The organism is Stenotrophomonas sp. STEN046, from assembly GCF_056759755.1.
Genome location: NZ_JBRRDR010000005.1, coordinates 1 through 55,987, shown reverse-complemented (window position 1 = coordinate 55,987; position 55,987 = coordinate 1). Strand labels below are relative to the sequence as shown.

Annotated in this window: 51 protein-coding genes (1 of these 51 cut by a window edge); 32 read left to right on the top strand and 19 right to left on the bottom strand. The window is 67.3% G+C overall.

Annotated elements, in window-relative coordinates; genetic code table 11:
- On the top strand, positions 1-7,939 hold the 3' portion of the coding sequence (locus tag ACVOLJ_RS04205) for a filamentous haemagglutinin family protein (RefSeq protein WP_481563537.1). It extends 4,445 nt beyond the left edge of the window; only the last 7,939 of its 12,384 coding nucleotides appear in the window; its start codon lies beyond the left edge, outside the window; its stop codon occupies positions 7,937-7,939.
- A 509-nt stretch (positions 7,940-8,448) separates the two neighbouring features.
- Here the strand turns inward: ACVOLJ_RS04205 and ACVOLJ_RS04200 are convergent.
- Genes ACVOLJ_RS04200 through gspH form a run of 3 tightly spaced genes read right to left on the bottom strand, consistent with a single transcriptional unit; the run spans position 8,449 to position 9,865 of the window.
- A complete protein-coding gene (locus ACVOLJ_RS04200) occupies positions 8,449-9,063 on the bottom strand; it encodes a prepilin-type N-terminal cleavage/methylation domain-containing protein (protein WP_481563536.1) in 615 nt (204 codons plus the stop codon).
- Entirely contained in the window at positions 9,060-9,410 is a 351-nt protein-coding gene (gspI, locus tag ACVOLJ_RS04195; protein ID WP_481563535.1) for a type II secretion system minor pseudopilin GspI, read from the bottom strand. Before gspI ends, ACVOLJ_RS04200 begins: the two co-directional genes overlap by 4 nt.
- Positions 9,411-9,418: 8 nt before the next feature.
- Complete coding sequence (gene gspH / locus ACVOLJ_RS04190) at positions 9,419-9,865, bottom strand: type II secretion system minor pseudopilin GspH (RefSeq protein WP_481563534.1); 447 nt, start codon at positions 9,863-9,865, stop codon at positions 9,419-9,421.
- A gap of 115 nt (positions 9,866-9,980) precedes the next feature.
- Here gspH and ACVOLJ_RS04185 point away from each other — a divergent pair, with 115 nt between their 5' ends.
- The gene (locus ACVOLJ_RS04185; RefSeq protein ID WP_481563533.1) at positions 9,981-10,445 is read left to right on the top strand and encodes a hypothetical protein; all 465 of its coding nucleotides are present in this window, start codon (positions 9,981-9,983) and stop codon (positions 10,443-10,445) included.
- A gap of 90 nt (positions 10,446-10,535) precedes the next feature.
- Here the strand turns inward: ACVOLJ_RS04185 and ACVOLJ_RS04180 are convergent, their stop codons facing one another.
- Entirely contained in the window at positions 10,536-10,871 is a 336-nt protein-coding gene (locus ACVOLJ_RS04180) for a hypothetical protein (protein ID WP_481563532.1), read from the bottom strand.
- Between the two features lie 201 nt (positions 10,872-11,072).
- On the opposite strand from ACVOLJ_RS04180, the gene ACVOLJ_RS04175 reads away from it, so the two are divergent.
- From ACVOLJ_RS04175 to ACVOLJ_RS04150, 6 genes are all read left to right on the top strand, one after another.
- Entirely contained in the window at positions 11,073-12,689 is a 1,617-nt protein-coding gene (locus tag ACVOLJ_RS04175) for a ShlB/FhaC/HecB family hemolysin secretion/activation protein (RefSeq protein WP_481563531.1), read from the top strand.
- Between the two features lie 37 nt (positions 12,690-12,726).
- On the top strand, positions 12,727-14,511 hold the full coding sequence (locus tag ACVOLJ_RS04170; protein WP_481563530.1) for a DUF2341 domain-containing protein: 1,785 nt from the start codon (positions 12,727-12,729) through the stop codon (positions 14,509-14,511).
- Between the two features lie 10 nt (positions 14,512-14,521).
- On the top strand, positions 14,522-14,935 hold the full coding sequence (locus ACVOLJ_RS04165) for an ExbD/TolR family protein (protein ID WP_481563529.1): 414 nt from the start codon (positions 14,522-14,524) through the stop codon (positions 14,933-14,935).
- A gap of 39 nt (positions 14,936-14,974) precedes the next feature.
- Complete coding sequence (gene tolA, locus ACVOLJ_RS04160; RefSeq protein WP_475278939.1) at positions 14,975-15,640, top strand: cell envelope integrity protein TolA; 666 nt, start codon at positions 14,975-14,977, stop codon at positions 15,638-15,640.
- 42 nt (positions 15,641-15,682) lie between these two features.
- On the top strand, positions 15,683-17,428 hold the full coding sequence (locus ACVOLJ_RS04155; RefSeq protein WP_481563528.1) for a putative porin: 1,746 nt from the start codon (positions 15,683-15,685) through the stop codon (positions 17,426-17,428).
- A 96-nt stretch (positions 17,429-17,524) separates the two neighbouring features.
- The gene (locus ACVOLJ_RS04150; protein WP_481563527.1) at positions 17,525-17,854 is read left to right on the top strand and encodes a hypothetical protein; all 330 of its coding nucleotides are present in this window, start codon (positions 17,525-17,527) and stop codon (positions 17,852-17,854) included.
- 49 nt (positions 17,855-17,903) lie between these two features.
- On the opposite strand, the gene ACVOLJ_RS04145 is transcribed toward ACVOLJ_RS04150, so the two are convergent.
- Positions 17,904-18,302, bottom strand: a complete 399-nt coding sequence (locus tag ACVOLJ_RS04145) for an OsmC family protein (protein WP_475278936.1) — start codon at positions 18,300-18,302, stop codon at positions 17,904-17,906.
- 364 nt (positions 18,303-18,666) lie between these two features.
- Here ACVOLJ_RS04145 and ACVOLJ_RS04140 point away from each other — a divergent pair, with 364 nt between their 5' ends.
- The 4 genes from ACVOLJ_RS04140 (at position 18,667) to ACVOLJ_RS04125 (ending at position 22,037) form a co-directional block, all read left to right on the top strand.
- Complete coding sequence (locus tag ACVOLJ_RS04140; protein WP_475278935.1) at positions 18,667-19,071, top strand: response regulator; 405 nt, start codon at positions 18,667-18,669, stop codon at positions 19,069-19,071.
- Between the two features lie 93 nt (positions 19,072-19,164).
- Positions 19,165-20,667: a sensor histidine kinase gene (locus ACVOLJ_RS04135; RefSeq protein ID WP_481563526.1), complete on the top strand. Its 1,503-nt coding sequence runs from the start codon at positions 19,165-19,167 to the stop codon at positions 20,665-20,667.
- Positions 20,668-20,799: 132 nt separating this feature from the next.
- Positions 20,800-21,372, top strand: coding sequence for a hypothetical protein (locus tag ACVOLJ_RS04130; RefSeq protein WP_475278933.1), 573 nt, complete (start codon positions 20,800-20,802; stop codon positions 21,370-21,372).
- Between the two features lie 23 nt (positions 21,373-21,395).
- The gene (locus tag ACVOLJ_RS04125) at positions 21,396-22,037 is read left to right on the top strand and encodes a hypothetical protein (protein WP_481563525.1); all 642 of its coding nucleotides are present in this window, start codon (positions 21,396-21,398) and stop codon (positions 22,035-22,037) included.
- Between the two features lie 52 nt (positions 22,038-22,089).
- On the opposite strand, the gene proP is transcribed toward ACVOLJ_RS04125, so the two are convergent.
- Positions 22,090-23,577, bottom strand: a complete 1,488-nt coding sequence (gene proP / locus ACVOLJ_RS04120; protein WP_475278931.1) for a glycine betaine/L-proline transporter ProP — start codon at positions 23,575-23,577, stop codon at positions 22,090-22,092.
- Positions 23,578-24,151: 574 nt separating this feature from the next.
- On the opposite strand from proP, the gene ACVOLJ_RS04115 reads away from it, so the two are divergent.
- Together ACVOLJ_RS04115 and ACVOLJ_RS04110 are read left to right on the top strand one after the other, a co-directional pair.
- Positions 24,152-24,568, top strand: a complete 417-nt coding sequence (locus tag ACVOLJ_RS04115) for a baeRF12 domain-containing protein (RefSeq protein WP_475278930.1) — start codon at positions 24,152-24,154, stop codon at positions 24,566-24,568.
- 5 nt (positions 24,569-24,573) lie between these two features.
- Entirely contained in the window at positions 24,574-24,897 is a 324-nt protein-coding gene (locus tag ACVOLJ_RS04110; RefSeq protein ID WP_475278929.1) for a thioredoxin family protein, read from the top strand.
- Between the two features lie 76 nt (positions 24,898-24,973).
- On the opposite strand, the gene ACVOLJ_RS04105 is transcribed toward ACVOLJ_RS04110, so the two are convergent.
- Positions 24,974-25,222 (bottom strand): hypothetical protein, encoded by a 249-nt coding sequence (locus ACVOLJ_RS04105; RefSeq protein WP_475278928.1) that lies wholly within the window; start codon positions 25,220-25,222, stop codon positions 24,974-24,976.
- 609 nt (positions 25,223-25,831) lie between these two features.
- Here ACVOLJ_RS04105 and ACVOLJ_RS04100 point away from each other — a divergent pair.
- Positions 25,832-27,043: a hypothetical protein gene (locus ACVOLJ_RS04100; RefSeq protein WP_481563524.1), complete on the top strand. Its 1,212-nt coding sequence runs from the start codon at positions 25,832-25,834 to the stop codon at positions 27,041-27,043.
- Positions 27,044-27,168: 125 nt separating this feature from the next.
- The gene (locus tag ACVOLJ_RS04095; protein WP_481563523.1) at positions 27,169-29,520 is read left to right on the top strand and encodes a GH92 family glycosyl hydrolase; all 2,352 of its coding nucleotides are present in this window, start codon (positions 27,169-27,171) and stop codon (positions 29,518-29,520) included.
- An 81-nt stretch (positions 29,521-29,601) separates the two neighbouring features.
- Here ACVOLJ_RS04095 and ACVOLJ_RS04090 read toward each other — a convergent pair whose 3' ends face one another.
- Positions 29,602-30,345, bottom strand: a complete 744-nt coding sequence (locus ACVOLJ_RS04090) for an SDR family oxidoreductase (protein ID WP_475278925.1) — start codon at positions 30,343-30,345, stop codon at positions 29,602-29,604.
- Positions 30,346-30,449: 104 nt separating this feature from the next.
- On the opposite strand from ACVOLJ_RS04090, the gene ACVOLJ_RS04085 reads away from it, so the two are divergent.
- Complete coding sequence (locus ACVOLJ_RS04085) at positions 30,450-31,343, top strand: LysR family transcriptional regulator (protein ID WP_481563522.1); 894 nt, start codon at positions 30,450-30,452, stop codon at positions 31,341-31,343.
- A gap of 36 nt (positions 31,344-31,379) precedes the next feature.
- On the opposite strand, the gene ACVOLJ_RS04080 is transcribed toward ACVOLJ_RS04085, so the two are convergent.
- Complete coding sequence (locus ACVOLJ_RS04080) at positions 31,380-31,856, bottom strand: MerC domain-containing protein (protein WP_481563521.1); 477 nt, start codon at positions 31,854-31,856, stop codon at positions 31,380-31,382.
- Positions 31,857-31,889: 33 nt separating this feature from the next.
- On the opposite strand from ACVOLJ_RS04080, the gene ACVOLJ_RS04075 reads away from it, so the two are divergent.
- The 8 genes from ACVOLJ_RS04075 to ACVOLJ_RS04040 all read left to right on the top strand — a co-directional run bounded on the left by ACVOLJ_RS04075 (position 31,890) and on the right by ACVOLJ_RS04040 (position 38,521).
- Positions 31,890-32,438, top strand: coding sequence for a ZrgA family zinc uptake protein (locus tag ACVOLJ_RS04075; protein ID WP_475278922.1), 549 nt, complete (start codon positions 31,890-31,892; stop codon positions 32,436-32,438).
- On the top strand, positions 32,435-33,130 hold the full coding sequence (locus tag ACVOLJ_RS04070; RefSeq protein ID WP_475278921.1) for an ATP-binding cassette domain-containing protein: 696 nt from the start codon (positions 32,435-32,437) through the stop codon (positions 33,128-33,130). The genes ACVOLJ_RS04075 and ACVOLJ_RS04070 overlap by 4 nt, the downstream gene beginning before the upstream one ends.
- A complete protein-coding gene (locus ACVOLJ_RS04065) occupies positions 33,123-34,376 on the top strand; it encodes an ABC transporter permease (RefSeq protein WP_481563520.1) in 1,254 nt (417 codons plus the stop codon). The genes ACVOLJ_RS04070 and ACVOLJ_RS04065 overlap by 8 nt, the downstream gene beginning before the upstream one ends.
- Positions 34,373-34,930, top strand: coding sequence for a DUF3299 domain-containing protein (locus ACVOLJ_RS04060; protein ID WP_481563519.1), 558 nt, complete (start codon positions 34,373-34,375; stop codon positions 34,928-34,930). Before ACVOLJ_RS04065 ends, ACVOLJ_RS04060 begins: the two co-directional genes overlap by 4 nt.
- Entirely contained in the window at positions 34,920-35,555 is a 636-nt protein-coding gene (locus ACVOLJ_RS04055) for a DUF3299 domain-containing protein (RefSeq protein WP_481563518.1), read from the top strand. Before ACVOLJ_RS04060 ends, ACVOLJ_RS04055 begins: the two co-directional genes overlap by 11 nt.
- Positions 35,555-36,304 carry a hypothetical protein gene (locus ACVOLJ_RS04050; protein ID WP_481563517.1) on the top strand — a complete coding sequence of 250 codons (750 nt, stop codon included), beginning with the start codon at positions 35,555-35,557 and terminating at the stop codon, positions 36,302-36,304. Before ACVOLJ_RS04055 ends, ACVOLJ_RS04050 begins: the two co-directional genes overlap by 1 nt.
- A 103-nt stretch (positions 36,305-36,407) precedes the next feature.
- Complete coding sequence (locus ACVOLJ_RS04045) at positions 36,408-37,940, top strand: MFS transporter (RefSeq protein WP_481563516.1); 1,533 nt, start codon at positions 36,408-36,410, stop codon at positions 37,938-37,940.
- A gap of 5 nt (positions 37,941-37,945) precedes the next feature.
- Entirely contained in the window at positions 37,946-38,521 is a 576-nt protein-coding gene (locus ACVOLJ_RS04040) for a TetR/AcrR family transcriptional regulator (RefSeq protein ID WP_481563515.1), read from the top strand.
- Between the two features lie 70 nt (positions 38,522-38,591).
- On the opposite strand, the gene ACVOLJ_RS04035 is transcribed toward ACVOLJ_RS04040, so the two are convergent.
- Entirely contained in the window at positions 38,592-39,482 is an 891-nt protein-coding gene (locus ACVOLJ_RS04035; RefSeq protein WP_475278914.1) for an AraC family transcriptional regulator, read from the bottom strand.
- Between the two features lie 106 nt (positions 39,483-39,588).
- Between ACVOLJ_RS04035 and ACVOLJ_RS04030 the strand changes: the two genes are divergently transcribed.
- Positions 39,589-40,125, top strand: coding sequence for a carboxymuconolactone decarboxylase family protein (locus tag ACVOLJ_RS04030; RefSeq protein ID WP_475278913.1), 537 nt, complete (start codon positions 39,589-39,591; stop codon positions 40,123-40,125).
- A gap of 46 nt (positions 40,126-40,171) precedes the next feature.
- Here the strand turns inward: ACVOLJ_RS04030 and fdhD are convergent, their stop codons facing one another.
- Positions 40,172-41,011, bottom strand: coding sequence for a formate dehydrogenase accessory sulfurtransferase FdhD (fdhD, locus tag ACVOLJ_RS04025; protein ID WP_481563514.1), 840 nt, complete (start codon positions 41,009-41,011; stop codon positions 40,172-40,174).
- 254 nt (positions 41,012-41,265) lie between these two features.
- Between fdhD and ACVOLJ_RS04020 the strand changes: the two genes are divergently transcribed.
- Entirely contained in the window at positions 41,266-43,545 is a 2,280-nt protein-coding gene (locus ACVOLJ_RS04020; RefSeq protein ID WP_481563513.1) for an FdhF/YdeP family oxidoreductase, read from the top strand.
- Positions 43,546-43,572: 27 nt separating this feature from the next.
- Here the strand turns inward: ACVOLJ_RS04020 and ACVOLJ_RS04015 are convergent, their stop codons facing one another.
- Positions 43,573-44,004, bottom strand: coding sequence for a hypothetical protein (locus ACVOLJ_RS04015; RefSeq protein ID WP_481563512.1), 432 nt, complete (start codon positions 44,002-44,004; stop codon positions 43,573-43,575).
- Between the two features lie 81 nt (positions 44,005-44,085).
- Between ACVOLJ_RS04015 and ACVOLJ_RS04010 the strand changes: the two genes are divergently transcribed.
- Positions 44,086-44,439 carry a hypothetical protein gene (locus ACVOLJ_RS04010; protein WP_475278908.1) on the top strand — a complete coding sequence of 118 codons (354 nt, stop codon included), beginning with the start codon at positions 44,086-44,088 and terminating at the stop codon, positions 44,437-44,439.
- A 119-nt stretch (positions 44,440-44,558) separates the two neighbouring features.
- Positions 44,559-45,077 carry a DUF411 domain-containing protein gene (locus tag ACVOLJ_RS04005; RefSeq protein WP_481563511.1) on the top strand — a complete coding sequence of 173 codons (519 nt, stop codon included), beginning with the start codon at positions 44,559-44,561 and terminating at the stop codon, positions 45,075-45,077.
- A gap of 51 nt (positions 45,078-45,128) precedes the next feature.
- Here ACVOLJ_RS04005 and blaL1 read toward each other — a convergent pair whose 3' ends face one another.
- Positions 45,129-46,001, bottom strand: a complete 873-nt coding sequence (gene blaL1, locus ACVOLJ_RS04000; RefSeq protein ID WP_475278906.1) for a L1 family subclass B3 metallo-beta-lactamase — start codon at positions 45,999-46,001, stop codon at positions 45,129-45,131.
- A gap of 201 nt (positions 46,002-46,202) precedes the next feature.
- Between blaL1 and ACVOLJ_RS03995 the strand changes: the two genes are divergently transcribed.
- A complete protein-coding gene (locus tag ACVOLJ_RS03995) occupies positions 46,203-47,942 on the top strand; it encodes an amidohydrolase (RefSeq protein ID WP_481563510.1) in 1,740 nt (579 codons plus the stop codon).
- A gap of 53 nt (positions 47,943-47,995) precedes the next feature.
- Here ACVOLJ_RS03995 and ACVOLJ_RS03990 read toward each other — a convergent pair whose 3' ends face one another.
- The 3 genes from ACVOLJ_RS03990 to ACVOLJ_RS03980 all read right to left on the bottom strand — a co-directional run bounded on the left by ACVOLJ_RS03990 (position 47,996) and on the right by ACVOLJ_RS03980 (position 51,867).
- Complete coding sequence (locus tag ACVOLJ_RS03990; RefSeq protein WP_481563509.1) at positions 47,996-50,425, bottom strand: TonB-dependent receptor; 2,430 nt, start codon at positions 50,423-50,425, stop codon at positions 47,996-47,998.
- Between the two features lie 72 nt (positions 50,426-50,497).
- A complete protein-coding gene (locus ACVOLJ_RS03985) occupies positions 50,498-51,346 on the bottom strand; it encodes a FecR family protein (protein ID WP_475278903.1) in 849 nt (282 codons plus the stop codon).
- Entirely contained in the window at positions 51,343-51,867 is a 525-nt protein-coding gene (locus tag ACVOLJ_RS03980; RefSeq protein ID WP_481563508.1) for an RNA polymerase sigma factor, read from the bottom strand. Before ACVOLJ_RS03980 ends, ACVOLJ_RS03985 begins: the two co-directional genes overlap by 4 nt.
- 203 nt (positions 51,868-52,070) lie before the next feature.
- Between ACVOLJ_RS03980 and ACVOLJ_RS03975 the strand changes: the two genes are divergently transcribed.
- The gene (locus ACVOLJ_RS03975; protein WP_475278901.1) at positions 52,071-52,337 is read left to right on the top strand and encodes a hypothetical protein; all 267 of its coding nucleotides are present in this window, start codon (positions 52,071-52,073) and stop codon (positions 52,335-52,337) included.
- Positions 52,338-52,346: 9 nt separating this feature from the next.
- Positions 52,347-53,519 (top strand): low temperature requirement protein A, encoded by a 1,173-nt coding sequence (locus tag ACVOLJ_RS03970; RefSeq protein ID WP_481563507.1) that lies wholly within the window; start codon positions 52,347-52,349, stop codon positions 53,517-53,519.
- Between the two features lie 27 nt (positions 53,520-53,546).
- On the opposite strand, the gene ACVOLJ_RS03965 is transcribed toward ACVOLJ_RS03970, so the two are convergent.
- From ACVOLJ_RS03965 to ACVOLJ_RS03955, 3 genes are read right to left on the bottom strand one after another with little or no spacing between them, the layout of a single operon-like run.
- On the bottom strand, positions 53,547-54,086 hold the full coding sequence (locus ACVOLJ_RS03965) for a DUF1697 domain-containing protein (RefSeq protein WP_481563506.1): 540 nt from the start codon (positions 54,084-54,086) through the stop codon (positions 53,547-53,549).
- Positions 54,083-54,724: a response regulator transcription factor gene (locus tag ACVOLJ_RS03960; RefSeq protein ID WP_481563505.1), complete on the bottom strand. Its 642-nt coding sequence runs from the start codon at positions 54,722-54,724 to the stop codon at positions 54,083-54,085. The genes ACVOLJ_RS03965 and ACVOLJ_RS03960 overlap by 4 nt, the downstream gene beginning before the upstream one ends.
- The gene (locus tag ACVOLJ_RS03955) at positions 54,717-55,775 is read right to left on the bottom strand and encodes a sensor histidine kinase (protein WP_481563504.1); all 1,059 of its coding nucleotides are present in this window, start codon (positions 55,773-55,775) and stop codon (positions 54,717-54,719) included. Before ACVOLJ_RS03955 ends, ACVOLJ_RS03960 begins: the two co-directional genes overlap by 8 nt.
- Positions 55,776-55,987 lie beyond the last annotated feature (212 nt).

The following is a 55,987-nucleotide window of genomic DNA, read 5'->3' as shown; positions in this document are numbered from 1 at the left end:
CATGATCTGGACCGATCCGACCGGCGTGCTGCGCATCAACGGTCTGGGTGGCGCCACACCTGCGGCCCCGCTTTCGGCGATGGGCAGCCTGATGCTGGCCGCAGCGACCGTGGAGCAGGGCGGTGTGGTTCGCGCGCCGATGGGCAGTATTGCCCTGGGCGGCACCGACAGGAACAACCAGATGGCGTCCACGGTGTCGTTCCTGCCGGGGAGCCTGACCTCGACCAGCGGTGCGGGGCTGAGCCTGCCCTACGGTGGCACGGTGGATGGCATCCAATGGCGGCGTGACGGTGCAGCCATTGCCCCACGCAATGTGGGCGGTGGTGCGCTGCCGGTCGGCATCGGAGTGATCAGCAGCCAGACCGACGTGGCGCGCGGCGCCGTGCTGGACATGAACGGTGGCGGCGAGCTGACCGGTGCCGCGTTCGTCAGCGGCCGTGGTGGTTCGGTGGACATCCTGCGCCACACCCTTGCCGAAGCCAATCCGCGCTATGGGTTCAGCCAGGCTGGTAGTGAGGTCTATGCGATCCTGCCAGGCTACACCGGCAACGCGGCGCCGCAGGGCCTCTCCGACGGCACCGTCGATCCAGCCGTGGGCCAGCAGATTGTCGTGCCAGCCGGCGTGCCGGGCCTGGCGGCAGGCACCTACACGCTGTTGCCAGCCAGTTTCGCGCTGCAATCTGGCGCGTTCCGGGTCGAGGTCGGGGCGAGCTCTACGACCGGTTCTGCTACGCCGCTGCCCACTGGGACGGGCTCCTGGCGCGTGGCAGGTCACCGCAGCGACGGTCTGGTCGAGGCGGTCTCGCCGCTGCTGACCGACCTGCTGCTGACCCCGGCGGCGAACGTGCGGCGCCATTCGGGATACAACGAAACCAGCTACAACGCGTTCACCGCCGCCAGCGCGCAGCGCCTCGGCCTGCCGCGCGGCTGGCAGACGGTCGACGCCGGCATGCTGCGCTTTGAACTGGGCAACGGCGCCGGGCGCCAGGGAACGTCCGCGCTGCGCGTCGAAGGCGAGGCCCGCTTCCAGGCCGCCGCCGGCGGCACCGGCACCGGCGGCAGCGTGGAGGTCACGCGCGTCAACCAGGTCGGCTCGCTCGAGATCATTGCCGCGGGCGGCAAGGCCGACACGCGCCTGGATGGGTCAACGATCGAAGCCGATGCACTCAACGCATTGCATCCTTCGCGACTGGTCGTCAACGCGCGGGTGCGCTCGACGGCGCAGTCCGTCATCGATGTGGCCGGCGTTGGCCAGGACGTGGTGCTGCGCAGCGGCGCTGTCCTGCGCGCGCCGGAAGTGCTGATCGGCGCGGTGGCCGGTGGTAGCGGCATCGTGGTTGAAGCGGGGGCGGCCATCGACACGCTCGGTCTGGGTACCGCCGGGCTGCCCTCCAGCCTCGGTTACGTCTACCAGGTGGGAGGAGCGCTGCTTGCCGTTTCCAATGATCGCCCCGAGCTTCTGGGGCTGGCGGTCGGAACCGACGGCTCGAACGTGAACATCGATATTGGTGGATGCGGTCCGAGCGCGAGCTGTGCCGGCCAGGCCCGCCTGGTGTCCGAGGGCAGCATCAACGTGACCACCAATGGCCAGTTGCAGCTGCGCGAGGGGGCTTCCTATGGCACCCGCGAACTGGCGCTGGGGGTGGGCAACATCAATCTGGGCTCGGCCGAGGCGATTGCGCGGGCAGCGGCGGTTGCCGCATTGCCGCCGGGCATGACGTTGAACCAGCAGGTGCTGGGCGACCTGCTGCGCGGCAATACCGCCACCGGCGCGCCGGCGCTGGATACGCTGCGCCTGAATGCCAGCGAGGCGATCAATGTGTTCGGCAGCGTGGACCTGGACACCCGCGATGCGGCAACCGGCAAGCCCGCGCTGCGCAATCTGGTGCTGGGTACACCGGCGATCCACGGTTACGGCGACAGCAGTGACCGCGCGCGCATCTTTGCCGCGGACCTGACCTGGGCCGGCCAACTGGGCAGCGCATCGGCACTCGGCAGCACCCAGACGCCGCCGGTCGCACCGGGCATTGCCGCTCGGCTGGGCAGTGGGCAGCTGGACATCATCACCGACACCCTGCGTCTGGCGCCTTCGCCACGCTCGCAGCCGTTGCCGGAGGTGGTTGCCGGGCGCCAGGTGCTGGGCTTTGCCGGCGTCAACCTGCAGGCGGCGCGCGAACTGGTGTTCGCTGGGAATGGCGCGCTGCAGGTCCATCAGCGCCAGGGCGATTATGTGGCCGGCAAGGGCTGGACGTTCACCGGCGGCAATCTGGATATCCAGTCGCCGTTGATCACCGGTGCGGCCGGCGCGAAGCTGTCGGTGAAGGCCGGGGGCACGCTTGCTGCGCACGGGGCAGGCGCGGGCGCAGCCGCCGATGCGCTGGGCGCCGAGCTCGACCTGCGCGCCAGTGACATCGTGCTCGACACACGTTTCGCCCTGGCCTCGGGCAGGTTGGTGGCCAACGCCGATCATTCCGTGCGGTTGGGCAGCAAGGCCGATCTGGACCTTTCCGGACGCAAGGTCAGCCTGTTCGACGTCGACAACTACAGCTGGGGTGGCGATGTCGAGCTGACCGCTGCCGATGGCAGCGTGCTGGCCGACGCTGCATCGCGGATCGATGTTTCGGCACGCAACAACCGGGCCGGGCGACTGACCGTCACCGCACTCGGTGCCAGCAACGGCCGTGTCGACTTGGCCGGGCGGATCCTCGGCCAGGCCAGCGGACGCCACGACGTCAGTGGCAGCCAGGTGCCCTATGACAGTGGCGAACTTGTGCTGCGCGCACAGCAACTGCAGGATTTCAGCGGGCTGAACCAACGCCTGACCCGTGATGGCGTGACCGGCGCTCGCAGCTTCCAGATCAAGCAGGGCGATCTGCTGATCGGCGATGAAGTGAAGGCACGCAAGGTCGACATCAGCGTCGATGGCGGAGCGCTGCGGGTAAACGGCCGCATCGACGCCAGTGGTGAGCAGGTGGGCAGCATTCGCCTTGCGGCGCGCGACGACCTGCAGGTGGATGGCACCCTGGACGCGCACGCCACCGCGCTGCGCGTGGACAGCTACGGCAGCATCATCGACAGTCCGAACCGCGCCATCGTCGAACTGGAGAGTCGCAGCGGAACGCTGGCATTGGGGCGCACGGCCAGGGTCGATCTGCGCAGCGGTACCGATGTGGTGGTTGGCAGCGCTGCTGGTCAGAACGATGGACGCGCGCGCGGCACGCTGGTACTGAACATGCCGCGCACCGGCGGCGGAGATGCATCCATCCGCACCGATGCCGGGTTGCAGGTGCTGGGAGCACGCGACATCTTCGCCACCGGCGTGCGCCGCTATGAAGATGCGCCGCTGGCGACCACGCCGGATGTGAACGGCCATCGTTCGCAGATGGTGACGCAGGCCTGGCTGGACAGCGTCGTCGATCCGGACAGCGTGGCCTGGATGAATGCCGCGCTTGGCAATGGCGATCTGTCCGCGCGCCTGACGGCCTTGGGCAGCGTGCGCCTGCGACCGGGCGTGGAAATCGTCGGCGTGCCCTCGGCAGCCAACCCCGACGGCGACCTGACCGTCAGTGGCGATCTGGACCTGTCCGGCTACCGCTATGGGCCACAGGCCAATCGTACCGATCCGGCACGGCGCGGCTTCGGTGAGGCCGGTGCGCTACGGCTGCGCGCTGCCGGCGATCTGCATGTCTACGGCAGCATCAACGATGGATTCGCGCCACCGCCCCTGACCCCGGATGACGCGGGTTGGCAGTTGTTCGAGGGCAGCGATCCCACCGTGGGCGTCACCCCGTTCGGCGGCGACATCGTGGTGCCCGGTGATGGCGTGGTGCTGGATATCGGCTCGCGCTTCCCGGCCAGCTCGGTGCTGAACTACCCCATCCAGGTGCAGGGTACCAAGCTTCCTGCCGGTACCACGCTGCCGGTGGAGATGACACTGACCCAAGCCCTGCAGTTGCCCGCAGGCACGGTGCTGTCAGCGGCGGTGACACTGGACAACGGCCAGGTGCACGCGGCCGGAACCGTGCTTGCACAGGCGCTGTCGGTCCCGGCGGGCGCGCGCCTTGCCGCGGGCTTCCAGTTGCGCAGTGCAGCCGACGTCGCCGCACACACCTGGCCGGCCGGGGTGCCGCTGCCCACCGAGCTGCGGCTGGCGGCAAGCACGCCGCTGCCGCGTGGCGCACTGATTCCGTCGATGGCCCTGGTCAAGCTTCCAGGTGGCACGCCGGTGAAGCTGCGCCCTACCGACAGCGATGGGCGGCAGGGACGCAACTGGGCGCTGGCGCAGATGCTGCCCGAGGGCACCACCTCATGGGATCTCTACCTGGTCGCAGGCGCCGACACCGAGTCCGCCGATCCCCGCACGCGCCGATTCGGTGCCAGTGGTGACCTGACGCTGTCCGACACGCATTACGGTGTGATCCGCGATGCGCTGAAGCAGAACAAGTTCGTGCGCGAACGATTGGTGACCGCCGCGGGTGCGCTGCGCGAGAACGTGGATAGCAGCTGGGTCGGCAAGACGGCCAAGGCACTGGCCGAGCACCTGGGCAAGAGCGAGGATGCGCTGTGTGCTGCCGGCGGAAGCTGCGCGAACGCGCCGTATCTGTTCACCAGGCTTGGCGCCGAGGATCTGGCCGGTGACCCCAGTCTCGAGGGCACGCCGATCAAGGACTTTGGTGATCTGCCTTGGGTCGGCATGAGCGAGGAGGAGCTGTGCAATCCACCTGAGGCTGGCTACTGCGTCATGCCGGGTGAGATGCGCGAGGTCACAACGATGGGGCCGCCGCGGCATGGCACACCGTTGTGGAGCGTGCTGCGTACCGGCACCGGTGACCTGCAGCTGGCAGCCGCGCGGGACGTGCAGATGCGTTCGGTGTTCGGCGTGTATACGGCCGGCACGCCCACGTCGCTCGGCAACGGGCACGATGCGCGCTTCCAGACTGCGCGCAGCCCGTTGGGAGCCCGCGACGCGCTGCTGGGCCTTCAGCAGTCGACCGGCGATTATGACGCGGCGCTGGCCGCCTACCAGGCGTGGTACCCCGATCATGGCGGCAACCTGAGCGTGAGCGCGGGCCGCGATGTCACTGGTGCAACCTGGGGCAGCACGTCCGCGTCCGGTGCGACCAGCATCTCGGCCAATACCTTCAGCGGCGCGACCGGCGGCTGGCTGTGGCGGCAGGGCACCGGAACCGCCGCCGGTGTCGAGCCGGTGGCCACCAGCTGGTGGATCAACTTCGGGACCTACGCCGCCTTCAATACCGCCGACATCCGGGAAAGCCCGAGAATGGTCGGCTTCACCGGTCTTGGCACATTGGGAGGTGGCAATCTGGAGGTCGAGGCCGGTCGCCATGGCGGCGTGACAGCGGCCAAGGGTGAAGCACTCGGCGTTCTCGGTGGTACCCGCTACTCGACCGCGATCAATGCGGCAGTCGGGGCCACCGGCCGCGTTGATGATGGCCGCCTGGTGCAGACCGGTGGCGGCGATCTGCGCTTGCGCTTTGCCGGCGCCTTGAATCCGTTGTTGGCAGCGACGTCGATCAACCTGACCGAGAACGACCAGACCCCGCAGCTCAACGGCACACTGGTCAATCTGCGTGGCCATCTTGGCATCGACGCTGCGCGGATTGGTGGCAGCGTCGTGCGCGCCAACGACTATCAGACCATCAGCAGTGGGCTGCGTGCGATGGACCCGTTCCGCGCCAGCACCAGCGCTGCGATGGGCGGTCCGCTGCTGGTGCTGGGCGATGCGGTCGCAGACCTGCAGGCCCGCGGGGACGTTGTCCTTTCCAGTGCCGCAGATGGCGGCCGTGTCCGCCAATACAACGCGTTCGAGGCCCGGGCCGACGATGGTTCGCGGTTGCAGGGTGTTACCGGATTCTCGCTATGGACGCCCTCCACCGCTATCAATCTGTTCTCCGCAGGTGGCGACATCGTGCCTGTGGGGCAGGCGACAACGCAGGAGGAAGCAGATGGCGGACGGGAAGGCGTCGTGGGTGGCGCCCTCTACCGGATCTATCCCTCGCGCCTGAAGGCCATCGCTGCCAGCGGTGACATCAAGCTCTCGCGTTCCGCATCCAGGGAGGTGCTGCTGACTGCCCCGGGAGCCAACAGCACACTGCAGCTGCTGGCGGGCAACTCCATCCTGGCGGCCGCCGATGCACCGATGATCAGCAGCTCGGGAGCGGATGCCCGCCTGCCGTCGCCGTTCGACCCTGCGTTCAACGGTTTTGGTGGCAGTAGCGGCAATCAGCTGCTGCGCAGCAATCTGTCCCAGGATGGCACGATGGCGCCGGCCACCGTCGAGCTCAGCGGCGGTTCGCCCTTGTTCGCGTTCGGGCCGAACCGGCCGATGCTCGGCACGCCGAGAGCCGGCGGCGGGCAGCCGAACCGCTTCTATGCCGGCAGTGGCGACATCATCGGGTTGCGCACCGGCGGTGAATGGACGCTGCGTGAGAGCCCCGGCATGACACGCACCGTCGGCATCTGGTACGACGTTTCGGCACCGGTGCAGCTACGTGCAGGCACCGACATCCTTGGCAGCGCGGTGATGGCGCTCAATACCGGCAGCACGGACATGACCGTGGTGCAGGCCGGGCGTGACATCGTGCACACCAACGTGACCGTGTTCGGCTCGGGGGATGTCGATGTCAGTGCAGGTCGCCAGCTCCGCCAGGAGGACAGCGGCAGCATTGTCTCCCGCGGTGGGCTGATCCAGGGCGACACCCGCCCGGGTGCGAGCATCGCGGTGACCGCCGGCAACCAGCACATCGCGTTCGACGCAGTGCGCGCGCATTACCTCGATCCGTCCAACCTGGCCGATCCGGCGCAGTCGCTGGCGTCGCAACCCGGCAAGGCGGCGAAGATCTACGACAAGGAGTTGAAGCAGTGGTTGCAGCAGCGCTTCGGCCTGGCCGTGGAGGGCGCCGAGGCCCTTGCAGCATTCGACCGCTTGCCGCAGGAACAGCAGCGCATCTTCCTCCGCCAGGTCTACTACGCCGAACTGCGCGAGGGTGGCCGTGAGTACACCGATCAGAACGGTCCGCGCTTCGGCTCCTACCTGCGCGGCCGCGACGCCATTGCAACATTGCTGCCGGACAAGGATGCGCGCGGTGCCACCATCGATCGCAGCGGCGATATCGTGATGTACGGTGGCTCCGGCGTACGCACCGAGGCCGGTGGCAATATCGAGCTGATGGCGCCGGGTGGGCAGATCGTGGCGGGCGTGATCGGCGAGGCACCGCCTGCGAGCGCAGGCCTGGTGACCCAGGGGCAGGGCGATATCCGCCTGTTCAGCCAGGACAGCGTGCTGCTCGGCCTGTCGCGGGTCATGACCACGTTTGGTGGCGACATCCTGGCGTGGTCGGAGCAGGGTGACATCAATGCTGGCCGCGGCTCGCGTACCACCTTGCTGTACACCCCGCCGCGCCGGCTCTACGACAACTGGGGCAATGTGCTGCTGTCGCCGCAGGCGCCGGCAACCGGTGCGGGCTTCGCGACGCTGGACCCGATTCCCGAAGTACCACCGGGCGACGTAGACCTGATCGCGCCGCTGGGCACCATCGATGCGGGCGAAGCAGGTATCCGTGTCTCGGGCAACATCAACCTGGCCGCGCTGCAGGTGCTCAACGCCGCCAACATCCAGGTGCAGGGTGAAAGCAAGGGCCTGCCGGTGCTGGCCACGGTGAACGTCAATGCGCTGGCTTCGGCCAGTGCGGCAGCGAACAGCGCCAGCCAGGCGGCACAGGACGTGATGCGCAAGAGCCAGGACGACGCACGGCGCAACCAGCCGTCGGTGATCAGCGTGCAGATTCTGGGCTTTGGCAGTGGTACCAGCAGCATCGCCCCACCGGCGCGCGGCACGACCGCCAACAACGGCTACGACGCCAACAGCGCGTTCCAGTTCCCGCAGGCGAGCAGGGACGAAGGCACGCAGCGCCGCTAGGCATTGCACGCCCCGGTAGGTGCCGACCTTGGTCGGCACGCATTGCCCGATGCAGCGCATCGGGCTGCAACATCGGGCCAGCCGCCAGGGAACGGTGGCGGCCCCAGCCAGGACGGCACGGAGGGCAGGGAGCGGCCATCAGCGGTGAGGACCACCGACACAGCGCCGCCGGGTGCAGGAGAGCACCCGGCGGCAGGAGGGCAGTAGATCCACGCCCTGCGTGGATGCCCTGGGCACACACCAGAGCAGGTTCGGGGCTGGATCCCCGCCATCACCAGCGCAGGCCCAGCAGTAGATCCACGCCATGCGTGGATGCCCGGGGCACCCACCAGAGCAGGTTCGAGGCTGGATCCCCGCCATCACCAGCGCAGGCCCAGCAGCAGATCCACGCCATGCGTGGATGCCCGGGGCACCCACCAGAGCAGGCTCGGGGCTGGATCCCCGCCATCACCAGCGTAGGCTCAGCAGTAGATCCACGCCATGCGTGGATGGGTTGCCGGGAAAACGCTCTAAAGCTCCAACACGCGCCGGTAACTCAACGGCCCACGGCCATCGCGCAGTCCCAACCGAAGTTCCAGCCCGGTGGCCGGCAACACCTCGCCGTCGCTCGGCAGCACCGCCCATCCTGCACCGGGCTGCCATGCGCGCACATCAAACCGCTGCACGTCACGTGCCACCACGATGCCCTTTGACTGCTCCGGCGCCGGCAACGGGTACCGGTCCGTGGCCGCGCCACTGGCCCGCCACAGCGTGCTGCCCTGGCGCCACCAGCGCACCCGCTGCCAGCGCAACCCATCGCTGCCCACGCTGCGGGTGATCTCCAGCGCGAAGCTGCCATCCGGGTGGCGCTCGCTCACCAGCGAGGGTGGCAGCAAGCGCTGCGGCCTGTTCGCCGGACGCACCGCGCCATTCATCAGGGCATCATCCGCGCGCATCTCGATATCACGCTGAAACTGCTGCAGCACGCGCAGCGCGGTCGTGGTTTCGGCATCGGCCTGGCGCAGGCGCTGGTCGCTGCTGGCTACGCTGTCCAGCGCACGCCAGCAGATCAGTGCCAGTACGCCCATGATGGTGATCGCGATCATCACCTCGATCAGGGTGAAGCCGCGCATCGCGCGCTTCATGGCGCGGCCGTCCACGGCAGCTGCATCCGCGCCAGCGACTGCCGCGGTGCTTCCTCGGCGACCACGCTCAGTTCCAGCTGCGGCTGGCCGTCGCTGCCCGTGCCCAGGTGCTGCAGCACCAGGAAGCGGGCGCGTCCCTGCACACAGCGTTGCCGCGCATCCTGGGGTGCCTGCCCGGCCAAACGAAGCTCCTGCCAGCGGTCCTGCGCGCACATCAGCGCCAGGCGACGGTCGCGCAGCCGGGACTGATCGTCGGTAGCCACCGCCACCGAGCGCATCACCGCCGCCAGCGCAATCGATACGATCGCCAGCGCGATCAGCACTTCGATCAGGGTGAATCCGCGCATGTTCCGCTTCACTGCACGACCTGCAATTGTCCGCTGCCATCATCACGAAGGCGCAGTGTGCGGCCCTCCAGCGACAGCCCCAGCTCCCACGCGGTACCGATCCACTCCGGGCTCAGTTCGATGGCGTTGGCAGGCAGTACCTTGATGCCCGTGGTCTGCCACCGCTGCGGCCGCAACAGGTCGTCGCGCTGTACGGTCACCCATTGGCCACCCTCGCGGCGGCTGAAACGATAGCCGCTGGCGTCGGCTTGCCAGCGGATGCTGCGGCCGTCGATGCGGGCCTCGTCGCGCGCCACCTGCAGGCGCTGCGCCAGCCGCTCGGCTTCCTGCCGCAGCTGACGGCCCGGGTCGAGCAGGCTGCCCAGGCCCAGGCCGATGCCGGCCGTGCAGATGCCGATGATCACCAGCACCACCATCAGTTCGATCAGGGTGAAGCCGCGTGGAATGCGTTGCATCGACATCGCCTCCTGTCCTTGCCGATGGCTGCCAGCGTAAGCGCCGTTGATGAAACAAAAGCGTCAGCGTCGCCTGCTAGCGTGGTGGCACACGAACGTGTCGACGGTGCGGAACATGGATGGCAGGCGCTGGGATCGCAATCGGATGTTGACCCTGCTGGCGGCAACGCTGCTGCTGGCGGTGGCGGCCTGGTGGGGCATGACCCTTTTCGGCCCGATACCCTCGGTGGTCGCCCGTGAGGCGCCGGCGGATGCGCCTGGGCTGCCCGCGTTCGGCCCCGCGGCGAGCCAGCCGCTGGTACGGCTGCTTTCACCCGGTGCGGTGCAGACCGAAGTGGCCGTGCTGGGTGTGATGGCCGGCGACCATGCGCCACTGGCCCTGCTCTCGGTGGATGGCCGCCCGGCGCAGGCCTACGCCCCCGGCCAGCGGTTGGGACCATCCACGGTGTTGGCCGCCATCAGTGCCAGCACGGTGGAGCTGCAGCAGGCCGGACAGTTGCGCAGCCTGCCGGTGCCCGCGCTGCCGCCGGTGCCGACCGACGGCATCGTGCCTGCGGCCTCGCGCGGTGGCGCTCTGTAGCGCCGAGCCCACGCCCGGCTGCTCCTGCGTGGCCCCGCCGATGAGTGCAACGACAGCCGATCCTGGCCCCGGCGCTACAGGTGCTCAGGTTCAGCGTGCCGGGCGCTGCGGCACCACCGAGCGGCCGAAGGCATCGCCCATGCGTTGGCGCGTGCCTTCCAGGTTGTACTGCATCCGCTGGTTGCCGGGCTGCCGCATCAGCCGTTCGGCCTCGGGCAGCGCCGGTGGGTTGGCCGATTTCGCCGCCGGCGCCAGCCTGAGCTGCAGGCATTCCCAGGCCGGAATCCGTTCGCCGTTGACCTGCACTTCAATACACGGCGCAGCGTCTTCCTGCGCTTTTTGTTCGCCGGCCCGCACCGTTGGCAACGCCAGCAGCACGGCGAAGGCAAGGGCAGGGCATCGCCATGCGATCAACGCTCGGTTCATTCCGGATCTCCTGCCACAACAATGGCTCTGCAATACAGACGAAGTACGCGCGCAGTGTCCGCCTGCGCTCGTTCGCAGGCGGTCAAAAGATGACAGTGCTGTCACAAAACTGTTGGCGGTTTTGACGCGACGTGCACGTCCTGTTGGTAGACCCACGCGCCGCTGCATGGCCACTCCTTTCGATACGACGCGATGCATTCGATGACTCCTGTTCCGTGCCGAGCCGTCCGCCCTCTGCTGCGCCTGCATCCGCTGGTGCTGGCCCTGGCGGCGCTGCCGCTGCCATCGTTCGCACAGGACGCAGCGCCCGCGCCCAGCGTGAACATCAACGAGTACATCGTGCGTGGCAACACCGTGCTCGACCCACGCCAGATCGAACGTGCAGTGCAGCCGTTCCTCGGCCCGGGCAGGACCCTGGCCGATGTCGAGAAGGCACGCGATGCGGTCAGCGCGCTCTACCAGCAGGCAGGCTACCAGTCGGTCTATGTCGAGCTGCCCGAACAGCAGGTCAGTGGCGGCGTGGTGCTGCTGAAGGTGCAGCAGACGCCGATCGGCCAGCTGCGCGTGGTCGGCACCCGCCACGAGTCGCCCGAGCGCATTCGCGAGCGGGTGCCGGCACTGGCCGAGGGCAAGGTGCCTGATTTCGACCAGGCACAGAAGGAACTGACCGCGCTCAACGAAGGCGGCCGCCGCCAGGTGATGCCGCTGGTGCGCGAAGGCCAGGTGCCGGGCACGATGGATGTGGACCTGCAGGTGGAAGAGAAGTCGCCGTGGCGGGCCAGCGTGGCGGTCAACAACGACCACAGCGCCGATACCGAAAAGCTGCGCCTGAGCGCCTCGCTGGCCTACGACAACCTGTGGAAGCGCAGCCATAGTGCCAACATCGGCGTGTATCTGGCGCCGGAAGATACCAGGCAGGCCAAGGTGTTCTCGGCCTCGTACATGATGCCGTTCGAAGGCACGCCGTGGAGCCTGGAAGCGTCCGGCTACACGTCCGACAGCCGCGTACTGAACGCCGGTGGCCAGGTGGGTACAGGTACCGGCACCAACGTGATCGGCAACGGTCACTCGATCGGCGTCAAGCTCAACTACCGCCTCGCTGGCAGCAGCCAGTGGTGGCGCCAGCTCAGCCTCGGCGTGGACTTCAAGGACACCGAGGAAGACACCCAGATGGGCAAGGACAGCCTGAAAACGCCGCTGAAGTATGCGCCGATCACCCTGGCGTTCGTGGGTGTGCGCCAGGGCGAGCACGACCAGTTGAGCATCAACACCCAGCTGGTGGCCGGGACCCGTCGCCTGTTCGGCTATGGCAGCGATGCCACCGCGTTCGGCCAGAAGCGTTACTGGGCCGATCCGAGCTTCGTGGCGTTCAAGGCCGACGTGGCCAACACCCACACCTTCGGCAGCGACTGGCAGTGGTATGCGCGCGGCTCGCTGCAGGTGACCGACGCGCCGCTGGTATCGGCCGAGCAGTTCGCCGCCGGTGGCATGTACACCGTGCGTGGCTATCTGTCGGCCGAAGCGATCGGCGATTACGGCGGGCTGGCCAGCCTGGAGTGGCGTACCCCGGCATGGTCGCTGTGGAGCGGCACCGATCTGCGCGTGTACAGCTTTGCCGATGCGGCCTACCTGCGCCTGCGCCAACCGCTGCCCGAACAGCGCGACAAGTACAACCTGGCCTCGGTCGGCCTGGGCGCGCAGCTGCGCCTGGGTGAACACCTGCAGCTGCGGCTGGATTACGCCTGGCCTTATGCCGATGGCCCGGTCACGCGCAAGGACGATCCGCGCCTGCATTTCAACATCAGCACCAGTTACTGACCTTTCCCTTGAGATGCGTTCTCCGGAGACCTTTCGCATGGACCGTTTGCTTTCCCGAATGTTGCTGCTGCTGGCGGCGCTGATCGCGCTGCCCGCCGCTGCAGCCGATACCAACTGGTGGCAGGCCGAATGGAAGTACCGCAAGCCGATCACCGTCGACGCCGGCCCGCAGGGTGCGGGCCTGGCCGGCAATCCCGGCCGCACGCCGCTGCTGCTGCGCCTGCATACCGGCAACTTCGGTTTCGATGGCACCCAGGATGCAGGCAACGACCTGCGTTTCGTGTCGGGTGATGGCCGCACCGTGCTGGCCCACCAGATCGAACAGTTCGATCCCAAGCTGGGCCTGGCCCTGGTCTGGGTGGACGTGCCGGCGGTCAGCGCGGCCGCGCCGCAGACGATCTGGATGTACTACGGCAACGAAAAGGCCCCGGCCAGCGGCAACGGCCAGCAGGTGTTCGATCCGGACTACACGCTGGTCTACCACTTTGCCGAGGCCAATGCGCCGGCACGCGACACCACCGCCTATGGCAACAATGCCGGTGCGGTAGTACCGCCATCGGAAGGCTCGGTGATCGGCCGCGGCGTGCAGCTGGGCGCAGGCCCGCTGCCGCTGCCAGCCAGTGCGTCGCTTGCGCAGGAAGCGGGCGCGCCGCTCACCGTTTCGGCCTGGATCAAGCCGGGCAGCAACACGGCGGCTCAAGCGATCTACGCCCGCCGCGATGGCGCCTCCGAGCTGGTGCTGGGCATCGAGAACCGGGTGCCGTTCGTACAGCTCAATGGCCAGCGCAGCACGCCGGCGCAGCCGATTCCGGAAGGGCAGTGGGCACATGTCGCGATGACGGCGGAGAAGGGCGCGCTGCAGCTGTACCTCAATGGCCGCGTGGTTGCGCAGCTCAGCGGCGAGCTGCCGGCACTGGGCAGCGCCCCGGTGGTGGGTGCCGATGCCCCGGGTGCGGCACAGCCATTGGCCAGTTTCGAAGGGGCACTGGATGAGCTGCGCATCTCGCGGGTTGCACGTCCTGCTGCACTGCTGCTGGCCGATGCCACCGCGCAGGGCGCCGATTCGCGCCTGATCAGCTACGGCGCCGACGAGCAGTCGGCCGGCCAGAGCCACTTTGGTTTCATCCTGAAGGCGATGCCGTTCGATGCCTGGGTGGTGGTGGCCATCCTCGGCCTGATGATGCTGATGTCCTGGGCAATCATGATCGCCAAGAGCCGTCACTTCGGCCGCACCAGCAAGGCCAACGCGGTGTTCACCGCGTCGTTCGGCAAGTTGTCCGGCGTACCGCTGCGCACGCTGTCGGACATGGATCGGCAGGGCAAGGTGCCGACCGCCATGCATGAGGGTTCGCTGTGGCGCATCTACCAGGTGGCCATCGATGAAATGCAGCAGCGCCATCAGCGCGACGGCAGCAGTGGCTACCTGAGCGGGGCCACCATCGCCGCGATCCGCGCCTCGATGGATGCGGTGATGGTGCGCGAACAGGAAGCGATGGCACGGCGCATGAACTGGCTGTCGACTACCATCGAAGGCGCGCCCTACGTGGGGCTGTTCGGTACGGTGATCGGCATCATGCTGGTGTTCGTGGTGGCGGCGATGGCCGGCGCGGTGGACATCAACTCGGTCGCGCCGGGCATGGCCGCCGCGCTGCTGTGTACCGCCGCCGGCCTTGGTGTCGCGATCCCGGCACTGTTCGGCTACAACTGGCTGGGCGCGCGCGCCGATGCGATCGGCGCGGACATGGCGGTGTTCATCGACGAGTTCACCGCGCGCCTGGCCGAAGAGCAGGACGGGCGCAGCCCGGCCTCGGTCCAGGGTTGAGGGGCGCGCCATGGGCCAGAAGGCGAAGTTCGGCATCAAGAAGCGTGAGAAGGGCATCAACGTGACGCCCTTCGTCGACGTGCTGCTGGTGGTGCTGGTGATCTTCATCCTGACCAGCAACGCGTCCATTCCCGGCATCGAGGTCAACCTGCCGAAGGCCAGCAACAGCACGGCGCTGGAGAAGCCGAAGACCAAGGCGATCACCATCGACCCCAGTGGCCAGGTATTCCTGGATGCCTACCCGGTGACGATGGCCGAACTGGAGGACCGCCTGCGGACCGAGCGTGCCACGTCGCCGGATTTTCCGGTGATCGTACGCGGCGATGCGCAGGTGCAGTACGCGCGGGTGGTGGAAGTACTGGATCTGCTGCGACGGCTTGAACTGGCCCAGGTCGGCCTGGTCACCGGCAAGGCTCAGGGCTGAGCCATGGCCGGTCATCAACCTCCCCGGCAGGACCCCGGCATGCGTGGCCGCCCGTTGCTGGTGACCATCGCGCTGGTGCTGGCGGCATTGCTGGTGCTCGGCGTCGCGCTGTGGTGGCTGCTGTTGAAGGACACCGCCAGCACCCGGCGGCCGGTGGTGCAGCCGCCGATGCTGGCGCTGCCACCACCTCCGCCGCCGCCACCGCCACCGCCGGAACAACCACCGGAGCCGGAGACGCCGCCGGAGGAAACGATGCCCGAGCCCGAACCGCTGGATCAGCCAACGCCCGCTGAAGAGCCGACGCCGAGCCCGGACAACGCCGACCCGGTGACGATGAACGCCGACGCGCAGGCCGGCGGTGACAACTTCGGCATCCAGTCCGGCAGTGGCGGTGGATCGTCCGGCGTCGGCCGTGGCGGTGCCGGCAATGCCACCTACGGACGCTACCTCGGCTACCTGATGCAGCAGGCGATCTCACGCGACGACAAGGTCAAGCGCCTGGCGTTCCAGCTGCAGGTGAACGTCTGGCTGGCTACCGATGGCCGCCTGGAGAAGGTCGAGCTGGTGCGTGGCAGCGGCAACGAGGAGGCCGATACGGCCGTGCTCGATGCACTGCGCCGCATCGGCAAGGTTGACCAGGCGCCTCCACCATCACTCGATTTCCCGGCCCGCGTCCTGATCCAGGGCCGGCGTCCCGGGGCCTGATCCCTGACTTCCGTGATTTCCCTTCTTTCGATGAGAACCGTGATGAACGACCACGTCCGCGCACGAATCGACTCCCGCCGCCTGCGGCCGGCCCGACGGGCGCTGCTGTGCTGCGCCGTGCTGCTCAGCCTGGCTGCTCCGGCCGGTGCGATGGCCGCCGAAACCACCATGGTCAAGCTGATCAAGGGCCTGATCGCCAGCGGTGCGTTGAAGCCCGACGACGGCCAGGCCCTGCTGCTGGAGGCCGAAGCCGAGGCGGCGGCCGCACAGCGCACGGCCGCCACGGCGACCGCTGCCAGCACCGGCGGTATCGCGCTGGAGGCAGGCGACGTGCGCGTGCCGTACGTGCCGCAGAGCGTACGCGATGGCATCCGTGACGAAGTCCGCCAGGACGTGATGGCGCAGGCGAAGGCCGAAGGCTGGGCGGCACCCAACGAAGTGGCCGAATGGACCAAGCGCATCAAGGTGAGCGGTGACATGCGCGTGCGCAGCGAGTCGCGCTTCTACTCCGAACGCAACAGCGACATCGAGACCAACTGGGCGTCGATCAACGCCGGCAGCGGCTTCGACACCAACACCAATACCAATCTGCAGCTGCCGCCGCTGCTCAACACCCGCCAGGACCGTCGCAACCTGTGGCGAATCCGCGCGCGACTGGGTATCGAGGCCATGATCGGTGAGCACACCACCGCCGGTGTCCGCCTGGCCAGCGGCAGCAGCAATGGCCCGGTATCCACCACCGAACAGCTCGGTGGTGGCCTGGGCAAGAAGGATCTGTGGCTGGACCAGGCCTGGCTGGCCTACGCCCCGGCAGACTGGGTAACCGTGCGGGGTGGTCGTTTCGGCAATCCGTTCTGGACCAGCGATACGCTGTTCTCCAACGACCTGAACTTCGATGGCCTGGCCGCCAACCTGAAGTACGACATCGATGGCGGTGATGTCGGCCTGTTCGCCAATCTGGCGGTGGCGCCGCTGGAATACACCTCTGACAGTTCACCCAGCCAGAGCCGGGTCAAGACCCCCAACGAGAACAAGTGGTTGTCCGGCGCGCAGGTGGGCGTGAACTGGCGCTTCAACGACGACAACGCACTACGTGCGGCACTGGGCTACTACGATTTCAAGAACATCAGTGGTCGCCTGTCCTCGCCGTGTGCGCTGTATGCCGGCGCGGTAGGCTGCGATACCGATTGGTCACGCCCGGTGTTCATGCAGAAGGGCAACACCCTGATGCTGATCCGCGATATCGCACGCAACCCGCTGGACCCGGCCAACACGCCGACCCCGCAGTACGTCGGCCTGGCCTCGGCGTTCCGTCTTGCGACCTTCAACCTGCGCTGGGACACCCAGCTGGCGCAGGACATCGGCATGCGCCTGGAAGGCGACTTCATCCGCAACCTGGCCTACGACAAGCAGGCGATGTTCGCTCGCGCCAACAACGGCATCGTCAACAACTACGGCGCCGGCGGTACCGCCAGCATCGATACCTTCCGCAGTGGTGATACCGCCTGGATGCTGCAGGCCACCTTCGGCGCCACCGAACTGAAGGAGAAGGGCCAGTGGCAGGCGCTGCTGGGCTACAAGCATATTGAAGCCGATGCGCTGCCCGATGCCTACAACGATCCGAACTTCCACCTGGGTGGCACCAACGCGCGTGGCTACTATGTCGGCGGCGCCTATGCGCTGGATGCGCGCAGCTGGATCAGTGGCAAGTGGATGGCGGCCAAGGAAGTCTCGGGCGCGCCGCTGTCCATCGATGTGTTCCAGCTGGAGTTCAATACCGGTTTCTGATCGGACAACGTGACCGCAGTCACGGCCGGTGTGGCGGGGGCGCAGCAATGCGCCCGTCTAGGGAAGAGGACCACACGTTGCACACAGGAGGAGTGGATGAGCCGTCGCAAGCTGTTCGAGAGTTCCGAGCCCGCCGCGCAGATGCTGGGCATCGGGCCGGCCTACGTGTCGGTGGAGGGCCTGCGCCAGCATCTGGCCGAGTTCCTGCTGTATGCCGGGCGCCCGGTGGTGATCATGCGGGGGCGCAGCGAGGTGGGATACTTCCTGCCGGCACGCTGCTGGCGCCAGCGCGACGATGATCCGCTGGCGGCGGCCGCCGCCGATCAGCTGCTGGATGCGGCCGGTTTCCAGGCCGAGGACATCCAGCAGGTGGAGCAGGAGTTCAACGCCATGCGCCAACGCACCGTGCTGCATTCGCGGCGCTGAACGGCCGCGTTGGAACGGATCGCCGGGCATGGCCCGGCGAACCCCACGATCATGCGACCGGCCCGCGCTCGCTGGTAATCCGTGCACCCTCACGCATCACCAGCGTCACCGGGGTCTTTTCCACCACTTCCAGCAACCGCTGCCACTGCGCATCACTCAGCTCGGCGCTGGCGTGCAGTACGCGGTGCACGTGGAAGCGACCATCGGCATCACGCTCCGAGCGCAGCTCGGCATGGAACTCGCCCAGCTCCCAGCCCTTGCGCTGTGCATACATGCGCAGGGTGATGGCAGTACACGCCGCCAGCGATGCCAGGTACAGGTCGAACGGCGCGAAGCCCTTGCCCTGGCCGCCCAGCGATGCCGGTTCATCGGCGTCCACATCGAAACTGCCATTGCTGATGTGGTGCAGGTAGTTGTCGCCGGTCGAAACAATGCGTGCGTAGGCCATCGAAGTCTCCATCTGTCTATAGCGTCGAGCCATGCTCGACCGCTTCAAAAAAGGCGGCGCGGGCCTCAACCCACGCCGCCACGGTGTCACTGGCTTAGATCGTACTGGAACCGGTTGCCATCGCGGCATCGCTTCCCGCCTGCGCCTTCGCTGCGCATACTCCGCCTCCGGTCGGCCGCCATCATCCCCGTCGTTGCCCGGCCCGGCGTTCTGCACCCGCTCCACCTGACAGGGCCGCTGTCTGTGCCGCGTCAAGGCCCGGCAACGCTTTCATCGGCAGCTCGTCACGCGCCCTTGTAGCCGATTTCGCCACTCTGCAGGCATGGCGGCCATCCGGTGCCGCCGTGGCAGAGGAGTGCGACACGTGGTACAGGCAGGCAACAACGATTCAGGCCTCAAGGGCGTTCGGGTGCTGGTGGCGGAAGATGAATTCGCCATCGCGATGTTTCTGGCCGAATACCTGCAGCTGAAAGGCGCCGAAGTGATAGGCCCGGCCGGCGATCTGGAAGCGTTGGGCCGCCTGCTGGACAGCCACGCGGTGGATGCTGCGCTGCTGGACATCAACCTGGGTGGCGAAAAGGTGTATCCGCTGGCTGATCGGCTGAATGCGGCGGGCACCCCGTTCCTGCTCACCTCCGGCTATGACGACAACCTGCCCAGCCGCTTCGCCGGCGCACCGCGCTGTTCCAAGCCGTACCGCATCGAAGCACTGGCACAGCAGCTGACCCACCTGCTGTCGATCAGGCGCGCGTCGGCCAGTACCGCCTGATCGCTGCATATGACCCGATTGGCAGGTGCTGGTTCGTCCCCACACTCTTCGGCAGCCCCGGATGCGCGCGCCCTGCATGCACGGCGCGACGGCATGGCCGCGCGCATTGCCGGTCACGACTGGTCGCAGACGCCCCTCGGCGCGCGCGAACAATGGCCATCGCACCTGCGCGCAACCGTGGACCTGATGCTGGCCCACGGCTTCCCGATGATCGTGCTGTGGGGCCGGGATCTGGTGCAGCTCTACAACGATGGCTACGCCGAGATCCTGGCAGACAAGCACCCCGGCGGCCTGGGCCAGCCTACGCAGGCCTGCTGGCCCGAGGTCTGGCACATCAACGGGCCGATCTATGATCGGGTCTGGCAGGGCGAAACCCTCAACTTCCAGGACAAGTGCTACCCGCTGGCGCGGCAGGGGCAACTGCAGGATGTGTGGTTCACCATTTCCTACAGCCCGATCCGTGACGGTGCCGGACAGATCAACGGCGTGCTGGTGACGATGTTCGACACCACCGCTGCGCACGTCGCCCAGGCCGCGCGCGAATGCGAGCAGCAGCGGCGCCGGGAAAGCGATCATCGGCTGGAACTGGCCTTCCGGATGCTGCCGGTGGGGTTGTGCATCGCCGATACCGAGGGCCGGGTGCAGCTGTCCAACGACCAGATGCGCAACTACCTGCCGACCGGCCAGGTGCCATCGGCCGACCAGGGCAACCAGCACCGCTGGCAGGGCTGGCACGCCGATGGCAGCCTGATCGAACCACACGACTTCGCCATCGCCCGCGCCCTGCGTGGTGAAACCGTGGTGCCGGGGCTGGAGTTCCAGTTCACCCATGATGACGGGCAGGTGCGCTGGACCCGCATTGCCGCCGCGCCGCTGCGCGATGCCGAAGGTCAAGTCAGTGGCGTGTTCGCTGTTGCCATCGACATCGATGAACTCAAACGCGCCACCGAGCGGCAGTCGGTGCTGCTGGCGGAGCTGCAGCACCGTGTGCGCAACATCATGGCCACCATCCACGCCATCGCCTGGCGCACGCAGGAATCGGTCGGCAGCGTGGATGAGTACGCCGAACGGCTGACCGGCAGGTTGATGTCGTTGGCCCGGACCCAGGCGCTGCTGACCCGTGCCGCCAACGCCGGGGTGTGCCTGCGCGGCATGCTGGACGAGGAAATCGCCGCGCAGGTGCATCTGCCTGGCCAGTACGCCCTGCAGGGCGAAGACCTGTTGCTGCCGCCCAAGGCGGCCGAAGTGCTGTCGCTGGTCATCCATGAGCTGGCGACCAACGCGCTCAATCATGGCCGCCTGGCCCAGGGCGAAGGGCAGATCGAGGTGCACTGGGCCATCAGCCAGGAAAGCGCACAGCCGTGGTTGGCACTGCACTGGTGCGAGCGGCACGCGCCTGTGGCCGACTGGGTGCCGCCGCAACGTCGCGGCATGGGCTGTTCGCTGATCGAAAAGCGTGTGCCCTACGAGCTGGCAGGCACCGGGCAGCTGCAGTTCCGCGCTGAAGGGGTGGACGCACACATCCGCTTCCCGTTGCGCGAGCGCGACAGCCTGCTGCAGACCGACGCGCCTTCAGCCATTGCCCAGGCGTCCTGACCCCGCGGCGGCTGCGCAACGGCAGCCGGTGCGGTTTCGTATGCGATGATCGCTGCCGGACAGTCGGCAATCAGGGTGTAACAGATGCACCAACGGAAGCGAGCACGGGCTCTGGGCCTGCAGGCGCTGGGGATGATGGTGACGCTGGCGGCCGCGCCGATGGCGTGGGCCGCAGCGCCGCCTGGGGACGCGCCAGAGGATGAAGCGAAGGCGGAAGCGATCACCTACGACAAGGCGCGGCGCACCGCAGAGGCATCACTGCGGCTGCACCCGGGTACGGACAGCCAGTTCGACTACCGCCCGCTGTGGGCTGGCAACGCGGACCTGGATGGCGATGGCCGCCCGGAAATCCTTTACCTGTACACCGCCACCCAGAGTGGTCCGGCGCAGCAGCTCAACGAACTGGTGGTGATGACGGCGCTGGCCGAGGGCGATCCGCGTGGGCAGTCGCCGTCGCCCGGCAAGACCGCCTATGACGACGAAACCTACGCGATGATCCGCGCGTCGGGCTACGCCAATGATGCCAGCGTGCACATTCCCGGTGAAATGGAAACGGTCAGCATGGAAGGCGACCGCATCCGCGTGACCTTCAACAGCAGCCGCAGTTCAAAACTGTGCGTGCGCGGCAAGGCGGCCTGCCCGCCGGAAGGAAAGCACACCTGGGTGTACCGCTGGACGCCGGGCAAGCTGGCCCGCGCCGACTGATCGCACCTCGGCAGCGCCGGGCCATGCCCGGCGGCTCACGCCAGTCACCCGACAAGGACATCATCATGCAAGGATATGCAGCTTCCCACACCTTCCTGCTGTCTGCCGCGTTCGCACTTTCCGCATTGTTCGGCTGCCTGCCGGCGATGGCTGCGAAAAAGATCGCACCCCCCAGTCTGGTGCAGGCCTATGACGCGGCCCAGGCCTCACTGCGCTGGATTCCCGGTGATGACATCCAGCACAGTTTCCATCCGGTATGGACCGCCGTTGCCGATCTCGATGGCGACGGGCGTTCCGAAGTGATCTACCTGTACAGCGCCACCTACACCGGTGGCTCCTTCCCACAGAGCAACGCGGTCATGGTGATGACGGCACTGAAGGAAAATGACCCGCGTGGCCAGGTCAACCCGAAAAGCCTGGCCCGGACCGATGCCGAAATCTTCGCGGCAATCCGCCAATCAGGTTATGCCGATGATGCCGGCGAGCAGATTCCCGGCGCAGTACGCTCGATCAGGATCGAGGGCAGCCACATCGTGGTTGCGTTCAATGTAGTAGCCGGCGCCAGAACCTGCGAAGTGGTGGGTTTCAAACACATCTGTCCGCCCGATGGGGACTATGTGTGGAGGTTGCGCTGGTCGCCCGGCGCGTTGACCCGCGTGGATTGACGCTCCCCGAATACGGCAGCGCCGGGCCAACGCCCGGCGCCACCGCACTCACTCAGGCCCGGGTTACCTGTTCCGGCTCACCGGCTTCCGGCAACGGCGGCAGGGTGCGGTCCACGGTCACCGGGCCATCGCCCTTCAGCAGCGCGGCCGCTTCCTTGTTGCAGCCCACTGCCGGCGGCGAACCACGCAGCGGCATGCCCGCGGTTTCCTTCACGAACATCATCGTGATCAGGCCGATCACCGCGGCCACCATCAGGTAGTAGGCGGGCACCAGCGGATCGCCGGTGCGCTCCACCAGCCAGGCGGTAACCAGTGGCGTGGTGCCACCAAACAACGACACCGACACATTGAACGCGATCGACAGCGCGCTGTAGCGCACCGGCGTATAGAACAGCGCCGGCAGGGTAGAGGGCATCGAGCTGGTGAAGCACACCAGCGCCAGGCCCAGCAGCATCAGGCCAAGGAAGATCAGCCAGTCATTGCCGCTGCCCACCAGCAGCAGGCTCGGCACCGCCAGCACCAGCAGCGCGATACATGCGCCGATGATCATCGGCCGCCGGCCCAGCTTGTCACTGAACAGCCCGCCGACGATGTTCAACGGCATCATCACCAGCATCACGATGATGATCAGCAGCAGGCCCTTGCTCTCCGCATAGCCCATGGTCACGCTCAGGTAGCTGGGCATGTAGGTCAGCAGCATGTAGTCGGTCACGTTGAACACCAGCACCAGGCCCATGCACACGATCAGCTGGCGGCCATGCACGCGCAGCAGCTCGCCCAGCCCCGGTCGCTCGTGGTCACGCTTTTCTGCTTCCTCGGCATAGGCACGGAAGGCCGGGGTTTCTTCCAGCTTCATGCGCATGTACAGGCCGAGCAGGCCCAGCGGGCCGGCCACCAGGAACGGAATGCGCCAGCCCCAGTCCAGCATCTGCGCGCTGCTCAGCAGCATGTGCAGTGCCGTGACCGTGCCGGCGCCGGCGATATAGCCGCCCAGCGTGCCGAACTCCAGCCAACTGCCCATCAGGCCGCGATTGCGGTCGGTGGAATATTCAGCGATGAAGGTGGCCGCGCCACCGTATTCGCCGCCGGTGGAAAAGCCCTGCACGATGCGTGCGAGCAGCAGCAATACCGGCGCCCAGATGCCGATGCGCTCGTAGGAGGGAATCAGGCCGATGGCAAAGGTGCCCATCGCCATCATGATCATGGTGAAGGCCAGTACCTTCTGGCGCCCGTAGCGGTCGCCCAGCGGGCCGAACACCATGCCGCCCAGCGGGCGTACCAGGAACGCCACGGTGAAGGTGGCGAACGCGGCGATTACCTGCGCGGTGGGGTTGCTGGACGGAAAGAAGACCTGGCCGATGGTGACGGCCAGATAGCCGTACACGCCGAAGTCGAACCATTCCATCGCATTGCCCAGTGCAGCGGCGCCGACGGCGCGCTTGAGCATGGGCTTGTCGACGACGGTGATCTCATCGACCTTCAGGTGGCGGCGGCGTTTGAACCAGCCGAAATGGGCATGGGCATCGGAGTTGTCCTGCATGGGGACTCCCTTGGAAGAATGGAATGTGGGGGATGGGCGGTGCGAAATGTCCCGAAAGTCGGAAACGGCGATGCTGGCGCAACAGGCGCAGGGACATCGGAGTGAGTGCCCGCAAGCGGGCAGAGAGGGCGTGTGCAGGCAGCTGCCGCGCACGCGACAAGCATGGCCCGCCGCAGAAGCAGCGGACAATCGGACAGGGCCGATCAGTGTCAGCGCAGGAATGAACGCAACGCGCTGGAATCAGCGGCGGGGCAGGGCCCGCAGGCGTTATCCGCCGGGATCCAGCGCGAGGCGATGGAACGGCGAGGGGGAAGCGATGATGGAAAGCGAAGCGCCTGTCGGCAGTGCTTCCCGCATGCCCGCAACGGCGGCAGGCATGCAGTGGGTCGTGTCGATCATCTGTTCATGATAACGGTTACGGTGTGAGCATGCAGAGAAACACGCCTGTGCGAACGCTGCGTTCCAGATCGCCTGTTCATGCAGGTACGGTGGTTACGCGGAATGAACGGGTTGTGCTCGTTGCACTCACACGGCAACTTCTACCGTGGTTGCGAACCAACGCAAGGAGTAACGCATGACCCGTCGCATTCCCGAAGGCACCCTGGTTGTTGTCGCCGATGGTGGCTCAGCACGCGTGTTCACCAACGTTGGCAGCGAGCAGAAGCTGAGCTTGAAACAGGAGGGCGAACTGCGCCTGCAGGACATCAGTGAACAGGGCGTTTCCGGGCAGGGGCCGGCCGGTGCGGTGCCCAAGGACATGTCCATCTCCCAGCTCAACGAGGCGACGTTCGCCAAGCAGGTGGCCGAGCAGCTCAATGAAGACGCGCTCAAGAACCGCTATGCGCACCTTGTGCTGATCGCCGATCCGACCACGCTGGGCCGCATTCGTCCGCTGCTGCACAAGGAAACCCAGTCGCGGCTGCTGGCCGATATCGCCAAGGACCTGACCAACGCACCGCTGGAAGACATCCAGCGAGCACTGGCGGCGTAGCGCGCATGCCGTTCATGCGTGACCACGTTGCAGCAGAGCCGGCCCGCGCGCAGGTTGACGCGCAGGCCGGCTGGCTGCTGCTGGAATTCGGTGCGCCGTGGTGCGGCCATTGCCAGGCCGCCCAGCCGGCATTGCAGGCGTTCGTGGACGCGCACGAACTGCCGCATTGGAAGATCGAGGATGGCAAGGGCAAGCCGCTGGGCCGCTCGTTCCAGGTGAAGCTCTGGCCCACCGTCATCCTGTTGCGTGACGGCACGGAAGTGGCGCGCGTGGTGCGCCCGGTGGACGCCGCCGATCTGGCAACGCTGCAGAGCGCGCTGCCGGATTGATCACATTCTTCTTTCTGTAGAGCCGGGCCATGCCCGGCTGATTGCTGCCAAGCCATGCGCGACTGGGCTGCAGGATTCAATGCAGCGTCACCCGCACGTATTGCCCACGCAGCTCATGCAACAGCCGCCGCCCATGCTGGCTCAACGCCATCATTGCCACGCTGATCTTCTGCACGCTGTATCCCGGGCGAAGATGCGCCTGCGGGTCGGCCGGCTCGTTCTCGCCGATCATCATCGCCATGCCCTCGGCGGTGTTCAGGGCGTGCTCGATGCGGAAGAACAGCGATTCCACTTCCGGGGTCAGGACGGGGGATTCGTGTGACATGCGATGGCTCCTTGAAGGACATGGCCACCTGTAGGGTGGCGGGCGGTGCGGGGTTGGAACTCCGGCTGAACTACTGGAAACGCCGTTGGGCCATGCGGCCGCCGCGCACCGCCCGCCGTAGTCACGGCAAGCAGCTCCAGTAATTCATTTCCGGGGTTCCAATCCCGGCAGCGGTCGTCCCGCTGCGTGGCCATCCTGCGCACGTCACAGTCTCGATTTCCACACGACGTCTCTGTTGCAGCGCTCGTCTGCTGGCCGCCGGCGGGGGCTGTGGTGGTTCGATCTCACCTGAGTGTCTCCAATCGCGATATGTGACGTCATCAACGGCCCTTCCGATGTCGCCAACGGTTCCAAAAGGATCGCAAGCGGGCTCTGCGGTTTCCATACAACTGCTTGCACTTCTGCCAGGCCGTATACGTCAGGGGACATGCCTTGGGCGGCACGCTCGCAGCCCCGGGCGGGCCGTGCCGGGATGCGGTATAACGGCGGGGCCGGCGCCGGGGAAGGCGTCGGAATCGAACCCGCAGGACCGTTGTCTGCCGTTGCAACTGCATCGATGGGCGGCTTGCCGCGCCCATCTGTCGATCATTGGACGAACAGGGGGTAACGATGAACAGGTTTCTGATCAACATGGTGATGCTTGCCGCGACGCTCGTGGTCAGCACCGCACACGCCGCCAACGTGGTGTACCCGGACGAGCAGAGGGAGCAGGCACCCGATGCCATTTTCCTCGACCGCGCCGGCGATCTGTATCCGCCGTTCGGCGTGCCGGTTGATACCGCAGCGATGCTGACCCTCGACCCGGACGTGGGTGCCGTAGCGCCACTGGAAGTGGTGACGCTCCGTGGCATGTACCGATGGCAGGCCAGTACCGGCAAGCCCGGATGGAAGAAGCTGCTTACGCATGCGCAGGTTGAAGGCAGCAGCGATTTCGACCGTGATTGGGAGGCGGTGCAGGACGCGCTGCGAAGGACGGTAGTGAAGCAGTTGAATGCACAGAAGGGCGCGGACGTACTGTTGGTGGTGCACGGGTTCAACAACGATTTCCCCAAGGCCAACGCTTGGCTGGCGCCTTTCGAAAAGGCGGTATTGGCGGACTACCCGCAGGTACGCAGCACCCGCGTGTATTGGGATGGTCTGCTGGGAAACGACGCCGGCATCGGCATCTGGGGCGAGGCCCAGTACAACGGCCCGCGCGTCGGGCAACAGCTGCGCCGTGTGCTGAATCAGCTGGATGCAGACCTGCGGGTGAGGATATTCACCCACAGCTCCGGGGCCTACGTGGTGACCAACGCACTTGGCGATGGCAGTCACAGCTATCGCGGCTTCGAGGGATCTCCGCAGTTGAAGGAGCGCGCGGGGGCGCTTGATGGCGCCTATGCCGTACCCAGGAACATTGTTGACCTGCGGGTCGCCATGTTGATTCCGGCGCAGCCACTGAGCGCCTTCGACGGTTTTGCTAAGGGCGCGAAAGGCGCTGTGCCGGCACGCTTGATCCTCGGCACCAGTCCGCGTGACAGCGCGACCACCAAGCTGGGCGTGTCATGCGCCATCGGCGGGAACACCTGCATGGCCGTGCGCACCGCCGAAGCATTTCAATGGTCGCGCAAGGCCCTCGCACCTCAGGCCGGGCAACTGATGGTGATCGGCTTCCCGGTGCCGGCAAAAGGCCACCACGAGCACGGCGTGGAGTGGTACATGAAGGACCAGGAGCAATGGCAGGCACTGCTCGGCCAGTTGTTGGGCGATGCCAATGGATGCCCGGTGATCGGCAAGACCTGGTGCCAGGCCAGTGATGGAAAGGAGCTGGCAGCCCGCTGATGATTCGGCCCGCTCTGTCGCCGCATCCTTCGCTCGGCAGGGCGGGTCGTCATGCATGACCGCAGCGCAGCATGCGACACCGCCAGCCCGGTGCTAGCATTCGACCACCACCTGAATCGATCCAAATGCCGATGCCCACGCTGGAACGTCGTCTCCTGATCGCTGTCGCCGCCACCGCGATGTTCGCCTCCGGCCTGGCCTCGGCCGCTCCTGCCAAGACCGCCGCCGATGCGGCCTACGCCTCGGTCGATCCGTTCATCGGCACCGGTGGCGAGGGCCACACCTATCCCGGTGCAACGGTGCCGTTCGGCATGGTCCAGCTCAGCCCGGATACGCGCATCCAGCCGCGTGAGAAGGCCTATGGCTGGGCCGCCGGCTACCGCTACGACGACAGCAGCATCGTCGGTTTCTCGCATACGCATTTTTCCGGCACCGGCCATTCCGATCTGGGCGACATCCTGGTCATGCCATTCACCGGCAACCCGGGGCTGGAACGTGGCGATCCGGACAAGCCACGCAGCGGTTACGCCTCGCGTTTCCGCCACGATGATGAAAAGGCCGAGCCCGGTTACTACGCTGTCACCCTGGACGACTACAAGGTGCGCGCCGAGCTGACCACCAGCGCCCGCGTGGGCGTGCACCGCTACGCGTTCCCCCGCGGGGCCGAGGCCAAAGTGCTGCTGGACATGCGCACCAGCATGTACGACTACCCGGGCAAGATCCTGTGGTCGCGGGTGCGCGTGCGCAACGATGGCACCGTCACCGGCTTCCGCGAAACGCGTGGCTGGGCGCCAGGCCGCCAGGTGTTCTTCGCCATGCGTTTCTCGCGGCCGCTGGCTGGCCACGAGCTGCACAGCACCGAGAAGGACATCGCCTACAAGGGGTTCCCGCCGCCGGGCGAGAAGGATCCGGCGCAGCGCGCCCAGATCGAAGGCAAGCAGCTGGTCGGCACCTTCAACTTCGGCAAGCTGGACGCGCCGCTGGTGGTGAAGGTGGCCATTTCTCCGGTCAGTGAGGCCGGCGCCATCGCCAACCTCGACGCGGAGGTGGCCGATTTCGATTTCGACCGCGTGCGTGCACAGGCCAGGCAGCAATGGAGGCAGGCGCTGTCGGTGCTGGATATCGAGGCCCCCGAGCACGCCCGCCGCAGCGCCTACACCGCGCTGTACCACACCCTGTTGGGGCCGACGCTGTTCATGGATGCCGACGGCCAGTACCGCGGCTCGGACAACGCGGTGCACCAGGCCAAGGGCTACACCAACTATTCCACGTTCTCGCTGTGGGATACCTACCGTGCGCTGCACCCGCTGCTGACCCTGGTGCAGCCGGAGCAGCGCAACAGCGATTTCGTCAATTCGATGCTGGCCCATCACGAGCACAGCCCCTACGGCATGCTGCCGGTGTGGTCGTTCCACGGCCTGGAAGACTGGTGCATGATCGGCTACCACGCGGTGCCGGTCATCGCCGATGCCTACGTCAAGGGCATCCGCGGTTTCGATGCCGACAAGGCGCTGAAGGCCATGGTGGAGACTGCCAACTACGGTCCCTACGATGGCATCGCCCAGTATCGCGAGCTCGGCTACGTGCCGATCGACGAGGAAGGCGAGGCGGCCAGCAAGACGCTGGAATACGCCTTCGACGACTGGACCATTGCGCGCATGGCGCAGGCGATGGGCAGGACCGAGGTGGCCGCGACCTTCGACAAGCGTGCCGGCAACTGGCGCAACGCCTTCGACAAGGACACCGGCTTCATGCGCGCGCGCAAGCGCGATGGCAGTTTCCGCACGCCGTTCGATCCCAGCGCCAGCGGCTACGGCACCGACTACACCGAAGGCAACGCGTGGCAGTACTCGTGGTACGTGCCGCAGGATGTGGCCGGCCTGGCCGCAGTGCATGGTGGCAGCGACAAGCTGCTGGCGCGCCTGGATGAAGTGTTCAATGCCAAGGTCGACCCGTCCATCTTCGAGCACATGGAAGACATCACCGGCCTGATCGGCTGGTATGCGCACGGCAACGAGCCCAGTCATCACGTGGCCTACCTGTATTCGTATGCCGGGCAGCCGTGGCGCACCCAGGCCCGGCTGAAGCAGATCATGGACACCCAGTACGCCGACCGTCCCGATGGCCTGGCCGGCAACGATGACGTCGGCCAGATGTCGGCGTGGTACGTGTTCACCGCGCTGGGCTTCTATCCGGTGGCGCCGGGCTCGGGCGAGTACATCCTGGGCCGTCCGTTCCTGCCGAGGACCGCGATGCGCCTGCCCAACGGCAAGACCTTCACCATCGTGGCCGACGGATTGGACGACAGGCATACCTACGTGGGCAGCGTGAGCTTGAACGGCAAGCCGTTGCAGCGCACGTTCCTGCGCCATGACGAGATCCTGGCCGGCGGCGAACTGCGCTTCACTATGCAGGCCGAGCCGAACAAGGACTGGCCGGGGCAGGGCGCGCAGGCCCCGTATTCGATGTCGCGGTAACACCTACGGTAACGCCGGGCCATGCCCGGCGGCTGATGGACGGCGCCCACCAAGGTGGGCGACTACCGTTGGCATGTTGACCTACACCATCCCACCATTGGCCCGCAGCACCTGGCCATTGATCCAGCCGCCATCGGCACCGGCCAGGAACGCCACCGCGCCGGCGATGTCTTCCGGCGTACCCAGCCGCTCCAGCGGATTCATCTTCGCCAGCCGATCGATCAGTTCCGGCGACTTCCCGTCCAGGAACAGATCGGTGGCGGTGGGCCCCGGGGCGACTGCATTGACCGTGATGCCGCGCCCGCGCAGTTCCTTGCTGAGGATCGCGCCCATCGTCTCCACCGCTGCCTTGCTGGCGGCATACACGCTGTAGTTTTCCAGCTTGATGCCGACCACGCTGGTGGACAGGGTGACGATGCGGCCGCCGTCGCGCAGGCGCCTGGCGCTTTCGCGCAGCACATGGAATGCGCCTTTGAGGTTGATGTCGATCACCCGCTGGAACAGCGCGTCATCGCTGTCGGCCAGCGCGGCCAGCTGCAGCACGCCGGCGCTGTTGACCACCACGTCGATGCCACCGAAGCGGGCGTCGATGGCGTCGAACAGCATGCGCAGCGCCTGCGGATCGGCCACGTCGGCCTGCAGGGCGATCGCCTGGCCACCACTGGCAGTGAGTTCGGCGGCCAGCGCCTCGGCGTCATCGCGGCGGCCGGCGTAGTTGATCACCACGGCGTGACCGTCGGCCGCCAGCCGTCGTGAAATGGCGGCGCCGATGCCGCGCGAGCCACCCGTGACCAGGGCGATGCGTTGGGGGGCGGGAGTGGTCATGATCGGTTCCGGTGGCGCGCCGGGGTGGCGTGGGAGCAGGATCGTCGATTCGCAGGTCCGGATAATCATGGATAATCCGCCAACATCATCCGGATCACCGAACAATGGACCGATTCACCGCTATGCGCGCGTTCGTCCGCATCGTCGAGCGCCGCAGCTTCACCCGTGCCTCGGAAGACCTGGGCCTGCCGCGGGCCACGGTGACTGATGCCATCAAGGCGCTGGAGCAACGGCTGGGTGTGCGCCTGCTGCACCGGACCACCCGTCTGGTGGTGCCGACCCTGGAGGGCGAGGCGTTCTACGGGCGCTGCCTGCGCCTGATCGCCGACCTGGACGACGCCGAGGCCGCGTTCCGTGACGCGCCGCCGCGCGGGCCGCTGCGCATCGAGGTGCACGGCACGCTGGGTCGCCTGCTGCTGTTTCCGCACCTGCCCGGGTTCCTGCAGCGCTATCCGGAAGTGGAACTGGAGATCAGCGAGGGCGACCGCTATGTGGACCTGCTGCGCGAAGGCGTGGATGCCGCGCTGCGGGTCGGCACCCTGGCCGACAGTGATCTGGCTGCGCGACGCCTGGCGATGCTGCCCGAAGTGACGGTCGCCGCGCCGGCGTATGTGCAGCTACACGGGCAGCCGGACAGCATCGAGGCGCTGCAGCACGGCCACCAGATGATCGGCTACCGCTCCAGTGCGACCGGGCAGGTCATCCCGCTTGAGTTCCAGCAGGGTGCGCAGGTGCGCCATGTCGTGTTGCCGACGCGCCTGCGCGTGTCCGGCGCCGATGCGTTTCTCGGCGCCGCACTGGCCGGGCTGGGCATCATCCAGGCGCCGCGCTACCGGATGGACCCTTACATCGCCGCAGGCGGACTGCTTGAACTGTTGCCAGGCACACCGCCCACGCCCAGCCCGTTGAGCCTGGTCTACCCGCGCAACCGCACGCCGTCGCCGCGGCTGCGGGTGTTCATCGACTGGGTAGCCGAGGTATTCGACGCCCACCGGTAGCGCCGGACCATCCCCGGGGTTTTCCGCGCACCTGCCTCAGCGCCGCAGCCGCAGCACCTGGCGGTTGCGCAGATGTGCGATTGCCAGCAACAGGCCTCCGCTGGTGGTTGCAACGGCGTGCCAGAGCAGTGATTCCCGCAGCGGGGCATGGATCGAAGCGCCCAGCAGCAGCGCCGCACCGGCCATCGCCAGGTGTTGCGGAAGCCGCTGCCGGTGCCGTTTCCTGCCGGCGGTGGTGCTGGTGATCGCCACCGCAGAGGCGAGCAGCGCGAACAGCCATTCCCAGCGTGACATCAGCAGCAGCGTGGTCATCAGCCCATGCGCGGGATGCCGGAACGAACGCAGCGCCATCATCGCCGCCGGCAGCACATCCAGCAGCAGGGGCAGGGCAACGCAATGCGCGGCACAGGCCAGCGACAGCCAGGCACCTGCCAGGTCGACACGGGGATGCCAGCGTGCCGAAGCTGGCGGCTGGGCGGGGGCCCTTGCGGGCGAGGTCGGGATGTGGTCCATAATGTTACATAGTAACAATTAAGGGTCGTCCCGATGAAACCTTCTGCCATCCTGCTGCTGCTGTCGGCCGTGCCGGCTGCCCATGCCCACGACGTACGCCATCACGATGCACACGTGCACGGCCAGGCCACCGTCGATGTGGCCGTGGATAACGGAATCGTTGAACTGGCCCTGCGCGCGCCGGGGATCGGCATCCTCGACTTCGAGCGGCCACCGGCAAACGACAGCGAACAGGCCGCGCTGCAGCGTGCACGCGCCATCCTGAAAGGCGGCGCCTGGGTCTCGTTGCCCACCGCTGCGCAGTGCCGACTGCAGAACGCCGTGGCCAGCGCCGATGGCTTTGCGGCCACCGCCACCACGGCCACCGCGGCCAACGCAGAGCCGAATCCGCATGCCCATGCCGGTTTCACGGCGGCGTTGCACTACCGTTGTGCCAACCCGGCGGCATTGCGGGCGCTGGTGATTCCGCTGCCGACACTGTTCCCGGGCCTGCATGAGGTGATCGTCAACACCGCTGCCGCCAGCGGGCAAGGCCGCAGCGTGGTCACCGCCGACAACCTGCGGATTCCGCTGGCGCCATGAACGAGGCAGCCATCATCGACCTGCAGGACGTGCGGTTCGGCTATGCGCGAAGCGCGGTGCTGGACGTGCCGCAGCTGCAGATCGGTACAGGCCGCAGCGTGCTGCTGCGCGGTGCCAGCGGTTCGGGCAAGAGCACGCTGCTGGGCCTGCTGGCCGGCATCCTGCTGCCTGCCAGCGGCAGCATCCGCATTGCCGGCCATGCGGTGGATACGCTGGGCGCGGCCGCGCGCGATCGCTTCCGTGCCGATCAGCTGGGTGTGATCTTCCAGCAGTTCAACCTGCTGCCGTTCCTGAGCGTGCGCGACAACATCGCGTTGGGCGTGCGTTTCTCGCCGTTGCGCAGGGCACGCATCGAGGGGGGCGTGGATGCGGAGATCGCGCGCCTGCTGCAGGCGCTGCAACTGGACAGCGGGCTGATGCGGCGCGCTGCAGGCACGCTCAGCGTTGGGCAGCAACAGCGCGTTGCCGCGGCCCGGGCGCTGATCGGCCGGCCGGCGGTGCTGCTGGCCGATGAACCGACCTCCGCGCTGGACCCTGAAGCGGCCAGCGCCTTCCTGCAGTTGATGCATGCACAGTGCCGCGCCGCCGGCACCACCGCGCTGGTGGTCAGCCACGATGATCGCCTGCAGCCGCTGTTCGACCAGGTGCTGTCGCTGGACGCGCTCAACCGCAGCGGAGGCGCAGATGCTTGAGTTGGCCTGGGCCAGCCTGCGCAGCCGCGCCCTGAGCGTGAGCCTGACTGTGCTGGTCATCAGCCTGAGCGTGATCCTGCTGCTGGGCGTGGAGCGTGTGCGCGCGCAGGCCCACGAGGGTTTTGCCAGCACCGTATCGGGCACCGATCTGATCGTGGGCGCACGCTCCGGGCCGGTCAACCTGCTGCTGTACTCGGTGTTCCATATCGGCGACCCGACCAACAACGTGTCCTGGCAGTCCTACCAGCAACTGTCGGCGCTGCCACAGGTGAAGTGGGCGGTGCCGTTGTCACTGGGCGATTCCTGGCGCGGCTACCGGGTGATCGGCACCACCGCCGGCTACTTCCAGCACTACCGGCATGGTGCCGGTCATGCCCTGGCATTCGCACAGGGCGCCGCGTTCGACGACCTGTACGACGCGGTGGTCGGGGCCGACGTGGCGCAGGCGGCGAAGGTCGGAATGGGCGCGGAGATCGTGCTGGCCCACGGCACCGGCGCAGTGACGCTGGCGCGGCATGCCGACAAGCCGTTCCGGGTGGTCGGCATCCTGCAGCGCACCGGCACGCCGGTCGATTCATCGGTGCTGGTATCGCTGCCGGCGATCGAGGCGATCCATGTCGACTGGCGTTCCGGCGTGCAGCTTCGCGGCCAGCACGTCAGCGCCGACCAGGCGCGCCAGCTCGACCTGACGCCGACCAGCATCACCGCGTTCATGCTCGGACTGAATTCGCGCATCGCCACGTTCGGTGTGCAGCGCACGATCAACGACTACCCGGACGAAGCGCTGCAGGCGATCCTGCCCGGGGTGACCCTGCAGCAGCTGTGGCAGTCACTGGGTACTGCCGAACGTGCACTGCAGCTGATCAGTGCAATGGTGGTGCTGCTGGGCATGGTGTCATTGATGGCGCTGCTGGTGTCTACCCTGCAGGAGCGCCGCCGGGAGATGGCGGTGCTGCGTGCGACAGGTGCGCGCCCGGCCTATGTCGCCTGCCTGCTGGTGGTTGAAGCAGTGGCCACCGCAGCGGTGGCCTGTGTGCTGGCGCTGGCGGTGCTGAGCCTGGCCAGCATGGCAGGGCGCGGCTGGGCGCTGGCCACGTTCGGATTGTCGATCACCCATGTGTGGCCCGATGCGCGCGAACTTGCGTGGGTGGGGGCCGTGCTGCTGGTGAGCGCGCTGGCCGGGCTGCTGCCCGCGCTGCTGGCGTACAGGCGAACGCTGGCCGACGGCCTGGCACCGGCAGCATGAGCAGGCGCATGCTGCCGGGGTTGATCGGAGTGCTGATGCTTGCGGCCTGCACGCGGCCGACAGACACCGGCGTGCAGGCACTGCCGCCATCGCCGGTCCACGACGCTGCAGATGCGGAACGTGCGCCGGAACAGGAGCTGGACTGGCTGCAGATGCTGCCTGGCGACGAACTGGCCGCGCTCGAGCGGGGCGACGGTCCGCAGGTGCAGCACAGCGGTGAACGGCGCATGGCCCAGTTCGGCACCTTCCGTACGGTGGATGCGGTGCTGGGGCGTGCGGTCCGCCTGCCGGGCTACGTCGTGCCGCTGGCCAACGCGCCGGACGGGCAACTGATCGAGTTCCTGTTCGTGCCGTACTACGGTGCGTGCATCCACGTGCCACCGCCGCCGCCGAACCAGATCGTGCACGTACGGCTGCCTCGGCCGATTGCCATGCCGGACATGTACGCACCATTCTTCCTTGCCGGTGTGCTGCGTGCCGAACGGGTGGACGATGCTCTGGCCGGTTCGGCCTACACCATGGGTGACGCAACGTTGAGGCCCTATGAACCCTAGCGTGCTCGTTTCCGCCTGCGCATTGCTGTGCGCGCTGCTGGCCGGCTGTGGCAGGGCCGGGGTGGACACGGCATCGCAACGGGCAGGCGGTGCATCGGTTGGGCCGTCATCGTCGGCCGCCGATGCGCCGCTCACCCGCTGGGATGCGCTGATGCCCGAGGCTGACAGTTTCCAGCGTGCGCCGCCGCAGATCGGCGTGTCACGCGGCAGCGGCATGGGCAGCGTCGGCGGCCTGATGGACGACAGCGGCTCCGGTTCGCTGCCGGGCCAAGCGATCGATCATTCCAGCCCGCTGCGTGCGCAGCAGTTCGGCTCAGCAGCGGTGGTCGAGGCGGTTGACGGCCGGGTGGTGGACCTGGATGGCTACGTGGTGCCGCTGGGCATCAACGATGCCGGGCAGGTGGACGAGGCATTGTTCGTGCCGTTCTACGGTGCGTGCATCCATGTGCCACCGCCACCGCCGAACCAGATCATCCACCTGACCCTGACTGCGCCGATCACGCTGGGTGCGCTGTGGGACCCGTATCGGCTGTCCGGGCGCCTGCGCATAAAGCACTTCGAGGCGGATATCGCCAGCGCCTCCTACGACGCGGCAGCGGCGACGCTGACCGTGATCTCCCGTTGATGCGCCATCGCGCGCGCCTTGCAACGGTGTTGATCCTGCTGTTGGCGGCAGGTGCGGTGGCCGTGGTGTGGCAGCGCGACCGCGCGCCTTCGCGGCCCGCGGTGCCGTTCCCCGCGCCGGGTGCCGGCGCCCAGGCGCGCATTGACGGCCTTCTCGCCGCCGACCCCGACTTCCGCAATGACATCGTGTTCCTGCTGGCAGCCACGCTCCGCGACCGCTGCAGGCCGGCAGAGGCCGGCGTGCTGGCGGGTATGGCCAACCGCGCTTCGCTGCCGGTGCTGATGGCAGTGAGCAGGGTGACTGCGGCAGATGCGAGCCTGGATCGTCCGATCTACCAGTACATCCAGCATCGGGCCGACACCGCCAGGTGTGACCAGCCGTTGCGTCTACCCGGTACCGGTGCCGAGGGGCTGCAGGTGGATGTCGAGCGCTATGCGCGCACGTTCCCCGACAGCTACTTCGATCCGCAGCGCAGCAGCGAGCCGCGCGATTTCGGCGGGCACCCGCTGGCAGAACGCGCGGCCAATGCCTGCAACAGCGTGGTCTATTCGGTACTGCCGCTGGGGGGCGTCGACTGGCGTTGCAGCACGCTGCGCAGCACTGCGCGCGCGCAGGTGCGCAGGCTGTGCGAAGACGAACTGCGACGACAGCATGGGCATCTGCATGGCGAGCTGGATGCCGCCGTGGGGCAGGGCATGCAGGCCCCGGTGGTGAGTGCCATCGGCGCGTTGCCGGCCGAGTGCCGCTAGCGTCAATCCTGCCCAGGCAACCTGAACGGTCGGCGTTTCCGTGCTGTAACTATACAGGACATCCGGTATAGTTATGGCGGTATCTCTCCCCCAGGTTCTCCTCATGGCTCTCTCCCAGCCCTTGGCCGGTGCGCCGGCCCTGTCCCGTGCCCGTCGCTGGGCACTGCTGTTCACCGTTGCCGCCGGCCTGTTGCTGGTCACGCTGGACAACTCGGTGCTGTACACCGCGCTGCCCACGTTGACCGAAGAACTGTCGGCCAGCGCCGCGCAGGCGCTGTGGATCATCAACGCCTATCCGCTGGTGATGGCCGGCCTGCTGCTCGGCGCCGGCACGCTGGGCGACCGTATCGGCCATCGCCGCATGTTCATGATCGGGCTGGTGGTGTTCGGTCTGGCCTCGCTGGCGGCCGCCTTCTCGGCCACCGCCGCGCAGCTGATCGGGGCACGTGCGCTGCTCGCGGTGGGGGCGGCGGCGATGATGCCGGCCACCCTGGCGTTGATCGGTCTGAGCTTCCATGAAGAGCGCGAGCGCAACATCGCCATTGCGATCTGGGGCTCGGTGGCCATCGTCGGCGCCGCGCTGGGCCCGATCATCGGCGGCTGGTTGCTGCAGCACTTCTGGTGGGGCTCGGTGTTCCTGATCAACGTGCCGGTGGTGGTGGCCGCCTTCGTGGCCACCCTGGTGCTGGCGCCGGAGGGCCAGCGCGATACCTCGCGGCCGTGGGATCTGTTGTCTTCGCTGCTGGCACTGGCGGCGCTGTCGGGCCTGGTGCTGGCCATCAAATCGCTGATCGCCACACCGCCGTCGTATGCGCTGGGCGCGGCCGCGCTGCTGCTGGCGGTCATCACCGGTGCGGTATTCATCCGTCGCCAGCAGCAGTTGCCGTATCCGCTGCTGGATTTCGCCATCTTCCGCAATCCGGCCTTCCTGGCCGGCACGTTGTCGGCGGTGTTCACCCTGTTCGCGATTGCTGGCCTGCAGTTGCTCACCACCCAGCGTTTCCAGCTGGTAGCGGGGTTCACTCCGCTGCAGGCCGGCCTGCTGGTGTCAGTGGCGGCAGTGGGCAGCCTGCCCAGCGCGCTGCTGGGTGGCAGCCTGCTGCACCGCGTGGGTCTGCGCCCGCTGATCTGCGGCGGCCTGGCGGCCGGTGCGGTGGGCGTGAGCGTCGTGGCCTTCGGCTTCCCGCATGGCCTGGGCTGGGTGGTGGCCGGCATGGCGATCACCGGCGTCGGCATGGGTGCAGCGATTTCGGTGGCGTCCACGGCCATCCTCAACAACGTGCCGCAGCATCGTGCCGGCATGGCGTCGTCGGTGGAAGAAGTGTCCTATGAATTCGGCGGGCTGCTGGCGGTGGCCGTGCTGGGCAGCCTGAGTGCTGCGATGTACACCGCCTTCCTGCCTGCCTCGGCAGACATGCCGGCGATGGCGCGCGATGGTTTCACCCAGGCGCTGCACATGGCACGCGAGGGCGGGCAGGGCGACTGGTTCGCGCTGGCAACGGCCGCCTATGATCGCGGCTACCAGATCGTGCTGCTGGTGATCGCGGCGGTGCTGGCCGCCGGTGCAGTGCTGATCCTGCGGCTGCTGCGCGGGCGCGTGGGCGGCCGCGAGGGTGCGGCCGATCGCGTAAAATAAGCGCCATGAGAACCAGCAAGCGCGACCGCATCCTTGCCGCCGCCGTCAACGTGATCAATCGTGACGGCGTGCGAGCGGTGACTTTCGAGTCGGTGGCGGCCGAGTCCGGGCTGACCCGTGGCGGCCTGCTGTACCACTTCCCGTCGCGTGAAGCGCTGCTGCGCGGCATCGACGAACATCTGGTACAGAACTGGGAAGCCTCGATGGAGGCGCTGCTGGGCAAGCCCGCGGCCGAGGCCAGCGCGTTGGAGCGCTACCGCACCTTTGTGCAGGTATCGGCGCAGAGTGCCACCCGTGCCGAGCTGATGTTCATGCTGGAATCGGTGGACGCGGAGGCCGGCGAACGGCCCTGGGGGCCTGCGGTGAAGCGCTGGGCACCGTCGGCTCCGGCGGAGGGTGCGCATGACCCGGCCGCATTGGACAATTTCGTGGCGCGGCTGGCCGCCGATGGCCTGTGGATCTACGAGGCCATGTACGAAGGGCAACTGGATGACAGCGTGCGTGCCCAGGTGGCCGAACGCATCGCCGGCCTGTTGTCGAATACCGACGGGATGGACCCGGTCGGGAAACCGCTTGCGTAGAGTCGACCGTCAGTCGACTGATCTTCGCGAAAGTCCCGCACTGCGTGCGATGGTCGACCCACAGTCGACCCTACCCAGTCGACCCTTGCCGGCTCGCCAGCCATGCCCGTGGCGATAGCCCGAGCCGCTTGCGGAACGCTTTGGACAGCGACGCTGTATCGGCAAAGCCCGCTTCAATGGCCACCTGCTTGACCGCAACGCCTGCACGCAGCTGAGCGCAGGCCAGGCTCAACCGCCAATCCTGCAGATAGCTGGCCGGCGTGGTCTGCATCACGTCCTTGAAGGTCGCAGCGAATGCACTGCGTGACATGCCGGCGAGGGCGGCCATGTCCGGCAGCGTCCATGCCTGTTGCGGGCGCTGCTGCAGCGCCACCAGCGTGCGTGCCAGACGCGCGTCGGACAGGCCACGCATCAGCCCGTGGCTGACGCCCGCAGCATCGGGATGATCGACCACCCAGCGCAGCACCTGGATCAACGCGACCTCGAACAGCCGGTTGGTCAGCAGGCGCGAGCCGCATCGCTGGCGGTCGGCCTCGGCGAACAGCAACTGCAGCGTGTCGCCCAGTTCGCCGATTGCGGCCAGCGGCACCACCATCACCGGCGGCAGCGACTGCACGACCGGGTTGCGCGCACCGCCGTCGAAATCCAGCGTGGCGCAGGTGAAGTCCGGCCCGTCCAGCGGCGCGTTGACGAAGACATGGTGCAACGGCTGCGGGTACAGCAGCAGGCTTGGCACATCAATCTTCAGCAGTGCAGGCGCAGTGCCGGCGTCCGGATGGCGGACCTCCATCTGCCCCCGCCGCAGGATGTGCAGGAACGCACGCCCTGGCTGGGGTTCGAACACGTGCCGCCCGCACAGCGGCCCGGAGTGGAACAGCGCGGCCTGCACCCGGAAGCGCTCGAGCAGGCTCGAGAGCCGGTCGGGCGGATGCTGAGTGGTGGTGGCATCTGCGTCAGTCATGGACGAATGGACATCAATAGAGGCTTATATGGCCATATTAGTCCTGTCATTCTGTCCAGAATAGCCCTGTCGTCCAATCCCGGGCGCTATTCCAAGGAGCATTGCCATGTCCCGTATTTCCCTGATCGACCCGAACGCCACCACGCCCGACCGCCAGTCCCTGCTGGGCGAGGTCCACGCGGCCTTCGGCGCCACCCCGGCGATGTTCCGGGCCGTGGCCAACTCGCCAGCCGCGCTGAAAAGCATGTGGGGCTCTTTCGGTGCCCTCGGCGGTGGTCGCCTGTCGCCCTTGTTGGGCGAGCAGATCGCCGTGGCCATCGCCAACCGCAATGCCTGCGAGTACTGCCTGGCCGCGCACACCGCGCTTGGTCGCAAGGCCGGCGCCAGCACCGAGCAGATGGCGGCCGCGCAGGTGGGCCAGTCCACTGACCCGGGCACGGCGGCGGTACTGGCTTTCGCGCTGAAGGTGGTGGAGACCCGCGCACAGATCACCCATGCAGACGTGCAGGCGCTGCGTGATGCCGGCTGCGATGACGAACTGATCGTGGAGATCCTCGCCCACGTGGCGCTCAACCTGTTCACCAACTACGTCAACGTGGCATTCGACGTGCCGGTGGACTTCCCGAAGGTGGCGCTGCGCTGAAACGTGGTTCGGCCCGGGTGGCGCGTCCTGCCCGGGCCGCACGCCTCTACCCGGATGTTCCGGCCTGCAACCGCTCCGGGTGCGTATACACATTGAACCCGCTGTCGCGCGCAAACCCGACCAGGCACAGGCCGGCGCTGTTGGCCAGGTCGATCGCCAGCGCCGTGGGCGCCGAGACGGCGGCAAGGACACTGACCCCGGCGCGGACCGCCTTGCTGACCATTTCGTAGCTGGCGCGGCTGGAAATCACCAGCAGGCCACCATCGATGCTGTGCTCGTTGTGGTGCAGGGCGCCGATCAGCTTGTCCAGCGCATTGTGGCGGCCCACGTCCTCGCGGACCCAGCCGATGCGGCCGCCGGCATCGGCCCACGCGGCGGCATGGGTGGAACCGCTCGCTGCATTCATCGGCTGCTGCTGGGCCAGCGTGGCCAGCGCCCGTCGCAGGGCATCGGGGTGGTGGGTGCGGCGCAGGCGTACCGGTGGCAGCGGCCGCAACACGTCTTCCAGTTGCCGCGCGCCACACAACCCGCAGCCGCCGCGTCCAGGCAGAAGCCGGCCGTGGGTTGGATCGAGGCCAGCCGCAGGGGCTTCGGCAACCACGCTCATGTCCAGTTCGATCCCTTCCAGCTGCGGCCGCACCTCGATCGTCAGCAGCTGGTCGGGTGATGCGATCAGGCCTTCGCTGAGCGAGAACCCCAGCGCGAAATCCTGCAGATCACAGGGGCTGGCCATCATCACCGCGAAGATCGTGCCGTTGTAGCGCATCGCCACCGGCACCTCCTCGGCAACCAGGTCGCTGTGCTGCTGCCGGTCGCTGCCCTGCCAGCGCTGCAGCATGCGCAGGGCGGTGCCGGCAGGCGGCGGGACGGACGTCGGCTCGGGCATGCGGCAGATCCTGAAGAAAACGGGAAGGCACGTTGCACTGCGAGAATAGCGCACGGAAACACGATGACGCAGATGTAACCGCTGCGCGGGCACGCTGGTACCGCCCGATCGGGTAATGGCGCGGCAGCGGCGGACGTGCTCGACTGACGGTGCTGCGCTGCGACGTGTGCCACCGGCCGTTGCAGGCCTACCCTCGGTGCAGCGGAGGGCGGCGTGGCCGCTCGATGTTTCGATTCATCACCAGGTACCCGCCCATGTCCGAGCAGAAGCCCCCGCGCTACAAGCCCTACAACCAGCCGGCCGGCGGCTGGGGTGCAGCCGGCGCCACGGCCAAGGTGCTGCTGCAGCAGAGCGTGGTCGGCAAGGGCTCAAAGGCCCTGCTGGCGATGAATCAGCCTGGCGGGTTCAAGTGCCCGAGCTGCGCCTTCCCCGATGCCGACCATCGCAGGAAGCTGGAATTCTGCGAGAACGGTGCCAAGGCCCTGGCCTGGGAGGCCACCCAGCACCGGGCTACCCGCGAACTGTTCGCCCAGCACAGCGTCACCGAACTGATGGCGCAGACCGATTACTGGCTGGAGATGCAGGGCCGGTTGACCGAGCCGATGCGCTACGACGCCGCGACCGATCACTACGTGCCGTGCACGTGGGATGAGGCGTTCGCGATGATCGGCCGCCATCTGCAGGCCTTGGACGACCCCAACCAGGCCGAGTTCTACACCTCCGGCCGCACGCCGAACGAGGCGGCGTTCCTGTATTCGATCTTCGTGCGCGAGTTCGGCACCAATAATTTCCCCGACTGCTCGAACATGTGCCACGAACCGACCAGCCGCGGCCTGCCGCCGGTGATCGGCATGGGCAAGGGCACCATCGTGCTGGACGACTTCGAGCACGCCGAGGCGATCTTCGTGATGGGCCAGAACACCGGCACCAACTCGCCACGGATGATGACCAACCTGGTGGATGCACGTAAGCGCGGCATTCCGATCGTGGCGGTCAACCCCATGCCGGAACGTTCGCTGATCCGCTTCACCGAGCCGCAGGACGTGGTGCAGATGGCCACGTTTGGCTCCACCGAGATCACCAGCGAGTTCGTGCACGTGCGCATCGGCGGCGACCTGGCGCTGATCAAGGGCATGATGAAGGTGATGTTCGAACGCGAGGCGGCAGGCGAGCACGTGCTCGACCGTGACTTCCTGGCCGAGCACACGATAGGCCTGGAGGCACTGCGCGAAGACGTGCAGGCGCAGGACTGGGACGAGATCGTGCGGGTGTCGGGCATCGCGCAGTCGCAGATCCGCCGTTGCGCGGAAATCTACATCCGCTCGCAGGCCACGATCATCTGCTACGGCATGGGCCTGACCCAGCACCAGCAGGGCTCGCGGCTGCTGCAGCAGGTTGCCAACCTGCTGTTGCTGCGCGGCAATTTCGGCAAGCCGGGTGCGGGCATCGGCCCGATCCGCGGCCATTCCAACGTGCAGGGCGATCGTACGGTGGGCATCGACGAGAAGCCCACGGCCCGCTACCTGGATCGGGTGCAGCAGGTGTTCGGCTTCGATCCGCCACGCGAGAATGGTCACCACGTGGTGGAGTCGATTGCGGCGATGCTCGATGGCAACGCCAAGGTGTTCATCGGCATGGGTGGCAACTTCATCCATGCGGTGCCCGATACCGAGCGCGCCTATGCGGCGATGCGCGGGTTGGAACTGACCGTGGGCATCGCCACCAAGCTCAACCGCGGCCATCTGGTACATGGGCGTGACGCGCTGATCCTGCCGGTGGTGGCGCGCTCGGAATGGATCCGCACGCCACTCGGTGAGCAGTTCGTCACCATTGAAGATGCGATGTCCAATGTCACCGCCTCGCGCGGTGTGCTGGAGCCGGCCAGTGACGCTCTGTTGCCGGAAGTGGAGATCGTCTGCCGCATGGCGATGGCGGCGCTGCCGCACAGCCGGGTCGACTGGGCAGCCTACATGCACGACTACGCCGCGATCCGCGACAGGATCGCGGCGGTGTATCCGGAGATCTATGCCGGCTTCAACCAGCGCATCGAGCAGCCGCACGGCTTCCATCTTGATATTCCGCCGCGCCGACGGGTGTGGCCGACGGCCAGCGGCAAGGCCAACATCCTGGTGATGCCCGGCCTGGAGGTGAACGAGCGTGTCGACGACCCGGACATGCTGCGGCTGGCAACCGTGCGCTCGCACGACCAGTACAACACCACCATCTACAGTTACAACGATCGCTACCGGGGCGTCTACAACGACCGCATGGTGGTGTTCATGAACATCGAAGACCGGCTTGCGCGCGGCCTGGACAAGGAGGCGCGGGTCAGCCTGGAAACGATCAGCAGCGATGGCGTCGTGCGCCGCATCGCGGGCCTGACCGTGCTCGATTACCCGATGCCACGTGGTGCGCTGGCTGGCTATTACCCGGAGTTGAATCCGCTGTTGCCGCTGGATTACTACGACCGCATCAGCGGTACGCCGGCGGCCAAATCGATTCCGGTGCGCATGCGTGCCGAACCGGCCGTGTAGTGGCGGGAGCCGTGCCCGACGGCTTGTCTAGCCTTCGCGGTCACTGCTCACAAGGGTGCCATCCAGCAGGACCGGTATGATCTGGGTCCAGCCCCGGCCGTTGTACTCAAGGTTGACCAGGTAGACCCAGTCGCGTGCTGCGGTTTCCGGGTAGACCGTGGTCCCATGCGCGAAACGCTGCAGGTTGATCTCGGTCACCACGAATGCATCGCCGGGGTAGCGCTGCTGCGCATGCGCCAGGGCCAGCGCCGTGGCCTGGTGTGGCGACAGCGGCGGCTCAGCCCGGGCCGGATCGAACACGGGCAGGGCACGCAGGCGGGTGTCGCTCACCTGCCACTGCTCCCGTGTTTCCAGGTCATCACCACTGGCAAGCACGGTCCAGTTCCGGTCCGCTGCCCAGGCAGGCATGCCGACCAGCGCGAACACCAACAACAACAAAGACCGGCGAATGCGTGTCACGGGCAGCTTCCAGGTGAACGTGGGGCATGATGCCATCGTTGCCCACCGTGGCGGGAGCCCAGCCTCGGCTATCATCAGCGGGTGAACCTTCCTGTCCTGCTGCTGCGATTGTTGCTGCTCGTATCACTGGTGCTGAACGCGCCGGTGCTTGCACGTGCGGCAGCCGGCAGCGCTGGGCAGCCCGGAGGCGATCATTGCGTGGCGCCACATGCGACCTGCATGGCCGCCGATGTGGCGCTGCCGGCGTGCTGCGCCGAGACCGCCACGGGCATGTGCAACGGCGAGGGATGTGAGTGCAGCGCGGCCAGCGTTGCGGTGCCGCTGTTGCCGCGCGATGCCAGTGCGTCGCCCCGGCAGGATCGGCCGGGCCGCACGGCGTCGCGCGACCACCCGTCTCCTGTACTGCCGCCGCTGATCCGCCCGCCGATCGTCTGATCGGGTGCAGGCACGCCTGCCTGCAGCATCACTGAACATTCCCCAACACACACTGCCTGCGCGATGTCTTCGCGCGGGCGGCGCACTGTCGCGCCCGATACCGCAAGGATCACTCTTTCATGAAGCGTCTACTCACTTCCAGCCTGTTGCTCGGCACCATCCTGACCGCCACGGCCTGCGCCGCTGCCACCGATTCCAGCGCTGTTCCGCCCGCTGAAGCCGCCGCTTCCCCGGCCGCCATCGATCCGGCAATGCCCGTTGCCATCGTGCACAAGACCGCCAGCTGTGGCTGCTGCGGCATCTGGGCCGACCACCTGAAGGCCGCCGGCTTCCAGGTGGACGTGCGCGATACCGACGACATGCATCCGGTCAAGGCACGCCTGGGTGTGCCGCTGGGCAAGGCCTCCTGCCATACCGCCGAGATCGGCGGCTATGTGGTGGAAGGGCATATCCCGGCCGCTGACATCAAGCGACTGCTGGCCGAGCGACCGGCCGCGCGTGGCCTGGTGCTGCCGGGCATGCCGGCCGGTTCGCCGGGCATGGAAATGCCGGATGGCTACGTGCAGTCCTACACCGTTGAGCTGGTGCGCGCCGACGGCAGCACCGAGCCGTTTGCCCAGCACGGGCAGGGCGGCTGACCGGCACCCTTCGGGCCGTGTTGAGCCGAGCGCACGCTCGGCTCAACAGCATCAGCGGGCCGCGGCTGTTTCCTTGGCCAGCTGTGCATCGAACCTGCGCTCGGCATCATCGGCGTAGCCCCGGCAGGTCATTGCGTTGCGTCCGCCATCTGCGCCTGCGGCATAGTCCCAACCGCTGCTGCCCGGATGCGGGGTGAGCAGCACATCGCAGGGCAGGGCACGCACGGTGGCGAAGCTGCGGCGATAGTCGTCCACCAGGCGCGGGTAGCGCGGGTTGTTCTGCAGCCGGTAGCCCGGCGCGCTCAGGCTGTCGGCATAGGCGATGCGCACGGGTTTGCCGTTGCGGGTGTCGGTCCAGGTCCAGGCGGTACTGCCAGGCGTATGCCCGGGCATGAAATGCGGGGTGAAATCGATGCCCCCCAGCGTCACCACCTCACCGTCCATGATGATCCGGTCTGCGGCCGCTGGCGGATAGGTGATGTCGTTGCCGAAGTGCAGGTCGTCGCTGCCGCCACGTGCAAGCAACACGGCCGATTCGGCATTGGCCACGATCCGCGCGGCAGTCTGGCGCTTGAGCGCGGCGACCGGTCCGGCGTGGTCGGCATGGGCATGGCTGAGCAGGATCAGGCGCAGCTCCTGCGGTGCGACACCGCGCACCTTCATGTTGCGCAGCAGGTGCTCGGCCATCTGCGGCATGCCGCCATCGATCAGCACCGCGCCCTGCGGGGTCTGCACCAGCAGCGCGGTCAGGTTGGCGGTTCCGATCTGCCAGGTGTGGTCGGCAATCTGCAGCGGCGCCATCGGCTGCAGCCAGGATGCGTCCACGGTGTAGGCGCGCAGCTGCGGAAGGGGGGCTTCGGCAGCGTTGGCGTGGGTGATCGGAAGTACTGCGGCAAGCGTGAGGGCGAGTATGTGCGGGCGCATGTGAAGGGGTTTCGGGACGGTGAATCGAGGCTAGCACGGCGCTTTCCGATGCCGTTTCGATGATTCCTCATGCCTGCCATGAGCCGGGGTTGCGGGTGCCGGAAGATGGGCGCGACAACTGCCGTGAAAGGGCGATGCAGTTCGCAACGTGTTCGCATCGCACGGGGTAGCCTGCATCGACCACAAGGAAGGAGCAGGCGCATGTGCATTGTGTGCAATCCAGGAGCCGCAGCATTCCTGCAGGCACGTCGCGAGTTTCTGGGAGGGATGGTCGGGTTGGGTGCGGCGGCGCTGGTGGGGTCGGCCGTACCGCTGGCAGCGTTCTCCGCTACACCGGCGCCGAACCTGGCAGGGCCGGCGGATCGGATCTTCCATGGCGGTCCGATCCATACGCTCGGGCCGAAGGGCAAGGTGCAGGCTGTCGCGGTTCGCCAGGGGCGGATACTGGCCACGGGCAGCCACGAGGAAGTCATGCTGCATCGGGGGCGGCAGACCGAGCTGGTCGACCTGCGCGGCAGGGCGCTGCTGCCAGGCTTCATCGACCCGCATATGCACTCGGCGATGGCGATGCTGTCCGACTGGGTGGACGTGACACCGTTCAGTACCCGCACGCTGGCCGAGGCGCTGACGAAGATCGGTGCCGCCGCGAGTGCGAGCCAACCCGGCGAATGGGTGGTTGCGCAGGGCATCGATCCCTCGCTGATGCCCGGTCAGGCCATCACGATGCAGGCACTGGATGGCGTTGCGGCCAGTAATCCGGTGTTCGTGCTGGAGTCCAATGGGCATATCGCCTACAGCAACACGAAAGGATTTGCTGCAGCCGGTGTCACCGATGCAACGCCCGATCCGGACCAGGGGCGCTACGACAGAGCGCACGGAAAGCTCACGGGGCGCATGCAGGAATCTCCTGCGATGAAGCCATTCATGGCAGTAATGCCGATGCCCAGCTCAGCACGCTATGCCGAGCTGATCCAGCAGTTGTTCGCGGACGCGACCAAGGCGGGCTGCACCAGCCTGCACGACGCAGGCATTGGTACCGGCGGCACGTCGGATCTGGACGTGCTCAATGCAGTGATGGCGAAGAATCCACCCATCCGCTATTCGGGATTCCTCACCTCCGATCTGATGGACGACTGGATCAAGCGTGGCCTCAGACCGGGCGACGGCAATGATCGATTCCGCCTGACCGGTATCAAATTCTGGTCTGATGGCTCCAATCAGGCGCAGACAGGCTATCAGCGCGAGAACTATCTGGGTTCGGACAAGCGAGGGGCATTGAACTATACCGAATCCCAGTTGACGGCTGGAGTGCAGCGCGCCCACGACTTCGGTTGGCAGGTAGGAATCCATGCCAATGGTGATGCGGCAATTGACACCACGCTGAACGTCTATCAAGCGGTGCTGGCAAAGACCGCACGGACCGATCATCGCCATCGCATCGAGCACTGCAGCGTGCTGCATGCTGAGCAGATCGTCCGCCTGGGCGAGCTCCAGGTTTCACCTTCGTTCCTGATCGGGCACGTGTACTACTGGGGAAAGGCCTTTCGGGACAACATCCTCGGCCCGCAGCGTGCCGATCTCTACGATCCCTGCCGGTCGGCGCTGCTGGGCGGCCTGCGCATCTCGCTGCACTCCGATTTCAACGTCACCACCATCGAACCGTTGCGCTACATCGACAACGCGGTGAACCGGCGCATGCGTGACGGCGGCGAAGTGCTGAATCCAGATGAGTGCATCAGTGTCGAACAGGCGCTGCGTGCAGTGACCATCGATGCGGCATGGCAATGCCGGGTGGACGACATCGTCGGCAGCCTCGAGCACGGCAAGTATGCGGACATGGTCATTCTTGATCGCGATCCGCTGGCGATCGATCCGGCAAGGGTTATCGACCTGAAGGTGATGGAGACCTGGCTGCAGGGTGAGCGTCGCTACGCAGCGTGACCGGCAGATTGCAGAGGGGCCCGGGGCAACGCTGCCCCGGGCCTTGCGCGAGATCAGTACCGGTACTGCCACCCCAGTGTCAGCACGCGCCCGCGCCCGGAGAAATAACTCGGGTTCGATGGCGTGGTCTGCGAGTAATAGCTGATGTACTGCTTGTTGGCCAGGTTCTGCACGCCCAGGGTGAAGCTGTGCTTGTCCAGCGCGTAGCGGGCGACCAGGTCAAGGGTCGTGTAGCCCTTGAACGAGGCCACCGGCGCGCCGCGCAGGTCGAAATCGCGATCGAAGGCATGGCTGGCCTGCAGGCGGGTACTCAGCTGCGAAGTCCACGCCTGCTCCCAGAACGCGGTGAGGCGGTTGGGCGCGATGTTGACCCCGGCCAGGTCGCTTTCCAGGCGACCGTCGAGGTCGGCATCGTAGCGACCATTGGCGCGTGCATAGCCCAGGCCCAGGCGGGCATCGCCGAGGAGCAGGCGCAGGTTGGTCTCGAAACCTTCCACGCGGGTGGCCTGGCGCTGCACGTTGTAGGCGTCGATGCCAGCGTCATACACCAGCACCGAGCCCAGCTTGGATTCGGAGGTGTAGTAGGCGATGTCACCGCTGAAGCGGCCGTCGTCGTACTCCAGGCCGATCTCGCGGTTGTCCGACACCACCGGCGAGAGGTCGACCAGGCTGTCCACGCGCTGGCCGTCGCGGTTGATCGCGCGCAGCACGCGGCCGACATCGGCCACGGTGTAGCCCTCCGAGTACGACGCGTAGGCGTTCAGCCGGTCGTTGATGTACCAGACCGCACCGAAATTGGGCAGGGTCTCGCTCATCGTCGGCTTGCCACCGGCCACCTTGCGTGCGCCGTAGCGCGGCAGCGTGGTGTAGTCGCCCACCTCCAGCTCGCCCTTTTCGTAACGCAGCCCGCCGGACAGCATGACGTGGTCGCTCGGCCACCAGTGCAGCTGCAGCAGCGGCGACAGGCTCTGGTAGGTGGTCAGCGGCACCCAGTTCATGCCACTGGCCAGCAGCACCTGGTGGGTGCGGTCGCGCAGGCCGTCCAGGCCCAGGGTCACGTCCAGCGAGGTATCGCCGATGCGGCGCCAGCTCTGGGTCAGTTTGAAGCCGCGCTTGTCCGATTCGTTCTGGGTCTGGTCCCACGCCGCGTTGGCGCCGGTGTTGCCCCACGGGTCCCATTGGCTGGCGCCGTAGCGTCCCTCGAAATCAACCGCGAAGGCCTGTGCCAGGAACTGGCCACCGAACAGGTCGGCATTGCTGTAATCCAGGGTCAGCGAGCGCGAGCGGTTCATCGGCGGGTCGAGCGGTGTGTCGCCGGGCACCGAGGTGGCCGGGCGGCCGCTGCGGAAATTGCCATCCACCGGCAGGTAATTGTCGAGCCCGCGCAGCTCGTAGCGGTTGGCCATCAGCTGCAGGCGCTGGCCCTCGGCGAGGGTCCAGCCGACCTTGGCAAAGACGTTCGTCGAGGTCGAATCCATCAGCTCGCCCTGCGCGTTGATGCCGATCGCGCGGCCGTTGCCGTCGTAGTACAGGCCCTGGCGCTCGTGGGCGAGGCCGGCCACGAGGTCGAACTGCTGGCCACGCACGCCGACCAGCGCCGAGGCGCGCTGGCCATCATCGTCGCGGCGCCCGGGAGAGGCGGCGGTGAGTGACAGGCTGCTGTCGAGCAGGAAGGCGCCGGGCTCGGCAGGTGCGCTGCGGGTGATGATGTTGACGATGCCGCCAGTGCCACCGATGCCCTGCAGTGCGTTGGCACCATGGATGACTTCAATGCGTTCGATCATCGCCGGATCGATGGTGTGCGAATCGCGCGAGCCATCGCGCAGCGGGGTGGACTGCGGTACGCCATCGACCATGTACAGGATGCCGCGGCCGCGCATGCTCTCGCCGTAGTTGGACATCTTCTCGCGGGCAGGAGCAAACGCCGGTATCTGCGAAGACAGCACGCGCGACACATCCGAACCCAGCGCCAGCTGCTGCTGGATGTCCTCGCGGGTGAGTACGGTGATGGTGTTGGGCATGGCGGTTTCGCCCTGCGGCATGCGCGCGGTCGATGCCGAGACCGTAACGCGCGCCAGCGAGGTCGTGGTGGCCGACGGCGCCGCCGCCGGTGTCGCCCGGGCCTGGGTGCTGGGCTTGGCAGGTGCCGCTGCGGCACTGACCACGAACACACCCGGCGAACGCTCCTGCATCGCCAGGCCGTGCCCGGCCAGCAGGCGCTGCAGCGCGTCGCGCGGGGTGTAGCGGCCGTCCAGCGCGGGCGCGGTGCGACCGCTCACGCTGTCGGCGGCGAACAACAGCTGGATACCACTCTGCCGGGCCAGCGTGTTGAGCGAAGCCTGTAGTGGGCCGGCTGGCAGGTGCAGCTCCACCGTGGCGGGCGCGCTGGACTGTGCCGCAGCGGGCAGGGCCGCGCACAGGCAGGCAGCGAGCAGGGTGGGGGCCAGCCGGCGCAGGGCGGCAGGCGGAACGGGGCGGGTCATGCGGGGGGTCCTTCGGAAGGGTTCAAGCACTTGCCGGATGGGACGGCGCGCAACCCACCCTTGGCGTGCGGCTCAATCGCGGGCGCGCAGGTGCAGGCTGCCGTCGGTGCCCCGGTGCACCTGCACCGGCAGGATGTCCGGCAGCAGGGCAACGGCCGTCTCGGCACGATCGGCATCGAACACGCCCGAGACCTGCAGCGGACCCAGCGCCGGGTCGTCCAGTACGATCGGACGATCGTGATAGCGCTGCAGGATGCGCAGCACCTCGGCCAATGGCAGGCGGTCGAACTGCAGGCGGCCTGAGGTCCAGTCGGCCCGGTCCGGATCCACCGCTTCGGGCGGGGACAGCGATCCTGGCTGGGCCAGCAGGCGCTGGCCGGGTTTCAGCCGCTGCTCGGTGCCAGCGCCGTCCACGCTGACACCAACCTCGCCGCGCCACAGCGTGACTTCGCTCAGATCACCCTGGCGGTCAACGTCGAACACCGTGCCGTAGTTGCGCACCCGCACCGGACCGGCATCGACCTGGAAGCGCCGCCACGTCGAGTGCTGCACCTCGAAGCGCGCGTGACCCTGTGCCAGCAGCACCTGCCGCGAGCGCAGGTGGCGACGCACCTGCAGGTGGGTTCCCGCGTCGAGCAGCACGCCGCTGCCGTCCGGCAGCGTGATCCGGCGACGCTCGCCCACGGCGGTCTGGTAGTCACGCACCTGCCAGGCCGGGTCGGCCAGCAGCAGCGCGCCCAGGGCCAGCAACAGCACGGGCAGCACCCGCTTTGCACCCGGTCGGCCGTGGCGTCGCCGCAGCGCCTCAGGGTCCGGTAGCGGGAAGCGCTCCTTGAGTGCCTGCCGATGCTGGTCGAGCACGTCCTCGGTGGATGCTTCGGCGGGCGCCGGCGTTCCCTGATCGGGGGCGGCAGGGTTCACCGCAGCGCACCGTGCAGCCGGCAGTCGGCCATGGCCAGGCGCAGGTGGCGTTCCACCGCCTTCAGGCCAATGCCCATCCGCGTCGCGACTTCGGCCTGGGGCAGCGCGTGGATCTTGTGCAGGATGAACACCTGTTGCCGCCGGCAGGGCATGCCTTCGATGGTGCGGGTCAGTCGCTGCAGTGCCTGCTGGCCCTGCGCCTGCCGCTCGGGACCGGCGCGCTCGCACGCACTTTCGGGCAGCTCGGCACGCGGCTCCGCCCAATGCCGGCGCAGATCTTCGGCACGGCAGCGATCAACCGCCGCGTCGTGGGCGATCCTGCGCAGCAAGGCGATGGGTTGGCGGGCGTCATGCATGGCGGGACGCTCCAGCAGGCGCACGCAGACATCGTGCACCACTTCCCGGGCCAGCCCGGGCGAGCGGAACCGGCGATGCAGGTAGTCCACCAGCTCCTCGTAATGGCGCACCAGCGAGGACACCAGCGGCAACGCGGGCGGGCGGGGAAGTGTCGGCTGGGACATCCGGACGGGCAGCAAGGGTGAAAGGCGGGCGCGGGGAGGTCATCCCTGCGCGATGACGCAATACTAATGGGAACTGTTCTCGTTCGCCATGCCGCGATCACGGCGGTGATTGTTCGCCCCCGCTGGAAAGTGAATCCACGATCATCGGCTGGAGCGCAGAATCAGCCACGGCTAGCCTGCCCGCAGGCTCAAGGAGGTGGACCATGCATGTGCTTCTGGTGATGGTGGGCGGCGTTCTGCTGTTGGGGGTGTTCCTGCTGTTCGGGCGTCTCTGGAGCGTGGGAACCTCACAGCTGCCCACGGCCCTGATCGCGTTCATCGCGACCTGGCTGCTGGTGACGGTGGCCAACCTGTGGGTGGGTGTCAGCAAGGCCGGTTACGGGATGCGAGAAGAACTGCCGATCCTGCTGCTGGTGTTCGCGGTGCCGGCCCTGCTGGCCGGCCTGCTCTACTGGCGCCTGGCGCGCTGAAGGATGGCCATGCGCACACCCCTGCGATTGCCGGCGCTGCGCCAGCGCGACGGCCACCACGCCCGCGTGACCTACGAAGAGCTGTTCTTCGACCTGGTCTATGTGTTCGCGGTCACCCAGCTCAGCCACCACCTGCTGCACCACCTGGATCTGGCCGGCGTGCTGCAGACCCTGGTGCTGTGGTTCGCGGTGTGGCTGGGTTGGCAGTACGCGTGCTGGGTCAGCAACTGGTTCGATCCGCAGGCACCGCGCATCCGCGGCCTGCTGTTTGCCACCATGCTGCTGGCCTTGTTGATGTCCTCGTCCATTCCCGAGGCCTTCGCCGCACGTGCCTGGGTGTTTGCCGGGGCCTACGTCACGATGCAGGTCGGGCGCACCGCCTTCGTGCTGATCGAGGTCGGTCGCACGCACCCGCTGGCGCCGAACTTCCGCCGCATGCTGGCCTGGGTGAGCGTGTCGGCCTGCTTCTGGCTGGCAGGTGCGGCAGCCGAGGGCAATACACGGCTGGCGCTGTGGGCGGTGGCCGTGGCCTGCGAATACGTCTCGCCGATGTTCGGCTTCGCGTTCCCGGGATTGGGCCGTTCGCACACCCGTGAGTGGACCATCGAAGGCGGGCACCTGGCCGAACGTTGCCAGCTGTTCGTCATCGTCGCACTGGGTGAGACGCTGCTGGCGACCGGTGGCGTGCTCAGCGAGGTCGAACAGTGGAGCGGGGCGGTGGTGTCGGCGGTGCTCGCCACCTTCGCCGGCACGATCGCCATGTGGTGGCTGTACTTCGGCATCTCCAGCCGCGACGCCACCGAGGCCATCAGCCACGCCGAAGACCCGGGCCGGATGGGTGCCAACTTCCACTATGTGCACGCGCTGCTGATCGCCGGCATCATCGCGACCGCCGTGGGCAACGACCTGGTGATGGACCATCCGCACGCCGCGGTGACGCCGGTGTACGCGGCCATGCTGGTCGCCGGGCCATTGATCTACCTGCTGGGCAGTGCGCTGTACAAGCGGGTGGTGTATGGGCGCGCACCGTACTCGCATCTGGTCGGCGCGCTGGCGCTGGTCGTGCTGGGTGTCCTGCTGCTGCAGACCCATCTGCTGGCCGCTGGCTGGTTGACCAGCGCGGTGCTGCTGGCGGTGGGGTTGATGGATACGCGGTTGAAGCACCGCCTGCAACGGGCGTGATCCTGTCCGGTATCCAGCGCTCTGCCGTCACCCTCTGCCGTCTGCGGTGAGCTGGTCGAGCGCGGCGGCCATTGCCGCCAGCTTGCCGACCGTGTTGAGGTTGCGGGCGGTGCCGTGCTGGGCATGGGGAATGCGCAGGCGCGAGTCGGCCATGCCGTCGCCATAGTGGATGAAGATCTCGCGGGTACCCAGCGCCAGCTGCTCATCGCGCAGGCCGGTCACCCCGGTCAGGGGATCGGCGGGCAGAGCGGCATCCACGAACAAGGCGACCACGCGATTGCCGGCGGCATGCGGAAACGGATTGCGGGCGGCAACCGCCGCGATCTCGGCTGCCGATCGCACCAGCACACCCACCGGCTTTCCGGCATAGGCCTGCAGCCGATGGCAGAGGGCCTGCCGCACGCCGGCTTCGTCAAGTCCGCTGCGGAACACCACGTTGCCGCTGGCGATATAGGTGCGGACGTCGCTGAAGCCGGCGTCCTCGCACATCGCCACCAGTTCAACCATCGGCAGCTTGCCGGTGCCACCGACATTGACCGCGCGCAACAGTGCGACATGCACGCTCATGGGGTGCCTGCCTGCAACCGGTCGTACAGGCGCACCAGGTCGACCAGCGTGCGTGCGCCCATCTTGCGCATCACCTGCGCGCGGCGCACCTTCACCGTGATCTCGCTCACCCCCAGGTCGCCGGCGATCTGCTTGTTGAGGCGGCCGCGCACCACGCCGTCGACGACCTCGCGCTCGCCCGCGTTGAGGGTGTTCCAGCGTTGCTGCAGGCCATCAAGTGCTTCACCGTCGCGGCGGCGCTGGCGATCGATCTCGATGCCCTTGTGGATCGCATCAAGCAGCTCCTGGTCGCGGAAGGGCTTGGTCAGGAACTCGATGGCGCCGTCCTTGATCGCGTTGACGCCCATTGCGATGTCGCCATGGCCGGTGATGAACACCACCGGCAGCTGCAGGCCATGGCTGGCCATCGTGCGATGGAACTCCAGCCCGCTCTGGCCGGGCATGCGCACGTCCAGCACCAGGCACGCCGGTGCATCCTCCAGCGCGTGCTCCAGCAATGCCTGGGTCGAGGCGAACGCATGCACCCGCAGGCCCATCGAGGCGAGCAGGTCTTCCAGCGCCGCGCGTACCGAATGGTCATCGTCAACCACATACACGATGGGTGCCGGCTCGACGGGCGGCGGCAAGGGCTTACGCATGGTCGTTCTCCGTTGCCGCAGGCAGATCAAGGATGAAGCACGCACCGGCGCCGCTGGGGCGCTCGGCACGGATGTGGCCGCCATTGGCCTCGATCATCGAGCGGCTCAGGCTGAGACCCAACCCCAGGCCGTGCGATTTGGTGGTCCAGAACGCGTCGAACACGCGCTCGGGATGCTCGGCCGGCAGGCCGATGCCGCGATCGCGGATGCTCAACGCAATCCGCTGGCCAGCTTCGCGTGCAGTGACCAGCGACAGGCGTCGATCCGCCAGTGCGGTCGAGGCCATCGCGTCCACCGCATTGAGGATCAGGTTGCCGATGACCTGCTGCACCTGCACCCGGTCGGCATGCACGGGCGGCAGGTCCGCGCCGAACATCAGCGCTACGGTGATGGAATGGCGCTCCAGCTCGCCGCGCGACAACGCCAGCATTTCCTCCACGGCCAGGTTGAGGTCGAATGCCCGGCGTTCAGGTGAGGCGCCTTGGGTGAGACTCCGGATGCGGGCAATCACGTCACTGGCGCGATGGGCGTCGGCGACGATGCGGGCAATGGTCTGCCGCGCTTTTTCCAGGTTGGGCGGGTCCTGCGCCAGCCAGCGTTGGCTGGCCTCGGCGCTGCTGGCGATGGCTGCAAGCGGCTGGTTCACTTCGTGGGCGATGGAGGTGGTCAATTCGCCCACGGTGGATGCCCGCGCGACCCGCAACAGGCGCGCCTGCGCTTCCTGCACGGCGGACTTGGCCGCTTCCATCTTCAGTGCAAGATACGTTGTGATGGCGATCACCAGCATGCCGATCGCCGAATTGACCAGGCCGATCCGGTAGGTGCCAAAGCGGGTCAGGAAGAAGCTGATGCCAGTCAGGGCGATGCACAGCGCGGCCAGTGTGATCAGGCCGCGCGCGCCGAGGACCCGCGATGCGGCGAGGATGACCGCAGCGTAGAAGCATGCGGCCGCCACTGCGTAATCGGTAACGGTGTCGAGCAGGAAGATCGCCGCCATCACGACGATCAGGGCCAGCAGCAGCAACGGGCGGCGGGGCGACAGCGATGGCATCGGGATGGCTCCCTGGCGTGGGGTGGAAGAATAGCAAAGCCGCCTTCGGTGGATGCCGGCCTTGCTGGATGCCGGCCGTGGTGGATACCGGGCTTGGTGGGTGCCGACCGCTGTCTCTTATACACATCTCCGAGCCCACGAGACACTCGCTAATCACGTATGCCGTCTTCTGCATGAAAAAAAAACTTGGGGGGGGGGGGGCGGGGGGGGGG

Excerpts from the sequence above, each read along its gene's own strand:
- ACVOLJ_RS04200 (WP_481563536.1), bottom strand. The coding sequence starts at position 9,063 with ATGAAGCGCGCGATGCGCGGCTTCACCCTGATCGAGGTGATGATCGCG.
- gspI (WP_481563535.1), bottom strand. The coding sequence starts at position 9,410 with ATGCGCGGATTCACCCTGATCGAAGTGCTGATCGCGCTGGCGATCGTA.
- gspH (WP_481563534.1), bottom strand. The coding sequence starts at position 9,865 with ATGCAACGCATTCCACGCGGCTTCACCCTGATCGAACTGATGGTGGTG.
- ACVOLJ_RS04185 (WP_481563533.1), top strand. The coding sequence starts at position 9,981 with ATGGATGGCAGGCGCTGGGATCGCAATCGGATGTTGACCCTGCTGGCG.
- ACVOLJ_RS04180 (WP_481563532.1), bottom strand. The coding sequence starts at position 10,871 with ATGAACCGAGCGTTGATCGCATGGCGATGCCCTGCCCTTGCCTTCGCC.
- ACVOLJ_RS04175 (WP_481563531.1), top strand. The coding sequence starts at position 11,073 with ATGACTCCTGTTCCGTGCCGAGCCGTCCGCCCTCTGCTGCGCCTGCAT.
- ACVOLJ_RS04170 (WP_481563530.1), top strand. The coding sequence starts at position 12,727 with ATGGACCGTTTGCTTTCCCGAATGTTGCTGCTGCTGGCGGCGCTGATC.
- ACVOLJ_RS04165 (WP_481563529.1), top strand. The coding sequence starts at position 14,522 with ATGGGCCAGAAGGCGAAGTTCGGCATCAAGAAGCGTGAGAAGGGCATC.
- tolA (WP_475278939.1), top strand. The coding sequence starts at position 14,975 with ATGCGTGGCCGCCCGTTGCTGGTGACCATCGCGCTGGTGCTGGCGGCA.
- ACVOLJ_RS04155 (WP_481563528.1), top strand. The coding sequence starts at position 15,683 with ATGAACGACCACGTCCGCGCACGAATCGACTCCCGCCGCCTGCGGCCG.
- ACVOLJ_RS04150 (WP_481563527.1), top strand. The coding sequence starts at position 17,525 with ATGAGCCGTCGCAAGCTGTTCGAGAGTTCCGAGCCCGCCGCGCAGATG.
- ACVOLJ_RS04145 (WP_475278936.1), bottom strand. The coding sequence starts at position 18,302 with ATGGCCTACGCACGCATTGTTTCGACCGGCGACAACTACCTGCACCAC.
- ACVOLJ_RS04135 (WP_481563526.1), top strand. The coding sequence starts at position 19,165 with ATGGCCGCGCGCATTGCCGGTCACGACTGGTCGCAGACGCCCCTCGGC.
- ACVOLJ_RS04130 (WP_475278933.1), top strand. The coding sequence starts at position 20,800 with ATGATGGTGACGCTGGCGGCCGCGCCGATGGCGTGGGCCGCAGCGCCG.
- ACVOLJ_RS04125 (WP_481563525.1), top strand. The coding sequence starts at position 21,396 with ATGCCCGGCGGCTCACGCCAGTCACCCGACAAGGACATCATCATGCAA.
- proP (WP_475278931.1), bottom strand. The coding sequence starts at position 23,577 with ATGCAGGACAACTCCGATGCCCATGCCCATTTCGGCTGGTTCAAACGC.
- ACVOLJ_RS04115 (WP_475278930.1), top strand. The coding sequence starts at position 24,152 with ATGACCCGTCGCATTCCCGAAGGCACCCTGGTTGTTGTCGCCGATGGT.
- ACVOLJ_RS04110 (WP_475278929.1), top strand. The coding sequence starts at position 24,574 with ATGCCGTTCATGCGTGACCACGTTGCAGCAGAGCCGGCCCGCGCGCAG.
- ACVOLJ_RS04105 (WP_475278928.1), bottom strand. The coding sequence starts at position 25,222 with ATGTCACACGAATCCCCCGTCCTGACCCCGGAAGTGGAATCGCTGTTC.
- ACVOLJ_RS04100 (WP_481563524.1), top strand. The coding sequence starts at position 25,832 with ATGAACAGGTTTCTGATCAACATGGTGATGCTTGCCGCGACGCTCGTG.
- ACVOLJ_RS04095 (WP_481563523.1), top strand. The coding sequence starts at position 27,169 with ATGCCGATGCCCACGCTGGAACGTCGTCTCCTGATCGCTGTCGCCGCC.
- ACVOLJ_RS04090 (WP_475278925.1), bottom strand. The coding sequence starts at position 30,345 with ATGACCACTCCCGCCCCCCAACGCATCGCCCTGGTCACGGGTGGCTCG.
- ACVOLJ_RS04085 (WP_481563522.1), top strand. The coding sequence starts at position 30,450 with ATGGACCGATTCACCGCTATGCGCGCGTTCGTCCGCATCGTCGAGCGC.
- ACVOLJ_RS04080 (WP_481563521.1), bottom strand. The coding sequence starts at position 31,856 with ATGGACCACATCCCGACCTCGCCCGCAAGGGCCCCCGCCCAGCCGCCA.
- ACVOLJ_RS04075 (WP_475278922.1), top strand. The coding sequence starts at position 31,890 with ATGAAACCTTCTGCCATCCTGCTGCTGCTGTCGGCCGTGCCGGCTGCC.
- ACVOLJ_RS04070 (WP_475278921.1), top strand. The coding sequence starts at position 32,435 with ATGAACGAGGCAGCCATCATCGACCTGCAGGACGTGCGGTTCGGCTAT.
- ACVOLJ_RS04065 (WP_481563520.1), top strand. The coding sequence starts at position 33,123 with ATGCTTGAGTTGGCCTGGGCCAGCCTGCGCAGCCGCGCCCTGAGCGTG.
- ACVOLJ_RS04060 (WP_481563519.1), top strand. The coding sequence starts at position 34,373 with ATGAGCAGGCGCATGCTGCCGGGGTTGATCGGAGTGCTGATGCTTGCG.
- ACVOLJ_RS04055 (WP_481563518.1), top strand. The coding sequence starts at position 34,920 with ATGAACCCTAGCGTGCTCGTTTCCGCCTGCGCATTGCTGTGCGCGCTG.
- ACVOLJ_RS04050 (WP_481563517.1), top strand. The coding sequence starts at position 35,555 with ATGCGCCATCGCGCGCGCCTTGCAACGGTGTTGATCCTGCTGTTGGCG.
- ACVOLJ_RS04045 (WP_481563516.1), top strand. The coding sequence starts at position 36,408 with ATGGCTCTCTCCCAGCCCTTGGCCGGTGCGCCGGCCCTGTCCCGTGCC.
- ACVOLJ_RS04040 (WP_481563515.1), top strand. The coding sequence starts at position 37,946 with ATGAGAACCAGCAAGCGCGACCGCATCCTTGCCGCCGCCGTCAACGTG.
- ACVOLJ_RS04035 (WP_475278914.1), bottom strand. The coding sequence starts at position 39,482 with ATGACTGACGCAGATGCCACCACCACTCAGCATCCGCCCGACCGGCTC.
- ACVOLJ_RS04030 (WP_475278913.1), top strand. The coding sequence starts at position 39,589 with ATGTCCCGTATTTCCCTGATCGACCCGAACGCCACCACGCCCGACCGC.
- fdhD (WP_481563514.1), bottom strand. The coding sequence starts at position 41,011 with ATGCCCGAGCCGACGTCCGTCCCGCCGCCTGCCGGCACCGCCCTGCGC.
- ACVOLJ_RS04020 (WP_481563513.1), top strand. The coding sequence starts at position 41,266 with ATGTCCGAGCAGAAGCCCCCGCGCTACAAGCCCTACAACCAGCCGGCC.
- ACVOLJ_RS04005 (WP_481563511.1), top strand. The coding sequence starts at position 44,559 with ATGAAGCGTCTACTCACTTCCAGCCTGTTGCTCGGCACCATCCTGACC.
- blaL1 (WP_475278906.1), bottom strand. The coding sequence starts at position 46,001 with ATGCGCCCGCACATACTCGCCCTCACGCTTGCCGCAGTACTTCCGATC.
- ACVOLJ_RS03995 (WP_481563510.1), top strand. The coding sequence starts at position 46,203 with ATGTGCATTGTGTGCAATCCAGGAGCCGCAGCATTCCTGCAGGCACGT.
- ACVOLJ_RS03990 (WP_481563509.1), bottom strand. The coding sequence starts at position 50,425 with ATGACCCGCCCCGTTCCGCCTGCCGCCCTGCGCCGGCTGGCCCCCACC.
- ACVOLJ_RS03980 (WP_481563508.1), bottom strand. The coding sequence starts at position 51,867 with ATGTCCCAGCCGACACTTCCCCGCCCGCCCGCGTTGCCGCTGGTGTCC.
- ACVOLJ_RS03975 (WP_475278901.1), top strand. The coding sequence starts at position 52,071 with ATGCATGTGCTTCTGGTGATGGTGGGCGGCGTTCTGCTGTTGGGGGTG.
- ACVOLJ_RS03970 (WP_481563507.1), top strand. The coding sequence starts at position 52,347 with ATGCGCACACCCCTGCGATTGCCGGCGCTGCGCCAGCGCGACGGCCAC.
- ACVOLJ_RS03965 (WP_481563506.1), bottom strand. The coding sequence starts at position 54,086 with ATGAGCGTGCATGTCGCACTGTTGCGCGCGGTCAATGTCGGTGGCACC.
- ACVOLJ_RS03960 (WP_481563505.1), bottom strand. The coding sequence starts at position 54,724 with ATGCGTAAGCCCTTGCCGCCGCCCGTCGAGCCGGCACCCATCGTGTAT.
- ACVOLJ_RS03955 (WP_481563504.1), bottom strand. The coding sequence starts at position 55,775 with ATGCCATCGCTGTCGCCCCGCCGCCCGTTGCTGCTGCTGGCCCTGATC.